Raw genomic sequence first — 57,671 nt, 5'->3', positions numbered from 1 at the left:
ATTGCCTTCGATGGCTGGGACTACCTCGATGAAGTGACATTCTCGATTGATGGCCCGATGGAGTTTGGCGGGCTTGATATAGGTCTCGATGATATCAACGTGGGCGCGCCGGTACCGCCCAATTCGGCACCCACTCTGGCTTCGCCGGGTGATGATGCCGCTTATACCGAAGAGGCTGGCGCGGTGCTGGTTGACGACGCCTTCACGGTCACCGATGACGATGGGGATACGATCACCGGCGGCACGGTGGAGATCACCGGCAATCGCGTGGACGGTGACGTGCTGGCGGTGCAGGATCAGTCGGGGATCACCTCCTCCTACGCGAACGGGGTGCTGACGCTTTCGGGCACGGCGACGACAGCCGAATATGAAGCCGTGCTGCGCACTTTGACCTTCGATTCGACCAGCGACGTGCCGACCGGGGACACGCGTACCCTGACCTACAGCCTCACGGACTCGGGCAGCGGTTCGGCCGGTACGGCAACGCAGGACGTCACGGTCACGCCAGTGAACGATGCGCCCACCCTTTCCCCGGATACGCGCCATCTGGACACCATTGACGAGGACGCCACCGGGAATGGCGGCACGACCGTTGCAACCATTCTCGGTTCGGCCGGGACCACCGGCGATGCGGAGGGCAACACCCTGGGCGTGGCCGTGACGGGAGTGACCGATACAGACGGTACGTGGGAATACTCGACCGACGGTGGCGGAACCTGGAACTCAGTCGCGAGTGCGTCGCCGGCGGACAACAGTGCCTTACTGCTGGCGGAGACCGACCACCTGCGTTTTGTGCCAGACAGCGATTTCAACGGCACCCCGGGCGGCGGCATGACCTTGCGCGCCTGGGACCAGACCGCCGGATCGGCTGGGGACACCGGCGTGGACACCACAACGAACGGCGGTACGAGCGCCTTTTCCACCGATGCGGCGGATGTCACCGTTACCGTTGATGCCGTCAACGACGCGCCGGGCCTGACCCTGGACGGCAGCCAGACCGTGGGCTCGGCGGCCGGTGCGCAAACCGTGGCGGATTTCGTCTCGGCGCGCGATCCGGGCGCGGCCAACGAAAGCGACCAGACCGTCACTATCGACAGCGTGAACAATGACGACACCGGCCTCTTCGATGTGCAGCCCGTCATCGACGATGCCAGCGGGGACCTGACCTTCACCCCGGCCGCGAATGCCAATGGCACGGCGACCGTCACCGTGAGTTTTTCGGACGACGGCGGTACGGCGAACGGCGGCAGCGACAGCAATAGCCAGACCTTCGACATCACCGTCAACGACACCGATGCTCCCACGGTCGATGTGGATGCGTCGAACCCGACCAACGGCGATACGAACGTGCCTGCGGCCAACGACCTCACCGTCGAATTTTCCGAGAATATCGCGTTTGGAACTTCGGGCACGATTACGCTGTTCAGTGAGACAGACGGCAGTGCCAGGGAAATATTCGACGTCGGCACCGACGTAGGGACCGGCGACGGCCAGGTCTCGATCACCGGCTCGACCCTGACGATCAATCCGTCGAGCGACCTGCCCGGTCCCGAGGACTTCTCCATCGACATCGACGCGGGTGCTATCGAGGACACCTCGGGCAACAGCCTTGCTGCGTTCGACGGGACGGGGACGTTGCAGTTCACGTCCATCGACCCGAATGCACTCATTACGCTGAATAGCGGGTTCGACACCACGGATGGCACCGGCATTCAGGGCGGCAATACGACCGATGGCGGCGATCAGACCTTGATCATCGACGACAGTAGCCACCTCGATAGCACCGCCGTTATTAGCGGCGGCGGCGGTAGCGACACGATCATCGTCAACGGCGGCGGGACCTTCGATTTCGCCGCCCTCACGAGCGACGTCCAGGGTGGTTTCGACTCCCTAGAAACCGCCGGTTCGGGGCCGTTCACCGTGATCGTGGATGCGACCAGCGGGCTGGACGATTTCATCACCTACACCGGTCAGAGCGGCAAAACAGAGACACTTGAGGTCAGCGGCGGATCGGTGGACCTGACCCAGGAGAGTTTCAGCGACTGGGACATGATCACGGCGACAGACCTGAATGCCACACTCACGATTAACGCTGGTGTTCTGAACAACGCCACCGACTTCACCGCCTCGGGCGGTGGGACAGAAACCCTGACCGGCAATCTGGGCGCAACCGCCGACCTGACGGGCCGCGACCTGAGCGGCTTCGAGGTCATTGAGAACACCGCGACCGGCGACACCACGTTCAAGTTGGACGGCAGCACCTCCTTCGGCGACGTCACTGAGTTCAGGACCGCCGATTTGGCCGGGACCGATACGCTCACAACCGCCGATACGACGCTCGACATCTCAGGCATCACGCTGACGAATATTGACACGCTGGCGACCAGCAACGGCGCGGGCACGACCTTCACCCTCAGCGGCGGTCAATTAACCGGGCTGAGTGCCATCAGTGGTGGCGCCGGCGACGACACGCTTGCCAGTGCCGCCGGTACGGCTGATCTGACCGGCCTGAGCCTGAGCGACATCGAGACATACCAGTCCACGTCCGGCGGCGACAACACGATCAAGGTCGACCCCGCTGTTCTGACCACTGTCTCCGATTTCGACGTTACCGGCGGCACGGGCGACGTGCTGCAAATCACCGGCGGGGCCGTGAGCCTGGACACCGGGACGCGCACGGTCGCGGGTATCGACGAGATCGAGCTGGCCTCGGATGCGGCGCACGACATCACCCTGGATGACAATATGGCCGCTGCTTCGGGCAACGATCTTGCGGTCACGGCCTCGACGGCGCTCGACAACGGCGTGACCGTCGACGCCTCGGGGTTGACCGGCTCGAACCGTGTCACGATTGACGACGACAACCTTCAGGGCGCGGACATTCTCCAGGGCGGTGCCGGGGGCGATACCCTCGACGGTGCGGCCGGGGACGACACCCTCGATGGCGGCGGCGGTGCCGATACCCTGAGTGGTGGAAACGGCACGGACCGCTTCATTATCGAGAATGGTGACTTCCAGCCGGGCGAAACCATTGACGGTGGCGCGGGGAACGGCGACCGCATCGCGATCGGCGGAAGCAGCGCCGTGACCGCCGATTTCTCGGCCGGTACGGTGTCCGATGTCGAGGCATTACGGTTCACCAGCGATCAGGCCCACGACATTAGGCTGGCCGAAATCAGCGACTCGGATGGCAACGCTGTTAACGCTCTGGCCGTGAACGCCGATACGGCGCTGTCCAATGGCATCATGCTTGATGCCAGCGCGCTGACCAACGACGACGGTAATGCCGACGCCATCGACGTCGATGCCACGAACCTGAACGGCGACGATAGCATCACCGGCGGAAACGGGGGCGACACCATCAACGGCGGTGTGGGCAACGATACCCTGACCGGCGGCGGTGGCGAGGACACGCTCAGCGGCGGTGAGGGCGACGACACCTTCCTGGACAGTGCCGCCGGCCTGGACGGCGACACGATCCTGGACTTCACCAGCGCCGACGAGATCGTCATCACGGGCGAGGGCGGCGCCGTCGACGGGGCCTTTACACAGTTCGATAACGCTACCAACACGCTGACGCTGGATACGAACGACGACGGTACCTTCGACAGCAACGATACCGTGATCAACCTGAGTGGAGTGAGCGATAGCGGATTCCGCGTAAGCAGTACCGGTGGCAACGCCGTGGTCACGCTGAATGCAGTGCCGACGCTCTCGAATCTCGACGGGGACAGCGCGAGCGTTGAAGCAGGGGAAGCCGCAACCCTGGACGCGGGCACAGACGCCAGCGTCACAGACGTCGACAATAGCCATTTCGACGGCGGGCGTCTGACCCTGGCGCGGGTGGGCAGTACCCCGGAAGGCAGTCTGCAGCTGGACGGCGTGGCGTTGGCCGCGAGCGACACCGTGACCGTCAACGGTACCGATATCGGCACGGTCGCCACCGGCAACGACGGACAAGGCAGTAACGATCTCGCCATTGACCTCAACAGCAATGCCACCGCCGCCTTGGTCGGCGATCTCCTCCAGAACTTGCGCTATACCTCACAAAATGCGGACACGCACACCTTTGACATCACCCTCGCTGACGGCGAAGGCGGCACGAGTGCGGCGAGCCAGGTGACAATCAATGTCGATGCTATTGTGGATCCCCCTCCCACACCGACACCCGAGCCCGAGCCCGAGCCCGAGGGTGAACAGATAGACGGTGTCACCGTCACTCCGGGGCAGGAACAGACCGAGGATGGTGATACGATCGACACCATTACCATCCAGCCGGTACCCGAAAACCGTGACGATACGAACCCCACCTCGGACGAAGCCGACATCCCCCTGCACTTCCAGGATGACACCGGCAACCAGCCGGTCACCATCTTGAGTCTGCCCACCGGCGTCGGCGCCAGTGCCCGGACCAACGATACCGCCCGCAGCCGAACCACTGAACCAGAGCTGCTGTCACTGATTCGCAGCACTGCCGAAACGGAATCGGACGATCTGGAGGATCAGCTCGACGGCGGTGGCCGCTTCCTCGAACAACCCGGCAACAGCAACCTCTGGGTCAACCGGATCACCCTGCAGCAGGAATCCGGCAGTAGTCCGGACACACCTATTCGCATCACGGGTCAGCCCACGGCTGAGAACAGTGACTACCGCGAAGCCATGGTTATCGACGGTCGTAGTCTCGACGATGGGCAGCTGGAACTCAACAACATCGAATTTGCCGTGGTGGTTGGTAACGGGCTTAACGTGTCCGGGGGCGCCGGTAACAACACGGTGTTTGCCGGTGCCGGCAGCCAGACCCTGGTCCTCGGGGAGGGCGACGATGAGCTGCACGGGGGCGCGGGTGACGATGTGGTGGGGTCAAAGGGCGGTGATGACCGTCTGTTTGGCAACAACGGCAACGACACCCTTTTCGGCGGTGCCGGCAACGACCTACTCCATGGCGGCCGTGACCAGGATGTGATTACGGTTGAGGGCAACCGGGACGACTATATCGTCACCCAGGATCACAGCGTGATTACCCTGCAACGGAAAGATGGCGACGATGTTGAAACCATCATCAATGCCGAGACCCTGGCTTTTGAGGATGAGACGGTAGAGCTGACCTACAGCGAAGGGCTCGACTGGATCACCACTCTCTACGACCGCCTGCTGGACCGTCAGGGCGACCTGGACGGCGTCCAGTACTGGGCCGACCAGCTGGAACGCACTGACAACTTCGTGGATATCGTTGATGGCTTCCTGAACTCAGACGAGTTCAGCCGCGATATGGAGCAGCCCATTCATCAACTGGACAGTGGCGCCCAGGTAGACCTTCTCTACCAGACTCTGCTCCAGCGTGAGGCGGAGACCGAGGGCCGTAACTACTGGATCAATGATCTTGAGAACGGCATGTCACTGGAAGGTGTGGCGGCCTCTATCGCGCTTTCAGCCGAAGCCAGTGTCAATCATCTCAGTGAAGGCGACTGGGCGTTTTTGATCTAATCCTTTGATCTGGCATCAGGGAGCCGACAGACATATGGGTCTCAAAACCCGAGCACGGCACGACGGCCGCTGCGGTACGAGAATCGATGGGGATCAATGATTGCACACGGGCTCGCTCTTACAGCGTGCTCGGAAAATGGGCTATCCTGAACGACATCAATGTCTCTACTCGATTGAGGCCTATGGACTGGTCATTATGGGCCAACCGTGAGGAAGCACTACTGCTTGCAGTGCACAGGCCGGTAACGGGGGAATACGCCTCGGGGCGGTAGCGTGTTCAGAAGCCGCGCGACTAATGCGTTCCATGCTCACAGACACTGACCGCTATCAATTCCTCCACACCCTGGAGTGCAACCCCAACCTTTCCCAGCGCCAGCTTGAAGGTAACCTCACACTCATCAACACGGGGTTACTCCCATGAGCAAGCGTCGCACTGCGGCTGAGCCAGTACGGATGATAACGCTTACTTTACGCCTGAAAGCACCCCACACCCGCAAGAGCCCTACGCGCAGTCCAAACTGGAGGCGGAGCACGGCCTTTCCGCATTCAGCATGCTACGGGCTCTCTCTGGACGAAGGCCTGCGCAGAACCGTCCAGCCCCCCCGGAAGGAGCCCCAATGCTGACTGCCGGCCTGCTCACGGCATCGGCACTTATCGCCACGGTCCTACTCACGGGCGCATTCCGCCGTTATGCGCGGTCACGCCGCCTGATCGATATACCCAACGCGCGCAGTTCCCACCAGATCCCCACGCCCAGGGGCGGCGGGCTGGCACTGGTGATTGTGGTGCTGAGTGTGCTTGGCGTGATGGTCTGGCAAGGCAGCCTACGGCCCGGCGTGGGCCTGGCACTGGGAGGGGCGGGGCTGATTGTCGCCATTGTGGGGTTTCTGGATGACCACGCCCACGTGGCAGCGCGCTGGCGGCTTCTGGGGCACTTCCTGGCCGCCGGATGGGGTCTTTACTGGCTGGGCGGGCTGCCGCCCTTCGTGCTGTGGCAGACGCCCATGGATCTGGGGCTGGCCGGCCACCTGCTTGCGGCCGTATTCCTTGTGTGGCTTCTGAACCTCTACAACTTCATGGACGGCATCAATGGCATTGCCGGCATTGAGCTGGTTACTGTCTCACTCGGTGGAATAATAGTGGGCGCGGTTGCCGGTGTTCAGCATGCCTACCTGTTACTGGCAGTGCTGATCGCCAGCGGGCTCGGGTTTCTGATGTGGAACTTCCCCCAGGCCCGCATCTTCATGGGCGATGCCTGCAGCGGCTTCCTGGGGCTGATTCTGGGGCTGGTCGCTGTGTGGCAGGGGCTGCTCCAGCCCGAGCTGTTCATTGCCTGGGTGATCCTGCTGGGCGCCTTCCTGATGGACGCCACCCTCACGCTGCTGCGCCGCATCCTCCGTGGTGCCCCCTTCTACGAGGCCCACCGCAGCCACGCCTACCAGTTCGCCTCACGCCACTATGGCAGCCACACGCTGGTCTCGCTGGCCATCGGGGTCATCAACCTGATCTGGCTCACGCCGGTAGCGGCTCTGACTGCTGCCTCTGCCCTGCCCGCGCTGGCGGCCCTGGCCATTGCCTGGGCACCGCTGGTGCTTCTGGCGCTCCATTTCAACGCCGGCGAGCCGGAATCCGCGACCAGCCCCATTCAGCGTAGGCGCGAGCCTTGCTCGCGATTGGATCGCCGTTGAAGCAAATTATTCCAGTACCTCGGCACGGGACCCGGATGGTTACTCGAAAATATGGCGGATCGTTTCATTGATATTGGCGCCTGCGGCCACCTGCAGCGCACCGTCGCCGCCACTGCGCCAGGCCAGGTCGCAGACGCCGCCACTGGGCTTGTAGCCGGTAGAGGCTTGATGCAGAAGCTCGACGACACGTTCGCAGTCGAAGCTGCGGCTGGCCAGCATCAATTGCTCCAGCAGATTCTCCAGTAGCTCCCACTCCATATCATTTTCCCGGGCCTTCAAGATCCGTGGGTGAAAGGTCCCTTGGGGGTCATCCCCAATCAACAGCTCCTCGTAGAGTTTTTCGCCAGGGCGCAGACCACTGAAGACCACTTCAATGTCGCCATAGCGGTTTTCCTCCCTTTTCTCCGTAAGGCCCATCAGGTGAATCATGCGCCGGGCGAGTTCCGCGATACGCACCGGTTCGCCCATGTCCAGCACAAACACCTCTCCGCCTTGACCCATGGTGCCAGCCTGAAGGACTAGCTGGCTGGCTTCCGGAATGGTCATGAAATAGCGAATGATGTCTGGATGGGTGACGGTGACGGGGCCACCATTGCGGATCTGTTCCCGGAAAAGCGGCACTACGGAGCCTGAGGACCCCAGAACGTTACCAAAGCGCACCATGGAAAAGACCGTATCCTTCTGACGCCGGGCCAGCCCCTGCAGGACCAGCTCGGCCAGGCGTTTGCTGGCGCCCATCACGTTGGTGGGACGCACAGCCTTGTCCGTGGAGATCAGCACGAACTTTTCCACGCCCGCGGCAATAGCTGATTCGGCGGTGTACCAGGTGCCGAAGACGTTGTTCTGAACCCCCTCGATCACGTTCTGCTCCACCAGTGGCACATGCTTGTAGGCGGCGGCGTGGTAGACAATGTTCACCCCGAAACAGCGCATCACGCTCTCACACCGGCGCCGGTGGGTAACGCTGCCAAGCAGGGGGTAGACGGGAATTTCAAGTTCCTCGTTCGTACAGATGGTGTGCAGCTCGCGCTCAATACTGTAGAGCGCGAATTCCGACTGCTCAAACAGCACCAGGGCTCCGGGCTCCTGCCGGATGATCTGGCGGCACAGCTCAGAACCAATGGAGCCACCGGCACCGGTAACCATCACAGTGCGGCTGCTCAGCGATTCCGCTACTTCTTCATTCCGGTAGCGCACCGGGTCGCGGCCAAGCAGATCATCAATATCCAGATCCCGCACATCACTGATCCGCGCCTTGCCGGTCACCAGTTCCGTGACTGAGGGAACGGTCTGCACCGGTCCAGGCAAGCCCTCCAGATCCCGGAGCAGCTGGCGCCGATCCACCTCCGCTCGCTCGTCGATCGCCAACAGGATCCGCTCCACATGGTGCTTGTGCACCGCCTTACGGGCATGGTCCAGATCATAGACGGGCATGCCGTTGATGGTGGTTTTATGGTTATCCGACTCCAGGCTGATGAAGGCAACAGGCCGGTATTCAATGCCCTGGCCCAGGGCGGAGGCGAGCTGGAGGCCGGTCTCCCCGGCCCCCACGATCAGTACCGGCATCTTGCCCAGGTGGCGCGGACGGTTGAGCAACGCGCGCACACTGAACCGGGTCCCGGTGACGAACAGGAACGTCAGGGCCCCGTAGAGGAAAGGCACTGAGCGGGGCATGTCGACCTGCAGAAGGAAAGCAGCGGCGATAAGCAGCAGTGCCGAGCCAGTAACACCTGCAAGCACCGTCAGCAGGGCCCGTTCACTGAGGTAGCGGATGACGGCACGATAAAGGCCAAGGCGTGCGAAGAGAAAGATCGTTGCCAGGGCGGTGACGACAAAAAGAGCCCAGTACCCGCCCCCTTCAAAGTGGAACAGGGTTTCGTACCGCAGCGAGAAGGCAGCCCAGAGTGAGAACAGGACGAAAACCGCGTCCGAGACCACGGAAACCAGACGCTTATGCGGCCGCTCCAGCGCTGCAAACCGGGCGAACACCTCACGGAATATCGCTTTGAGTCTATGGATCATGGCGCCTAGTTGGCCCTCATTTCATCATGCCGGTGCACGCATCGATTGGTAAGCAGTATAGCAACCCTAGAATAGGGCCGCTCTGATTGTATTTCATTCCCCTTGGACGCAGGAAGCAGCGGGCAGGACCCATCGTTTACAACAGCGCCTGCGGAAGTTGACTCACTGCGCATCGATTGCTGTCCCGATGACGATCCAAATGGCAGCCAGACTCCGGAGGCTGCCATTCGTCCGGTTCAGCGGCGATTGCCGATCTCGATATGCGTCTCGTCCCCCAGGACGGAAATGGAAACGTGCTCTCCTGTGTCATCAGGGATGAGGTCAAGCACACAGGGTTCGCCAAATTAAGGGCGAGCGCAATTGATCACGCCAGCAGGACTGATTCCGGGATCAAGGCGTCTTTCGAATCCCGACACATACTCTGGAAAGAGTTTTTTAAAGACCTTAGACTGATCTGTTGTGACAAGGTCCGCTCAATGCCCTGAGGCTGTGTGGGTGGAGGCGCATCCGCCCATGCTTGGATGGCACAAAAGCAATTACGCCGACGATGAAGGAAAATTCTATGGGAACTGTCAGGCGAACAATGCGGGCTTTAGCCGACCGGATGCCTAGACTGCGCGCCCGGGGCCTTATCATGACGCCATTGGTGGTTGGGCTGGCCCTTGCCGTGGGGCTGTTTGTGGTCTCGCTCTGGCCCAACAGTAACCCCGAGGCGCCGAAGCAGGATGCCATTGAGCAGGCGTACACAGCGAAGTCCGATCAGGACGACCCCCCGGTGGGCTATTACACCACCGAATCACTGATCCGCTCAGTAGACATCATCGTCAATAAGCGCGGCGGCCTGCTTTCCAACGACGTGCTGCCGCCCTTTGTGCTGATGGACAACATCGCGGCCTGGGAGACGGGTGCGATCCGCCAGGCGCGGGATCTGTCACTGGCGCTGCGCAATGATGTCTCACGCTCCCAGTCACAGTCGAACGAGAACCCGAACCTGGTGCAGGCCCAGATCCTGCTGAACAACGACAGCGAGCGCTGGATCTTCCCGTCAGCAGAGGGCAAGTACAACGACGCCATTGAGGAGCTCAGGGCATACCGGGACGATCTGGCGAATCCAGAAACCACCCGTGGGGATTTCTACGCCCGGGCGGACAACCTGGCCACGATTCTCGACCTGATGAACAAGCGGCTGGGCAGCATGTCCCAGAACCTGGCGGCCAGCGTGGCGGAGAAGCGCCGGGCCACAATGCTGGCCAATGACCCCAGCGCGGCGGCCGCCAAGGCCCAGCCTGTGGAGCAGGTAAGCCAGACGCCCTGGATGCAGGTGGACAATGTGTTCTACCAGGCCCGCGGCACCACCTGGGCGATGCTGGTCTATCTCAAGGCCATCAAGCGCGACTTCCGCAGTGTTCTTGAGGATAAGAACGCCATGGTCAGTCTTGAGCAGATCATCCGGGAGCTGGAATACACCCAGCGCTCGATGACGAGCCCGATGGTGCTCAACGGCTCCCAGTTCGGGATGGTGCCGAACTATTCGCTGACGATGTCATCCTATCTGACCCGTGCCAATGCCGGGTTGATCAATATCATCAGCCTGCTGCGGGACGGCTGACCCGCATTACCATGAGGAGCCACTACCATGAGCATCCGCACCCTCCCCGAAATCGTTGCCGAAACCAAGGCCAATCTGCACTGCCTGACTCCGGAAGCCGCCCGCGGCATGCTGGAGGATGAACCGAACGCGCTGGTGATTGATGTGCGCGAGCCGGGCGAGGTCAGCGAGAAGCAGGCGGCCGGCACCATCAACCTGCCCCGGGGCATTCTGGAGATGAAGATTCCGGAGTACACCACTGACCCCGATACCCCGATCTTTCTGCATTGCGCCACGGGCGGACGCGCAGCCATGGCGGCCGAGGCGCTTGAGCGCATGGGGTTCCGCAAGGTGAGCATCATCGACTGCAGCTGCGATGAGGTAATGCAAGCCCTCGGGGCCGCCTGAGGCTACAGGCAGCGTTCCTCCAGCGCCCGGCGGTCCGGGATGAACAGGCGGCCGCGGCGCAACTCGAACACGCCCTCCTCGGCCATGTCCCGCATCAGCCGGGAGAGGGTCTCCGGCTGCATCGCCAGGCGCGTGGCGATCTGGTTCTGGGGCAGGGGCAGTTCGACTTCGATGTTGTAGCGGTGATTGTCCGGCACGAATTCCAGCAGGTAACGCATCACCCGCTGCACGCCCCGGCGCACCGTCATCACTTCCAGTTCGCGAAAGCGCTGCACCATGCGTGAGGCGTACTGGCGCAGCAGCAGCTGGCTATAAGCCGGGTTACGTTCCAGTATTTCCCTGAAACGATCCGTGGGGATGGCCAGCAGCTCCGTCCGGCGCAGGGGCTCGGCATAGGCTACGTAGCGGGCCGGGTCGGCGTAGATCATCACGTCCGCGAAGACCTCGCCGGGGCCATGGCTGTCCAGGGTGCGCTCCTGGCCGGTGGTGTCCAGCCGGTACAGGCGCACCCGCCCACTGACGACATAGAAGAATTCGTAGGCCGGCGAGTCCTGCTTGTAGAGCACCTGGCCACGGCGCAGCTGCACCAGCCGGATACTGTCCGCCAGCTCCTCGAAATCCGCCCTGGAAAGCTCATTGAACAGCGGATGCCGGCCGAGCAGTGCCATACCCGAGCCCGGGTTATGACACCGCTCTTCCAGTTCAGGCGCTACGGATTCAACGTAATCATTCATTGGGCAGCATCAACTCGAGCTATACAGCTACAATTCGATATACAGATTATCAATCTGCGCCAGCCCTGGCTCTTGCTCTGATGGCTGATCAGAGTATCCCCAAATGGGTAAAAGGGGTTCCTATCAATGTAGGAGCGCGCCCCATCAGGGGCAACTTCCTAAAGCGTGGTGTCTTTGTGGTAAGGTACGCCCTATGCCGGATACCCCAAACCCCCAGGGCAAGGGCCTGCGGCCGGTTCTGGCTTTCCTTGAGGAGAGCCGGGCGCCGGCGCTCATGGCCCAGCCCAAGCAGATCAAGCAGATTTCACTGGAGCTGTTCACCTCACTGTTCGTTCTGGAGAGTGACTTCAAGTTCAAGCCTGTGCGCGGGAACCGCTACTGGCTCTACCAGAAGAACGGCCGCTTCTGGCTCTCGCCCATCCGCCCGGATGAGTGGAGTGCGGACGTCTACGGCCGCTACATTGGCGAGTGTGAACTGCACGAGGACATGACCTGGTCGCTGGAGATGTGCGACGAGGCGGCTGCGGACGAGGCGCTGATGGCCAGCCTGGAGCAGCGCTGGGAATCGTTCGAGGAGGCCATGGAGGAATCCGAGACGGTGGAGGACGCCCTGCCCCGTTACCAGGGCCAGATGCCGTTCTACCAGCGCGCCTATGCCTTCGCCCTGGCCCATTCCCTGCGCGCCTCCATGCAGGGCTCGGGGATCCAGGCGCTTTCCTACCGCGAGGCGCAGGCGCAGCTGCCTGACGACTCCGGGGCGGATGCACACTAAGCAATCGCGAGCGAGGCTCGCTCCTACAGCGGTGGGGTCAGCGGTACCATTCCGGAGGCTCCGTCTCCTGGGCTGAGTCTTCCTCTTCATACGCCCGCGGATCCAGATCCACGAGCGTCGGGGCACTGCGCATCATCATCCGGAAGGGGCTGCGGATCCGCTCCAGGTGGTGGCGTTGCACCAGGGCGGCAATCGCGACCAGGGCGCTGATCACCCCCATGTAGATGAACAGCCCACCCGGCGGCGTGCGTGCCAGTATGGAACCGCCGAGGATTGGGCTGATGGCCGCGCCAATACCCCAGAGGAAGATCAGCGCCGCGGATACCCCAACGAAATTGCCCTCGTCCTGGCTGTCGTTCGCCAGCGCCACGGACAGCGGATAGAGCGTGAACACAAACCCGCCCAGCAGCGCGGAAAGCCCGACCAGCGGCCAGAGCGGAACACGGCCCGCCGCTGCCACCATGGCAACCGTGATCAGGGTTGTGGCGGCGGCCACCAGGAGAATCAGCGGGCGCCGCCCGAAACGGTCGGAGAAGTGCCCGATTGGCCACTGAAGCGCGACACCGCCCAGAACCAGCCCCGCCATCAGCGGCGCCACATCGGAGACCGCCAGGTTCATGCGTAGCGCCGCCAGCGGAATGAGCGTGTAGGCCGCACCGCTGAGCAGGCCGGCGCCCAGGCAGGTGATCACCGCCAGGTGCGAGTCCCGCCAGGTCTGGCCCAGCGCCATGCGCGCCTGCTCCAGGGGCTCGGGCGGGTTGCTGGCGCGGCTCAGGGCCACCGGCACCAGGCACAGGGCGAAGAGCACGCCCACGATCATGAACAGTTCCGCTCCCTGCGGATCCCCCAGGTGCATCAGGAACTGCCCCATGCCAATGCCGCCGTAGGTGATGATCTGGTAGGCGGAGAAAACGGTGCCCCGGTTGGAGGGCTCGGCACGCTCGTTCAGCCAGCTTTCCACCACCATGTAGATGCCGGAGGTGGAGAAGCCGATCAGGATCCGAAGCAGGAACCAGCTCACTCCGGTCACGTAGAGCCCCTGCAGCAGTATGGCCACGGTGGAGAGGGCCGCTAAGATGGCGAAGGCACGGATATGGCCAGCCTGGCGGATCACCCAGCCGCCTTTCTGGGAGCCGATGACCAGGCCGATGTAGTAGGCGGAGAGCACCAGCCCCTTCGCCTGCCCGCTCATATCCTCGAAGCTCAGGCGCACGCTGAGCAGGGTCCCCATGAGCCCCACACCCAGCAGCAGAACGCCGATCGAGAACATCAGCGCGGTGATCGATACCCAGAACTGGCGTTCCATTTCCGGTTACTCCCGTCTCAACAGTGGGTTACCTGATTTTCCTGTTGCAGCCACCCGTTTCCGATTTGAAACAGAGGCGATACAAAGGTAGCCTGCAAGGCGACCGTGGGGCCGGGACGCCCCGAATCATAACTTCATAACCAGTGTCGCACGGCGGTAAGCCCACTGCTTGCCCGTGCTCCGCTGACGGAACACAGGAGACTACCGATGACAGCACTGATCTGTGGATCGTTCGCTTACGACACCATCATGACCTTTGATGGCAAGTTCAAGGATCATATCATGCCGGACCGCGTTCACATGCTGAACGTGGCCTTTCTGGTACCGGAGCTGCAGCGCAACTTCGGCGGTACCGCCGGCAACATCATCTACAACATGAACCTGCTCGGCGGCGATGGCCTGGCCATGGGTACTGTTGGCGCGGACTTCGGCGGCTACCGCGAGTGGCTCAACAAGCACGGCATCAACGACAAGTACGTTAAGACCATCGATTCCGAGTACTGCGCCCAGGCGTACATCACCACGGACATGGAAGACAACCAGATCACGGCCTTCCACCCGGGCGCGATGAACCACGCTCACACCCAGACCGTGCCCACCGATGAGGGCATCAAGATGGGCATTGTCGCGCCGGACGGCCGTGACGGCATGATCGAGCACGCGCGCCAGTTCGCGGACGCGGGTATTCCCTTCATGTTCGACCCGGGCCAGGGCCTGCCGATGTTCGACGGCAATGATCTGGAGTGGTTCATCGACAAGGCGACCTGGGTTGCCGTGAACGACTACGAGGCGGGCATGCTGGAAGAGAAGACCGGCCTGAGCCGCCAGCAGATCGGCGAGAAGGTTGAGGCGCTGATCGTGACCCTGGGTGGCGAAGGGTCCGTGATCTACGCCGACGAGGAGGTTCACGTGGAACCGGTGAAGCCGGCGGCCATCAAGGACCCGACCGGTTGCGGCGATGCCTACCGCGCTGCCCTGATCACAGGCCTGAGCGAAGGCAAGGACTGGAAGACGGCAGGTCGCATGGCATCCCTGATGGGCTCCATCAAGGTGGCCAGCACCGGGCCGCAGAACCATTCGCTGACGCGTGATGAGTTTGCGAAGCAGTTCAAGGATGCTTTTGGGGTGGCGCTGGACTGAATCGCCAGTTCTGCCTTTTAAGCTTCTGGAAATGCCCGGCCTTGTGCTGGGCATTTTTGTTTTGGTTGCCTGCGGCTGGGAGGGGGAACCCTTTCCGGGACCGCTGTGAACCCATCCATGGGCGCTGGCGCGATGGCATCCCTGCCATCGAGCCTCCCGGAAAGGGTTCCCCCTCCCATCCTTGATTCAACGCTTGGGTTAACGCCAACCTTTTCAGGAACCTAGCTTCTAGCCAGAGCAGCTGGCGCCACCGAGGACGCAGAACTTGGCGCAGTGGGGGTGGTTGAGGGGCACTTCCTGGAAGCTCTCGCTCAGGGTCTGGCCCAGCTCGAACTCGGGCTGGTACGGCAGCAGGGTGCAGGGAACGACCACGGGGTGGTCGGCGCCCTTGCGCTTGATGACCATCCGGGAGCTGGCGCACATCTGGTCGTCCGGGGAGACGTTGAGCTTGCTCCAGCAGGCGGTGGTGATCTCCGGCACGTCCACCCGCTCATCCATCTCCGGGAACAGCACCACCTGGTGCGAATCCCGGGCGTCCATCCCAATGCCCTCACGTTCAAACAGCCGCGCAAAGCCGGCGCGCATCTGGTCCTCAGTCTCCCCCGAGAACAGCCGCCCGGCGATATCCAGATTGAAGCCATGCTCACTGAGCCACTGCATGCCCTGGATCGCCGGTTCCCAGGAGCGTTTACCGCGCTCCTGCTCGTGCACGTCCTTGCTGTAATGGTCGATGGAGATGCGCATGGTCAGGCGGTCGCCGTACTGCTGATGCACCTCCAGAAGCGCCTCGCTGACCTTCATCATCGGCTTCATGGCGTTGGTCAGCACCAGAGCCTCATAACCCCGCCGCAGCACCTCGTCCAGGATCGGCACCATGTCCGGATTCATGAACGGCTCGCCGCCGGTGAAGGCGATGGTCCGGGTGCCGAACCCTTCCCGCTCAATCTCGTCCAGATACGCCGCCACCTCATCCACACTGATGTAGACCAGGCTGTCATTGCTGGGCGAGGACTCGATATAGCAGTGCTCGCAGGTGAGGTTGCACAGCGTCCCGGTGCAGAACCAGAGGGTCTCCAGCTTGTTCAGACGCACACTCGCCCGCGGCTCCCCGTCCGCGGTCGTCCACGGATCCCGGAACTTGCGCGGATCCAGCAGCTTCAGCGGTTGGGCGACGGTTTCTTCCATTATCGTTTCCTGCTCTGTTACCGACTTCTATTGTTTCTCATACGCACCAGACAGCGTGTGGACCATGATGTTACAGAATCGATGCGGGCCGTTATACTCTGAGCACATCTCAGTTTGATAACGGCAACTATCTCAAACACATGGAAGAAAGGATGCGGGGGTGGGCTTTCAGGGAGGCTCGATGGCAGGGATGCCATCGCGCCAGCGCCCATGGATGGGTTCACAGCGGTCCCTGAAAGCCCACCCCCGTAGCCTTTCGTAAGCGCCCGATTTCCAGGACAAACGACTCATGCCAAAACCGGACCCCAGGAAAAACCAATGACCGACAACATCATCCAGGAAAAAAGCCACCAAATCCTGATCCTGCGCATCCACCGCCCGGACCAGAAAAACGCCCTCACCCACGCCATGTACACCGCCCTCGCGGACGGCCTGGCCGAGGCACACAACGACCCGGACGTCCGCGCCATCCTGATCACCGGCAACACCGAATGCTTCACCGCCGGCAACGACCTCTCCGAGTTCGCCAGCGGCATGCCGGATGAATTCCAGCACACCCCGGTCGGGCGCTTCCTGTTCGGCCTCGCCGAAGCCACCAAGCCCGTGGTCGCCGCCGCCAACGGCCCCGCCGTGGGCATCGGCACCACCCTGCTGCTGCACTGCGACCTGGCCTTCGCCGGCAGCAACACCACCTTCCGAATGCCCTTCACCAACCTCGGCCTGTGCGCCGAAGGCGCCTCCAGCCTGCTGCTGCCGCGCTGGCTCGGCCGCGTACGCGCCGGCGAACTGCTGCTGCTCGGCCGCCCCTTCGATGCGGAGAAAGCGGAACGTTACGGCCTGATCAACGGCGTCTGCGATCCCTCCGAGACCGAAACCACCGCCTGGAACACCTGCCTCGAGCTGGCCGCCCTGCCACCGGCCGCCCTGCGGGCCACCAAGGAACTGATGAACGCCGCCACTGCGGAAGAGGTGTCCGGGACCATGCAGCGGGAAGGCGAACGGTTCGCCCAGCGGCTGCAGTCACCGGAGGCCACAGAGGCGTTTACCGCGTTCAGCGAGAAGCGGGCCCCGGATTTTTCCCGTTTCAGTTAATCCACCTCAGAGATTGCCGGTGCCGAAGAACCCGGCAATCTCGTCGCTCTTAGCCTGAGCATCCTTGTAGCCCAGCTCAATGAGGTCGCGGCAGAAACGGTGATCGAACAGCAGGTAGCTGCCCAGGCTGGCCCCGGCAACGTTGCCATCCTCGGGCACCCCCGCCAGGGTTCTCAGGACGGTGGGCAGCCCATCCATATACTGCTCCGCAATGTCCTCCAGCGGCTGGCTGGGTGAAATATCCAGCAGCTCAATGGGCTTGAGATCCAGCCCGGCCTGGGCCAGCGATTCCTGTGGAATCAGTGAGACCAGCTGGTTGATCAGGTCCAGCCGCTCGATGTCGTACTCCAGGGTGTCCAGGAAGAGCCCGTTGAACACATGGCTCATGATCTGCCCGAAAGTGGGGATCGCCGGATGCTTCGGGCGTTTGGGCTCGGTCTGGCTGTTGCCGCTGACGCCGATGATGACCACTTTCTCCGCGCCCAGACGGATGGCAGGGCTGATGTGGGCGATCTGCCGGGTCACGCCATCGCCGAAGTATTCCCGGTTGATATGGACAGGCTCGAACAGCGTTGGAATCGCGGATGAGGCCATCACGTGGTCCAGGGTCAGCTGGGTGCGTGAGCCGGCGCGCTGCCCGTTGCTCCAGCTGGTGATGTCCGTGCCCCCTTCGAAAAAACACAGGTTACGACCGGTGGTGTAGCCGCAGGCATTGAGCCCGACCGCACGCAGGTGCCCCTGTTCAATGGTCTCGTGGATGGCATTAAAGTCCAGCTCCTTCCCCAGCAGCTGGCGCAGCGGCTCATTGTTCAGCAGGGACAGGCTGTGGCGCTGTTCGCCACCGGAGATCAGCTTGCGAGCCACCCGGCTCATGTTGCGCATGATGGCAAAGGAGCCCGCGTGATAGACCTGATCCACGCTCAGGTTCGCCCAGATGTTCTCCAGCTGGCTCACGTTGTGCCGGAAGATACTGCCACCGCCGGCCAGCGCCGCCGCGTTGATGGCCCCCGCCGAGGTACCGACCACCACATCAAACGGGTAACCGCTGCCCGGGTACATATCCGAGATCGCCCGCAATACCCCCACCTGATAGGCGGCCCGGGCACCACCGCCGGTCAGTACCACGCCGGTATGGGTCATCCTGCACTCCTGACTTGGTTGCTGTATCACCTTGTCTCAGCATAGCGGCTCAGCGGGAAAACGTGTTATCAAGGCAGCATTGACGTAGGAGCGCGCCTTGTGCGCGATCAGGTGTCTATCGCGAGCGGGGCTCGCTCCTACTGGGTCAGGGTTGCAGGGGCTTCAGGAGATTTCGATGGGTATAGCACGACAGGTAACGGTGCTGGTCGCAGCCACTGCGGTATTGGCAGGTTGTGCCGCCGGTATGAGTCAGGACGCGGCACGGATTGTGGAGGCGCACCCTTCCGAGGTGGAGGGCTGTGAGCCTGCCGGGTCGGTCTACGGCAGTTCCTCGGGATTCCACTGGTCCCAGGGCGAGGCCATGGCGGCTGCCCGCAACAACGCACTGGAAAGTGCCGCCAGGCGGGATGCCACCCACGTAGTCTGGCAGCATGATGAGGGCAGCATTACGCCGGAGGTGAGTGGTACGGCCTACCGGTGTTCGCGATAGGCCAGGGATCGCGGGCGGGGCTCGCTGCTACATCTGCAGGGCATCCGCCGGTGGACGGCGGGCGCCCATCAGCACCATGAACAGCGCGGTGCCGATGCCCCAGGCGCCGTTGAGGATGAACCCGCCGATCCAGGTGGCCGCGGATACATCCAGCCCCTTGAGCGGGAAGACCACCAGCATCGCAACAGCAGTGGGCAGAACCGCCCCGAATACCAGCGAGACACTCCAGTAGCCCAGCGCGCCCATGCGCCGCACCACCGCCCACAGAGGCAGCCCCCAGAGCCCACCCCAGAACGCCAGCGAGACCACCGCCGGCACACCAAGAGGCGCCCTCGGCTCCATGTTATAGGGCGCGGCGGGAACCATCTCAGCAAGATACATCAGACCGAACACACCCTGATGGAACACCAGGGTCGCGAGAAATGCAGCAACAAACGACTTCAGCCAGACCATGACCATCCTTCCGGTTTGCGGATACTGCTTTCCAGACTAGCAGCTCGCGCCCGGATTAAAACCGCAACCGCAGACTCCCGATCAGATTATGGGACCGCATCGAGAAATTGCTTTTGACGCCATTGGTCGCCTCCAGGCTGATGTCCTCCCAGGAGCGGTACCGGTAGGAGACTTCCAGATCCAGCATACTGAACGGCTGCCAGGCCAGACCACCGATCAGCTGATAGCCGTAGGTGATGTCACTCTCATCCATCACCACCCCACGACCGCGCGCGCTGTGCTGATCAAAATTCACCTCCGCCAGGCCAAACCCGAAACCGCCAACCAGCGCCGTGCTGCTGGTAAGGCTGAAATCCCCGATGGCATTCGCAAACCCGAACGCCGCCTCGGACTGGCCCGACACATCATTCACCCGCTCACGGCTGCCCTCTTCCTCGACCTCGCCGGTTTCCTCATCCACCACCGGATCATCATCAACCGCCGGCTCCTCGTTCGTGGTGTCATCAAACACCATGCCGGCCACACGATCCCTCTGGAATCCGAGCTCAAGTTCCGTCCGGCCGTTGAAGGTCTCATTGCCCTCGGACGCCTGCCCAATACTCACCGACGCCGTCTCACCCCCTTCATAGGCGCCAATCACCCGGGTATCCCCGCCATCACCATAGGCGAAGCGCGTATCCCGGAACTCGGAATAGCCACCGTTCACACCGATGTAGTAACTTTGCGCCTGCACCGGTGTCGCCAGCACCAGCAGGATCAGCACAGCCACCGCGGAATGGGCCTGCCTCATGCGATCGTTCTCCCTGTCGCTGTATCGCGAGGGGCATTGATACCATAGCGCGCCCGGTGATTCCGTGGCGCTTTTAACAGTGCCAGGAATCAGGTTGCTTCCATGCTGCGTATACAAGCACCAGAATCAATTGCCAGGCGCCGGCGGGGAGTGCTTTCCGGGAATCGCCACAAGTACGTCCATGTAGGCTGCGCGGTGGCCATCCGTGGCCACCGAGCTTGCCTCCAAGCACTCCCCGCCGGCGCCGATCAGAAGTAATAGTTACCGCCCACAGTAAAGAGCAGGGCGGTACTGGGGACGGCTCTCAGGGAAGCTCTGGAGCCATGGATGGCGGAAGAGCAGCGTACAGGGGTTTGCGCGAATAAGCGCAAACGGGTTTACACGGATGTAAACACAGGACTTTTCAGCGGAGCAGGATCGCGCAGCTGAAAAGTATTTACAGCGTTTCCCTGAGAGCCGTCCCCAGTGGCGCCCGTTTCCATGGCGGAAAACCATCGTTCAAGAGGTACCAATGGACCAACCAGACCAGCCAGTACTCCGCGACATCGTCCTCATCGGAGGCGGCCACAGCCACGTCGGCGTACTGCGCAACTTCGCCATGAACCCCATCCCCGGCGTGCGCCTCAACCTCATCTGCCGCGACACGCACACCCCCTACTCCGGCATGCTCCCCGGCTACATCGCCGGTCACTACAGCTACGACGACGTCCACATCGACCTCAGCCGCCTGGCCGAGTTCGCCGGCGCGCGCTTCTACCGCAGCGAAGCCATCGACATCGACCGCACCAACCAGCGCGTCATCTGCCGCGACCGCCCGGCCATTCCCTACGACCTGCTGTCCATCAACATCGGCTCCACACCACGGGTCGACCAGGTCGCCGGGGCCGAGGACCACAGCGTGCCCGTCAAGCCCATCAACCGCTTCAACAACCGCTGGCAGACCCTGCTGGAACGCATGGAAAACCATGAGGGCGAGCTCAATGTGGCCGTGGTCGGCGGTGGTGCCGGGGGCGTGGAGCTGACGCTGGCCATGCAGTACCGCCTGCGCAATGAGCTGGGCGCCATGGGCAAGGACCCGGAAGCCGCCCGCTTCCACCTGTTCAATGCCTCCGAGCAGCTCCTGCCCACGCATAACGACGGTGTTCGCCGCCGCTTCGAGTCCGTTCTGCGGGAAAGGGGCGTAAACGTTCACGAACGAACGCGGATTGAGAAGGTCAACGACAGCCAGCTGGTGGCCTCCAGCGGCGCGACCTTCGAGGCGGACGAAGTGCTCTGGGTCACCCAGGCCGGCGGCGCGGAATGGCTGACCGGCACCGGGCTGGAACTCGACGAGGGCGGTTTCATCCGGGTGCGCGACACCCTGCAGACCGTGACGGACCCCAACATCTTCGCCGCCGGCGACATCGCCACCATGATCAACCACCCACGCGAGAAGGCCGGCGTCTTTGCCGTGCGCCAGGGCAAGCCGCTGGCGGAGAACCTGCGCCGTGCCGTGCACGGCAAGACACTGAAGGACTACCACCCGCAGAAACAGTGGCTGGCCCTGATCAGCACCGGCGACCAGTACGCCGTGGCCTCGCGCGGGCCCATCGGCTTCGCGGGCGAGTGGGTCTGGCGCTGGAAGGACTGGATCGACCGGCGCTTCATGGCGAAGTTCAACAACCTGCCGGCCATGAGCGAGGACAGCAAGGACGACCCCACCTCGGGCATCGCACTGAGCAGTGAAGAGGCCCAGCAGGCCATCTCCGCCGTGGCCATGCGCTGCGGCGGCTGCGGCGCCAAGGTGGGCAGCACCGTGCTCTCGCGGGCCCTGAACAACCTCCAGCCCATTGAGCGCGACGATGTGCTGGTGGGGCTCCATGCGCCGGACGACGCCGCCGTGGTGCGCGTACCGGACGGTATGGCCATGGTCCACACCGTGGACTTCTTCCGCGCCTTTATCGACGACCCCTACATCTTCGGCCAGGTCGCCGCCAACCACAGCCTCGGGGATCTCTTCGCCATGGGCGCCGAGGCCCAGAGCGCCACCGCCGTGGCAACCGTGCCCTACGGCCTGGAATCCAAGGTGGAGGATGTGGTCTACCAGATGATGGCCGGCGCCGTGGAGACCCTGAATGAGGCTGGCTGCGCCCTTGTCGGTGGCCACACCGGCGAGGGCAAGGAGCTGGCCCTGGGCTTCGCCGCCAACGGTTACATTGACCCGGACACCGTCATGAGCAAGGGCGGCATGAGGCCCGGGGACGTGCTGATCCTGACCAAGCCCGTCGGCACCGGTACCCTGTTCGCCGCCCATCCACGCCTGGAGGCCAAGGGGCGCTGGATCGATTCGGCCCTGGCCTCCATGCTGGTCTCCAACCAGAAGGCGGCCCGCTGCATCCATGAACACGGTGCAAAGGCCTGCACGGACGTGACCGGCTTCGGCCTGCTCGGCCACCTGGTGGAGATGACCCGCCCCTCGGGCGTAGACGCGGAACTGGACCTGAGCGCCATACCGGTGCTGCCCGGCGCCGAGGAAACCGCCGCCTCCGGCATCCTCAGCTCACTGCAGCCGGCCAACGTGCGCCTGCGCCGCGCCATCCGCAACCAGGAGGAAGTGGTCAATCATCCGCGCTACCCGCTGGCCTTCGACCCCCAGACCGCCGGCGGCCTGCTGGCGAGCGTGCCGGCGGACCAGGCGGACGCCTGTGTAGCCGAACTGAAGGCCCTGGGGTACCCGGAAACGGCGATCATTGGCAGGGTGAAGGAGCAAGGCGAGGCACTGGAGCCGATCCTGCTCAATCCCTGAGGGCTTTTAATGGGCCGCTCATGCTCCGGCGATCCAAAACGTGTAGGATTCCCGCATAGTCACTGGGGTGGAGCACGGTTGCCGGCATGAGCCAATCAATGGGGATTACGGATGTCCTCCTGAGGGTCCGTGAGCAGACGGACATGGAACAGGTGCCGGTGGATACGCTCATCACCGCCCTGGAATCCCGGGGCTTCGGGCCGCTTCTGCTCGCCCCGGCGCTGCTCGCGCTCCTGCCCACCGGCGCCATACCCGGCGTACCCAGCGTTTGCGGCATCCTGATCTTCCTGATCGCCATCCAGGGCAGCCTCGGCCGGCGTTCCCCCTGGGTGCCCCGGCGCCTGCGCGAACTCAGCATCCACAGACAAAACCTGATCCGGGCCATTGACCGGGCCCAGCCCGTGACACGCCGTATCGACCGGCTGTTTTCGCACCGCCTGTCACTGCTCACCCACCCCTGGGCCAACAGCCTCATCTTACTGGCCTGCGCGGTGTCCGGGCTGACGATGATACCGCTGGAACTGATCCCCTTCGCGGCCGCTGCCCCCGCACTGGCGATCTCCCTGGCCGCCATCGGCATCAGCACCCGGGACGGGATCGTCATCATCGCCGCCGGCCTGGCGGCTTCGGGGGCCATCTACCTGCTGGTCACCAACTGGCCCTTCTGAGCCGGCTCAGTCCTTCCGCTCCCAGACGGTCAGCTGCGCCCGCGTATGCTGGTGCTTGCGCCGCGTCTCACGGATCACGAAGGGCACATCCTCCGGCTCGGCGGCAAGCTGCATCCCCGGTTCCAGGTGCGCCCGCATACCATCCAGCACCGTCACCGGCTTACCATCCGCATCGTAATAACCGCCGATCCAGCTTTCGCGCGGCGTGAACTCGGGCAACAGCGTGTAGGGCGAGGTCACCACCAGCACCCCACCCGGATTCAGGCGCTCCCGAAGTCCACTCAGGAAGGGGCCGGGGTTCGGCATGCGGTCGATCAGGTTGCCGGCGAAGATCAGGTCATAGCCGCTGTACTCCGGCCCCAGATTGCCCGCATCACACTCCTCGAACGACACCCGGGCTGCCTCCCCGGCGAGCCCGAGCTCGGCCAGGGACGCGGTCTCCTGGTGACCGATCTCGCCTTCATCAACCAGGCTGTAGGTCAGCTCGCCATCCCGGCGCAGCCGTTCCGCCGCATCGATGAACCGATGCGAGAGGTCCATGCCCAGCACATGCCCAAACCCTCTCGCCAGCTCCAGGGTGCTGCGCCCGGTGGCACACCCCAGATCCAGGGCCCGGTTACCCCGGGGCCTGGCTTGCAGGCAGCGCTCGGCACAGGTTTTCGGGAAGTTCGGTACGCCGAAGTGCTCGGGGCCGTAATGGAAGTCCATGTACTGGCCGAGTTGCTCATCGCTTTCGTAGAAGTCGGTCATCAGGCATTCCAAGTCATTGCATAAGAGGCTACGCGCCCTCAGTCCTGAGACGACAAAGCACACGTCCGGAACCCGGTATAAACATCACACCGATCCGGATGATACGCCTGCCGGTAAGTCCCGCGGATCAGCATGGACGAGGCCGCACAGCCGCCCCCCTTTGTGGTCTTGTGCGTCGCGAACTGCAGCGTCGACATGAACGGATACATATCCACCGAGAAACCGTCATAGGGCATGAACTGGTTGCCCGTCCACTCCCAGACCGTGCCCAGCATTTGCCGGCACCCGAAGGGGCTCTCACCCGCCGGGAACGCCGTTACCGGCACACGGCCCATGTAGCGCTGATCCATATCCAGCTTCGCCGGATCCATCTCATTGCCCCAGGGGTAACGCCGGCGTTCCTCGCCCGGCTTGTTGGCCAGGGCCGCCACTTCCCACTCGTACTCGCTCGGCAGTCGCCGCCCGGCCCAGGCGCAGAACGCCTCCGCCTCCCAGTAACTGATCTGCTTCACCGGATGCCCCGGCTCCAGCGGCAGCCACTGGTCAAAGACCCGCTCGTACCAGCGGCCATCGCGCTTGCGCCAGTGGAAGGGATGCGTCTGCCGGCCCATCAGCGGCGGCTCGCCGGAACCGAAGTTCAGGTTGATCTCGCGCTCCAGCCACTTGCGCCCACCCTGGCTCCAGAACTCCGGGCGCTCGTAGCCGCCCTCCTCCACGAACTTCTGGAACTCGCCGTTGGTCACCAGGGTCCGGGAGATGCTGAACTCGGGCATGTCCACCTCGAAGGCGGGCTTCTCGTTGTCGAAGCCGAAATCCTCGGTGGCGTAGGCGTCCGAATCCCGGTTCGCCGGCAGGCCGATGAGGTAGCGCCCGGCGGGGATGGTTGCGTCACCGCGCGCGTCCTGGTCAACGCCCTCCCCGGTCAGCCCTTTGGGCTCCGCGAACGGCGGGGCCGGGTAACCTACGGTCTGGCGGCACCACGTCATGGACTCCACGTGCATGTTCTGGTGGTAGATGGCGTAGCGGTACAGGTACAGCGCCTCATCCGTCAGCGGCTGGTTGCGGATGCGGTCCTCCATGCGCTGGATGATGGTGTCCATGTAGGCGAGGGTATCCTCCCGCGACGGAAACAGCGTCTTCGACCAGCGGTCCTCGTGGTCCATGTGGAAGGAGTCCCAGAGGTCATCCATGGAGGGATCGTAGCTCGGGGTACCGTCCAGCCAGTTGAGGACGAACACCTCGTAGAAGAAGGTCGAGTGGCCCATCTCCCAGACCGGCGGGTTCACGCCCGGGTGGTACGGAACGCTGAGCTGGTCCTCGCGCAGGCTGCAGACCAGGTCCTTAACGCGGTCCCGTGTATGGTGTAGGGCCTGGATCAGGCTTTCGCGGTCGTTCATCCCGTGCGTTCTCCATAGCAGACAGTTCGACAGGGTTTACGTTTTCCGGGGGCTACCGTATTGGTCCATGACGGCATTGACCACCCGTTCCAGTGCCGCCTGCTCGGTTTCCGGCCGGAACAGGGGCGCCCGGGCTTCAACGCGGCTCCGCAGGGCCGCCAGGAATTCCGGCTCGTTTTCGGCGCGCAGAAGCTGCTCGCGCAGCGCGGTGGTGTCCTCTACTGGATAGTAACCGGGATAGTCCCCGCCGAGCAGCCCCACGTTGCCGGGAATGGCCGAGGCGATCACCGGCAGGCCGGCCACGCAGGCCTCGGACACCACGTTGGCACCCCCCTCCATCACCGAGCTGATGACCATCAGTCGCGCCTTTGCCATGTGCCGGCGCACCTGCCACCGGGGCAGCTCGCCCTTCCAGTCGAAGCGCAGATTCTCCCGCGCCTCCTGCTCCGCTAGGGCCTGCCACTGGTCATTGTGCGCCTTCCCCAGCTGGATCACGTTGAGTCGGGACTCCGGCGGCACCTGGCGGGCAGCCCGGGCGGTGCGCAGGGAGTCCTTCTCGTAACGCAGGTGACCGACGACCACCACATCGAACCGGGACTGTACCGGAGGCCGGCGCCCGGGCAGTGGTTCCGCCGATTGAAAGATCGTATGCAGGCGATTGTGGAATTCTTTCGGAATGTCATCCGCCACCCGCTCATGCAGCCCGATCAGGGCATCCGCCTCGGCCATGCTGTAACGGGTAGCCTCCGGGTGCGTCTGCTGGAAACGGTAGATATCCGTGCCCGTGAGCGCCACAATCAAGGGCCCCAAGGGGGCATGCGCCCGGTACTGGCGTACTGACTCACTGCTGCGCCAGGCGTGCAGCGCCACCAGCAGGTCCGTGGGCTCGGCGTCGTATTCCGTTATAATGCGCGTCCGGTGGCCAGCACGCCGCAGCAGCGCCGCCCAGCGCTCCGCGGTCGCACGGTTACCAGCGCGGGAGCCGCGGGGGGCGGGGGTAATGAGCGTTATGTGCAAAAGATCGGACCTCCCGGTGTAGACGCTTGCTGTAGGAGCTTGCCTTGCAAGTGATCCAGAGACAATCGCGAGCGGGGCTCGCTCCTACACAGTAAACAGCTGCTGATCGCTCGCGGCTACGGGGGCGTACGTTTACATTACCTTCTAACGAACAAGGACTGAGGAGACACTACCATGCGATGGATCACCGGCCTGATTGCGGCCCTTATGATGACAACGCCGGCCATGGCGGAGCCGACACTGTACTTCACCGCCATCCCGGACCAGGACGAAACCAGTCTGGAAGAACGTTTCTCGAAAGTGGCCGATTACCTCGAAGCCGAGCTGGACGTGCCGGTGCAGTTTGTCCCGGTCAAATCCTATGCGGCCTCAGTAACCACCTTCCGCAACAACCAGGTGCAGCTGGCGTGGTTCGGCGGCCTTTCCGGGGTTCGCGCCCGCGAGGCAGTACCGGACTCAAGGGCCATCGCCCAGGGTGCGGAAGACCAGGAGTTCCGCAGCTATTTCATCGCCCATGAAAGCACCGGCATTGAACCCTCCGAGGATAAGCTGCCGGAAGCGGTGAAGGGCAAGACCCTGACCTTCGGGTCACGCGGCTCCACCTCCGGGCGCCTGATGCCGGAGCATTATATCCGCGAGCGCTTCAACCAGGCGCCGGGTGAGGTCTTCAGCCGCGTCGGCTTCAGTGGCAACCACACCCGCACCGCCCGGCTGGTCGAATCCGGCTCCTACCAGGTCGGCGCCCTGAACTACAGCGTCTGGGAGGAGATGGTCGAGAACGATGAGGTGGATACGGACGATGTCCAGGTGATCTGGAAATCGCCCACCTACCCGGATTACCAGTGGACCATCCGGGGTGATGTGAATGAGCGCTTCGGTGACGGCTTCGTGGAACGGGTCCAGCAGGCACTGCTGGACATGGAGGACCCGGAGCTGCTGGAAAGCTTCCCGCGTTCCTCGTTCATCCCCGCCAGCAACGACGATTACGAGACCATCAAGCGGGTTGGCAGGGAAACGGGCCTGCTCGACTGATGGCGATACTGGCGGTCAACGACCTTTCTGCCAGCTACGGGGGAGAGCGGGTTCTGGGCCCGCTCTCACTCAGCCTGGCATCCGGGGAACGTGTTGCGCTGGTCGGCCGCAGCGGTGCCGGCAAGTCCACACTGCTCAGCCTGCTGTACGATGAGGCGGATGCCAGCACAGCCTTCATGCCCCAGGATCTGGGGCTGGTGGATACCCTCTCGGTGTTCCACAACGTCTACATGGGCCAGCTGGACCGCCACTCCGTCCTCTACAGCCTCTGCAACCTGCTGTTCCCCCTTAAAAAGCCCAGGCGCGAGATCCAGGGCATCCTGGACGAGCTCGGGCTGGGGGATAAGCTGCGCGAACCCGCTGGCGAACTCTCCGGTGGCCAGCGCCAGCGCACGGCGGTGGCACGGGCGCTTTACCAGCAGGGCAGCCTGTTGCTGGCGGACGAGCCGGTCTCCGCGCTGGACGGCCCCCTGGCCCGGCGCGTCATGGCCGCGCTGTCACAGGCCTATCCCACCTCGGTGATTGCACTGCACGATGTGGATCTAGCACTGGCCTATTCCGACCGGATCATTGGTATACAGGACGGTCACATTGCCCTGGATGAACCCAGCGGCCGACTGACAACCGCCGACCTGCAGCCGCTCTACTGACATGCTTCGATCCCGTACCGGCCTTACAACCCTGGCATTCATCGGTGTGGCGCTGGCCTGCCTGCCTTTCTCGGATCTGGCCATCACCACGCTGAACCCCTGGCAGGAACTTGAAAGGCTGCTGTACGGGCTTCTCACACCGGATCTCACGGCCACCAACGAGCTGTTCACCGCGTTCACACGCACCCTGGCCTACGCCTTTACTGGCGTCGCGCTGGGCGCGGTGGCCGGTTTCCTGCTGACCACGGTTTTCAGCTCCCGCCTGGTGCGGGCGTTCTGTGCCTTCATCCGCTCCATCCATGAGATCTTCTGGGCGCTGATCTTCCTGCAGTGTCTGGGCATCCACCCGCTCTCCGGGGTTCTGGCCATCGCCATCCCCTTTGCGGGCATCTTCGCCAAGGTCTACTCGGAGATCATCGACGAGGCGGATCCCCTGCCCGCTCGGGCGGCCCCGAAGAACACGCGCCGGCTGCTGCGCTACTTCTTCACCCAGGTGCCCGAGGCGTGGCCGCACCTGCGCACCTACACCGCCTACCGCCTGGAGTGTGGCCTGCGTTCATCCGCCATTCTCGGGTTCATCGGGCTTCCCACCCTGGGCTTCCACCTGGAGGCGGCGTTCTCCCAGGGGTACTACTCCCAGGTGGGCGCGCTTCTGCTGGTGTTCTACCTTCTGATCGCCACCATGCGGCTCTGGCTGCGGCCACGGCTGGTGCCCGTCTACCTCGCTGCCGCCCCCTTCTTCCTGGGGGAAGGCATGCCCATCATCTGGGGCAACGTGACCCGCTTCGTCACCCAGGACATCGTGCCCCAGCCCTTGCGCGAAGGCGAGGGCTGGGAAGGGTTGCAGCCCTGGCTCACGGACATCCTCGCCAACCAGGCACTGCCAGGCATCTGGAACACACTGCTGCTGACCCAGATGGCACTGGTCGCCACCGGCGTCCTGGCGCTTCTGGCCTTCCCGCTCATCTCCACGCATTTCGCGGGTCCGGTACGGCGTACCAGTGGTCATGTGCTGCTGGTCATCGCCCGCTCCACGCCGGAATACATACTGGCCTACATCCTGCTCCAGCTCTGGGGCCCGTCCATGCTGCCGGCAGTGGTGGCACTGGCACTGCACAACGGCGGCATCATCGGCCATCTGGTCGGGCGCATGAGCGACGAGGTGCCCCTGCGCCAAGGCGCGCCCACCGGCTTCAACCGTTACGCCTGGGAGCTGGTACCCAGGGTCTACCCCCCGTTCCTGGCGTTCCTGTTCTACCGCTGGGAGATCATCATGCGCGAGACCGCCATCCTGGGCATTCTCGGCATCACCACCCTGGGCTTCTACGTGGAAGGCGCCATCCAGGAGATCCGTTTTGACCGCGCCATGGTGCTGATCCTGATCACGGCCCTGCTCAACATCGGGGTGGATGCCCTGTCACGCCGGATCCGGGCATGGCTGCGACTGAAAACCCGGCCCACCTGTGAGGCGTGATTCCGGCGCCACTCTGTGCTTTATTGCGTCTGTGGTTTATTGTCTCCTCTGACGCACCAAGACGAGGTTCCGATGTCCGATCTGGTACGGCTCGCCCCCGGGCTGCTGACTGTGGGCAAACCATTGCCGTGGCCGGTCTATGATGAAACCGGCAACCTGCTGGTGGCCCAGGGGTATGTGATCCAGAACGAGTGGCAGCTTGAGCGGCTCTATGAGCGGGGTATGTACGAGCCGCCGCAGCGCCAGGCGGAGAAGCGCCGGCAGGACGATGCAACGCCGCGCTTCAGTCCCTTTGCCGAGTATTCGATCCTGCTGTACGAACTCGAGCAGACCCTGGAGCGCATCGTGAACACGGATGCCCGTGCCAGCGAGCGCCTGGAACACCTCGCCCGGCGCATCCAGAACCTGTGCCAGCAGGATGCGGATGCCTGCATCGGGCTGGTGCATGTGTACGCGGTGGAGCCCACAGCCTATGAGCAGACCCTGTTCTACGCCATCATCTGCTGGCTGGCGACCTACCATTTCGAGCTGGACGAGACCCGCACCCTGATCCTGCTGCAGGCGGCTCTGACGGCGAACATCACTCTGCTGCCGTATCTGGACAAGCTCAACAACGCCAACCGCAAACTGACCGACGAGCAGCGCCGGATCATCGAGAAGCACCCGGAACTGAGCGCCAGTGCCCTGCGCAAGGCGGGCGTCAACCAGCAGGTGCTACTGGCAATTGTGGAGCAGCACCATGAACGCTTTGACGGGACAGGCTACCCCCAGGGCCTGAGCGGTGACGACATTCTGGTTGAAGCGAAGGTGCTGTCCCTGGCGGAGCGCTATACCGCCATGATCACCAAGCGCGCCTACCGCAACCGCTACCGCGCGGACCACGCCATGGACGAGATACTGGCGTCCATGGCGGAAGACCCACACCAGATCGTCTATGAGGCGGTGTTCCGCCAGCTCACGCCCTACCCTCCGGGTGTGCTGGTGCAGCTGGCGAATGGCGAGACGGGGCTGGTCACGCACAGGCGCCGCAGTCCCAGATCCCCCATTGCCCAGGCCGTTTTCAATGCCCAGGGCAAGCGTTACCTGGGCCCCCTGCGGCGCGACACGAGCGGGCAGGATTACCGCGTTCAGCACACCCTGGTCCCGGACGTGCTGCCCTCACTCAACCTGGCCCTTATGTGGGGTTACGGCTGAGACTAGGTGTGCCCCCGGAGAGATCCATACAGTCCGGTTCCGACGTAACTACTGACGCTGGCCTCCTTCAACAGCCCTTGCGATACTCTCCCTGCGCCTGACGGCAGCGGGCGGCCGTGAGAACCGGGTGGCCAAACGGCCCTTAATGTAAACGTCTGAACAACTAAGAGGTGGAATCCCATGGCCGCGCCGAATCCGGATGAAAACCGTCGGCTGGCCGCCATTGACCGGCTTGGCCTGATGGGCACGGCGCCGGAAACGGCCTATGACCGTCTGACGGAACTGGCCCGACACCTCTTCGGTACGCGCCTCGCCCTGATCACCCTGGTCGGAGCCGAGCGCCAGTGGGTCAAATCCTGCTCGGGGCCGGATCCCATCACGGACAGTCCCCGTGAGGAGAGCTTCTGCACTGAGCTGATCGCCGACAACGCCCCCCTGATCTGTGAGGACGCCTCTCTGGAGCCCCGCTTCCGGGACAAGCCTTTGGTCCGCGGCGAGCCGGGCATCCGGTTCTACGCCGGCATTCCTCTGCGCCCTGAAGGCGATACGGTCGTGGGCAGCCTGTGCATCCTGGACGATACCCCGGGCAGCCTTTCCACATCGGACCAGTGGACACTGACGCGCCTGGCCCAGCAGGCGGAGGAACTGCTGCGCTTCCAGCTGGCGCGCCGGGAACAGGAACAGGAGCACTACCAGGCGCTGGTCTCCAATGCCCGCTACGGGGCCCTGATCGCCGGCGCTTCCGTGGGCATCATCCGCGTCAACAGCGAGGGCCTGATCCAGGACGCCAACCCCTTTGCGCTGTCACTGCTCGACCATTCAAGGACCAGCCTCAAGAACCTTCCCCTGCAGCGGATCCTCCCGGAGTTTCACCTTGACCAGGCGGACCGGCCAAAGATCACCCGGGAGACCGGCGCCCTGACCCGGGAGGGAACCGGCGTACCGGTCCAGGCCACGCTCAGCCGGGTCTCACTGGCGGACGACAGCAGCAGCGAGTTCATGGTGGTGCTCACGGATCTCACCGAGATCCGTGAAGCCGAAGCCGAGTCCCGCCGGGAGCGGGCTTTCCTGCGCTCCATCATCGATGCGAGCCAGGATCCGATCTATGTAAAAAACCGGGAAGGCGTCTACCTGCTGGCCAACGAGACCAGCCGGACTCTGGCAAGGGAACTGGGCCAGGAGCAGGTTGAAGGCATGACCGCCCGCGACCTCTACCCCCAGGAATTCCTTGAGGAAGCCGAGGCGGCCAATGAGCGGCTGCTCGTCACGGGATGCCCGGAGACGCTGACATTCAACAACACCGACGGCCGCCGCTTCCGCATCAGCAAGGCGCCGCTGTTCGACGCCAACAACGCCATCCACGGTATTGTGAGTGTGGCGCACGATGTTACCGAATATCTACAGATGAACGAGGCGCTGCGTGAGCGTGAGCGCGAACGGGATCGGCAGAGCCAGCTTCTTCAGGTACTCCACCGGGGCCTGACCGACTACGAGGCCCTGATGTCCGGCGACCGGCTCTGGACCTTTCTGCTGGAGGCCCTGCGGGAACTGACCGGCAGCGATTATGGCCTGATCGGTGAGGTGATCACCGACAGTCAGAACACCTCCGCGCTCAAGATCCACGCCATTACGGACCTGTCCTGGAGCCCTGAATCCCGCGAACTCATGGAACGGCTGCGCGCCGGCGACATGACCCTCAGCACCCCGGACAGCCTCCTGGGCCGGGTCTTCGCCCACGGCGAAACCATCATTTCCAAGGCACCCATGAAGGATGATCGTGGCGCGGGACTGCCCGAGGGCCACCCGCCGCTGTACAGCTACATGGGCGTCCCCATCCGCCATAACGGCGAACTCATCGGCATGTACGCCATCGCCAACGGGGAAGACGACTACGACGAGTCCGTACTGGAACGGCTCGAGCCATTCACCGCCACCTGTGCCCTGCTGATCAACCTGAGCCGCCACTTCGAGGAGCGCGACCGCTTTACCCGGGAGCTGGCCCAGGCCCGGGATGAAGCCGAGAAAGCCAGCAAAGCCAAGAGCCAATTCCTGTCAGCCATGAGCCATGAGCTGCGCACACCGCTGAACTCCATCCTCGGCTTCGCCCAGTTGCTGGAAAACAGCCAGCGTTCACAGCTGGATGAACGCCAGAAGCGCCAAGTGGGTCAGATCCAGCGTAGTGGTCAGCACCTGCTGGAACTGATCAACGAGATCCTGGACCTGGCACGCGTGGAATCCGGGCGTATCCAGCTGTCCATGGAGGCGCTGTGCAGCGGCGAAACGGCCCGGGAGGCGCTGGACACCATCTCCGGTATGACCGAAACCCACGGCATCGAGGCCCACCTGCAAGGCGAGCCCAGCCAGTGGCCACTGGTGCACGCGGACTTCACCCGTCTCAAGCAGGTACTGCTCAACCTCGTCTCCAACGCCATCAAGTACAACCGCCCTGAGGGGCAGCTGCGGCTGTTCTGGACCCGTGAGGGAGACTATGCCGTACTGCACTGCGAAGACACCGGCATGGGCATCGACTCCGGCCAGCTGGAGCAGCTTTTTGAACCCTTTGAGCGGCTCGGCGCGGATCAGAGCATTGAGGGTACCGGCATCGGGCTGGCGCTCACACGACGCCTGGTTGAGGCCATGGGTGGCTGGATCGACTGCGTCAGCGAACCCGGCGTGGGCTCCGACTTCCGGGTCCACCTGGCGCTGGCGGAAACACCAGCCACCGACACCACGGACCCTGAGGAGGCCGCAACGGTGGCCCGGCCCGCTAACCAGAGCGGGCGCCGCCGCATCCTCTATGTTGAGGACAACCCGGCCAACCAGCGCCTGATGCAGGAGGCGTTCGAGGAGTTCACCGAGCTGGAGCTGGTCTGTGTACACAGCGCCGAGCTGGGCCTGGACATGATCCGTTCCCAGCTGCCGGACCTGGTCCTGATGGATCTCAACCTCCCGGGCATGGACGGAGAAAGCGCCCTGCGCGAGCTGCGGGACGATCCCGTCACCCGCCCCATTCCCGTGGTGGCCGTTTCCGCCAACGCCATGCGGGAAGACATCCGGCGCGGCATGGAGTCCGGGTTCGTGGATTACCTGACCAAACCGGTGGATATGAACTACCTGTTTGAACACCTGGATGAGTGGATCAGCAATGAGCCGGAATGACGCCAGCGGACAGCCCCCTAACCCACACGCCGACGCCACCATTATGGTCGTGGACGACAACCCGGCGAACGTGGAACTGCTCTGCGAGATGCTGGAAGATGCCGGTTACAGCAACCTCATCGGGCTCTCGGACCCGAAGCAGGTGGAGCCCCGGTGTGAGCGGGCACTGCCACAGCTGATCCTGCTCGACATCCGTATGCCCGAACCCGATGGCCATACGCTGCTGCGCCGCTTGGTGGAGCGCTGGGCGGACCACTGCCCGCCGATCATCGTGCTGACCGCCCAGACCGACGAGGACACCCGTGACCGGGCCCTGGGTGCAGGCGCCCGGGATTTCCTGACCAAGCCCTTTGATCACCGCGAGGCGCTGCAGCGCATCCACAACAGCCTGAGCAGTCACTCCCAGTATCTGGAGCGGGTCTCCGAGGCACGCACCCTCGAACAGTTGGTTGCGGAACGGACCCGCGAACTGGAACGCCAGGCGCTTCAGGAACCGGTCACCGGCATGCCTAACCGGCGCGCGATCCTCGCCAGTATGGCGGAACAGCTGGAACAGGGTGAGACACTGACGGTAGCGTTCATCGCTCTGAGTGACCTGGAGGAGATCGCCCACCTGCACGGCTACCCTGCCATGGAACAACTGCTACGACTGGTCGGGCGCCTGCTCAACCGTAAGCTGAAAAAGGCGGACGTGGGATGCTGGGGCAACGCCGAGTTTGTCTGCTTCCGCCGGGAGCAACGAACAGACCACCAGCTTGAACAGAACCTTACGTCGGTAGTCGAGGAACTGACCCGCACCTTCCAGATCGGTGACCTGCGTCTCAATACCGGCCTGCGCATCGGCATGAGCCGCAGTGACCGCGACAGCAGTGATGCCGAGCAGCTGGTGCGCTATGCCGCCCTGGCCCTGCCGCAGCGCAATGCCGCCGCCATACGCCAGTTCGATGCCAGCCTGGAGCAGAGCCTGCGCCGGCGCGGCGAGATCGAGCACGAGCTGCGCAACGCCGTCAGCAACAACGAACTGTCACTGCTGTTCCAGCCCAAGATCAACCTGGCCACGGCCTCTCTGGCCGGTGCCGAGACTCTGCTGCGCTGGTATAATCCGCGCCTGGGCCAGGTCTCGCCCGGGGACTTCATTCCCCTGGCTGAAGGCAGCGGGGAGATCCTGACCCTGGGACGCTGGGTGCTGGAGGAGACCATCCGCCAGACCGCCCAGTGGTACCGGGCCGGCCTCACCGGCGGAGACTGCCGGATGGCGGTGAACGTGGCGGCCCGCCAGCTGACGCGCCCCGATCTGGCGGAAGAAATCCTGGCGCTGCTGGCGGCGCACGGCCTGCCCAGTCACTGCCTGGAAGTGGAGGTCACCGAATCCGGCCTGATGGAGGATGTGGAGCAGGCTCGCCGGCAACTGAGGCAACTGGCCGATGCCGGCGTGAGCGTGGCCATTGATGATTTCGGCACCGGCTACTCCTCGCTGGCCTATCTCAAGGATCTGCCGGTGAGTACGCTCAAGATCGACCGCACCTTCATCAATGCCATGGGCGATCACCAGCAGGACCAGAACCTGGTGCGCACGGTCATCGCCATGGCCCATAATTTCGGATGTTCCGTGGTCGCGGAGGGCATTGAGGCGCCGGATCAGGCACAGACCCTGCTGGGGCTGGGATGCGAGCTGGCCCAGGGGTTCTGGTTCGCCCGCCCCATGGAGGCAGCACAGTTTGAACAGACCTGCCGGCAGCCGCCGGACTGGAACTTTGGAGAATAGCCCATGAGACAATGGCTGCACATTGCTTTTCTGGTTCTGGCGACAGGCGCCAGCACCGCCTCGGCGGAGATCCGCATCGAGAACGCCTGGTCCCGTGCCACGCCGCCCGGCGTCGACCGGGGCGCCGGCTACATGACACTGCATAACCAAGGCGAACAGACCCGCACCCTGACCGGCGCCGTCGCGGACTGGGCGGAAAGCGTCGAGATCCACGAATCCCGCGAGGTAGACGGCCAGATGCGGATGCGGGCGCTGCCAGAAGGACTGACACTGGAAGCCGGCGAGACGGTTGAATTGGCGCCCATGGGCCTCCACCTCATGATCATGGGCCTAAACGGGCCACTGAGCGAAGGCAACACAAGGGCGCTGACACTCGAATTCGGGAACGGCGAAACCCGCGACACCCAGCTGGACATCCGGGCCCCGGACGGCACAGCCGGCCAGCACAGCCACTGATTACCAGGAGCCATCATGCCCCAGAATCTGCAATGGATGCTCATCGTTGCCGGCGTCATCGCCATAGCCGGCCTGAGTCTGTACATAGTCCGCAAGGGGCGACGGCTGCGCCAGCACCAGCGCGCGGTTGAGCGCACCCGAGCGCTGCAGGCGGAGCGCCGCGACAGCATGATCGAGAGCATCCGCATCCTCGCCATGACGCTCGAACAGGAACAGGTGGAGCCCTCCGAGGGCTGCATCCGCATCAAGGGGCTTCTGGATCATGTCGAGCCGGAACTGCTGAACCACAGCCCCTACAGCGTCTTCCAGACCATCTATGAGAAGACGGAGCACATGCCCACCCATGAGGCCCGCAAGCAGGCCGACCCGAAACTCATACAGCGCCTGGACCAGGAACGGTTCGCGCTTGAAGCGGAACACGCGGATGCCATCCATGAAGCGGCACTGGCCATCCGTTATTACCGCTTCGACGGCAGCGTGGCTGCTTCCTCCGGAGAGCCCCGCACCGTGGATCCGGGCCGTTCAACACTGCATCCATGACACCCCGCCCTCACTGACCTATGCTTGCAGAAAGCACATTTCTAGGGATGAGACACTGATGGAAACCACCCTCTCCCAGCTGGCGCACTCCGTCTCTTCAGCGGTTTCGCTCGAAGGGCTCGTGAGACCCATGCTGGACCTGATCCAGCAGGCAACAGGCCTGGACTCGGTCTACCTGACCATGCTCCGGCCTGAGGACGCTTGCCAGGAAATCATTTATGCCCGCAATACGGGCTCGCTTACGCTCAAGGAGGGGCTGCGCGTACCCTGGCAGGATACCCTCTGCCAGCGCGCCCTGAGCGAGAACCGTCTGCTCACCCAGGATGTTCCGGATGTCTGGGGCAATTCCCCGGTGGCCCGGCGGCTGGGCATCCAGACCTACGTCACAGTGCCAGTGCGCCGGCTGGATGACGGGCTTCTGGGCACCCTCTGTGGCGCCAGTGCCCAGCGCATGGACGTAACGGAGACCAGTCTCGCCACGCTAAGGCTCTGCGCGGACCTGATCGCCCACCAAATCACCCGCGAGGAACACGCGCGCAGCGTCCGCCGCCAGGCGCTTGAAGCGGAACAGCAGATGCAGCGCATGGGGCTGATCTCGGAGGTGAGCCGTCTGTGCCTGTCCGCCACCCGGCTCCATGATGCAATGGCCGCAGTAGCCGAAAAACTCGAACACTCGCGCCTGTGGGAAAGAGTGATTCCCCTCTACCTGAGGGATGACGGCCACGCCCGGACCCTGGGCGAGAAGGACCCGGAGGCCACCCGGATGGCGGATGCCCTGATGGAGGCCAACCCCGAGCACCTCGAGGGGATGCTGCACAGTGACCACGAGCACCTGATCTTTCCACCGGACGACATGCAGTGGGTCCGCGAGCAGCGCCGCCGCGAAGCGCTTCCCGAGGACGGCGATGCCACCCTTCTGGTGATCACATCCGAGGATAGGGCCGAGGCGGCCATCCTGATCCTCTCCGCCCATGACCTGAACCGCTCCCCCGACGAGCGCCAGCTGCTGAACAGTGTTGCCAATGCGCTGTCACTGCTGGCGAACCGGCTCCTGGACCACGCCCGCCTGGAGGCGGCCAACCTCGAACTCAAGCATAACGCCCTGCATGACACCCTTACCGGCCTGCCCAACCGGCGCTACCTGATCGAGGAGCTGGAACGGCTGCTGGCCCAGGCCCAGCGCGTGGATGGTGCCGTCCATGTGGCCTTCATCGATCTGGACGGCTTCAAGCGGATCAATGACACCCATGGTCACGATGCCGGTGATGACTTCCTGCGTCAGTTCGCTGCCAGGCTGCGCAATCTGTCGCGGATGGGTGACATGGTAGCCCGTTACGGGGGCGACGAGTTCGTGTTCGTGGGCAAGCCGGGCGCCGGCGGAAACCCCACGTACGAGCGCAGCGTCATCAGTGAGCGGCTGCGTGAGGGCACCCGAGGCCGCTACGAGCTGGAGAACACCACCCTGGAATACGGCGGGCCCAGCGTCGGTGTCGTGACCTGGCAGGCCGGAGATGTCGCGGATGCGGACGTGGCGCTGACGCGTGCGGACGAAGCCATGTATGTGGACAAACAGGCGCGGCATTCAGCTCAGCATACCGGCCATACTGGCCACTGAATCACTGTTCTCCACCAGGATGTCCATCTCCTCGGCCACACGCCCGGGGGCCAGGTTGAGACGCTCATACAGGGCGTCCGGCACCGCAAGCTCCGGCCCCAGGCGCACGCCCCGCTCCACCAGAAGCGCCCGCGCCAGATAGAGCGCGTTGGCGTAGGCTGAATGCTCGCCCGCGTACTTCGGGTTCTTCTGATGTCGGATCGCGGCAACCACCTCTTCCGGCATGTTCCACAGATCCATGAGCACACCGCCGATCTGCTCGCGCGTAATGCCGATCAGGTGGTGCTCCACCAACTCATGGGGCACATGGGTGTTCACTTCGGTATAACGGCAGATCAGCGAGAAATGCGGCGGGAAGACATGGGCCAGGACCAGGTAGCCGAAGTTGTGCAGCAGCCCCGCCAGGTAGGTCAGGCCGAAAGTGGGCCGTTCGCGCCTGGGCATGCAGCTGATGATCACGCTCACCGCCTGGGCCATCCAGATGGCCTGGGTCCAGTAGCCGATGAAGCCCTCGGGCTGGTCCGTGGGCTGTTTGAGCGTACGCCCCAGTGACAGGCCCATGGCCAGATTCATCACCAGATCAAAGCCGAGCACCCGCTGGATGGCATCGTAGATGGAGTTCACCGGCGTATGCGAGGCGTAGAACGAGGAGGAGGCCCAGCTCACCACCTGGGCGGCCAGACTCGGATCGTTCTCCACAATGTCCGCCAGATCACCGATCTCGGCGTTGGGCTTCATGCGCAGGTGCAGGATCTTCTGGGCGGTTTCCGGCAGCGGCGGGATCTCAAGGGTGTCGTCCAGCCGCTGCTTGATGCGCAAGCCGGTGAAACTGTGCAGCGCCTGGCGAAGCTGGGTCTCGTCCTGTTCCGGTGACAGGTAGTTGACCGCGATATCCGTGAGCGGGCGCGAGATGGCCAGCCAGCGCACGCTCTCAAGCAGGCGCCTGTAGTCGTCCATCCCCAGCGACAGATCCTCTTCCCCCTGACCGCTGTAGAAACGTGCCTGCTGGAGTTCGGCGACCCGGTTGTCCACGGCCGTCTCGAAATGGGTCATTGCCGGCAGGGGCGGGATCTGGCGCACCTGGTATTTCTGGCGCAGGCGGCCCATATCGCGCAGGGGCAGCCCTCGCAGTTCCCGCGCAAGCGCCTGGTTCAGGCGGTCGATGTCGAGCAGACTGTCCTCGCGGAAGAAGGCCTGAACACGGCCCAGGGCATCGGCCAGCACCGCCGTGCGGATGCGCGGTTCCCCCGCGGAATCCCTGCTGCTGAGACTTTCCGGCGCAAGCCCGCCCTCTTCAGTGCGGAAAAAGGTCTCCAAGTGTCGCGGTGTGGTCATAGAGGTATCCAGTCCGGATCAGGCATTGTCAGGGGTAGCTAGGCTTACTGCTCTGAAGAACCTTCCCGGGAGGATACCTCAGACATCCCCGTACCGGATACGTTCCCCCAGCCATCGGTTGATCAGTGCGTCGACACGTTCCGGTTCCGGGAGCAGACGTGGCCCGATCCGGCGCACCTCTTCCAGCCAGCCGGTATCCTTCTCCCAGTCCGCCAGACGGAAGGCCATGAGCCCGGTCTGGCGGGTGCCCAGCACCTCGCCGGGGCCCCGGATCTCCAGGTCACGCTGGGCAATGGCGAAGCCGTCCTGGGTCTCGCGCAGCGCCTGCAGGCGGGATTTGGCGGTATCCGACAGCGGCGGGTGATAGAGCAGCACGCAGTAGCTGGCCCGCTCGCCACGCCCCACGCGGCCGCGCAGCTGGTGGAGCTGGGCCAGCCCCAGGCGTTCCGGGTTCTCGATGATGATGAGCGTGGCCTCGGGGACATCCACCCCCACCTCGATCACGGTGGTGGCCACCAGCAGGTCAATCCGCCCTTCCTTGAAGGCCTCCATCACCTTGGCCTTCTCCGCCGCCTTCATGCGCCCGTGCACCAGCCCCACGGTCAGTTCGGAGAGCTCTGCCTGCAGCTGTTCAGCGGTGTCCTCCGCGGCCTGGCACTGCAGGGCCTCGGATTCCTCGATCAGGGTGCAGACCCAGTACGCCTGGCGGCCCTCGGCGCAGGCGGTGCGTACCCGCTCCACCACATCGCCCCGGCGCGAGTCCGGCAGGGCAATGGTCTCGATGGGCTGGCGGCCCGGCGGCAGTTCGTCGATTACGGAGGTGTCCAGGTCCGCGTAGGCGCTCATGGCCAGGGTGCGCGGAATGGGCGTCGCGGTCATGATCAGCTGGTGGGGCACGGTCTCCGCGTTGGCACCCTTCTCTCTCAGCGCCAGCCGCTGGTGCACCCCGAAGCGGTGCTGTTCGTCGATGATCGCCAGCGCCAGCCGGCTGAAGACCACCTCCTCCTGGAAGAGCGCATGGGTGCCGATCACCAGCGGGCATTCGCCACTGGCCAGCTGCGCCAGGACTGCCTGCTTCTGTTTCGAGCGGCTCTTGCCCGAGAGCCAGCCCGGCTCAATGCCCAGCGGTGCCAGCCACTCACGGAAGCTCAGGTAATGCTGCTCGGCGAGGATCTCGGTGGGGGCCATCAGCGCCACCTGGGCTCCGGCCTCGATGGCCTGCAGCGCCGCCACGGCGGCCACCACCGTCTTGCCCGAGCCCACGTCGCCCTGGACCAGGCGCAGCATGGGCACGGGCTGGGCCAGGTCCTGGCTGACCTCCTCGCTGACCCGTCGCTGGGCACCGGTAAGGGCAAAGGGCAGGCCCTCCAGAAACCCCGTCACCAACCGCCCGTCACCCGTATTGAGTGGCAGTGCCTTCCAGGACTGCACCTGGGCGCGGAGTTTGAGCAAGCTCAGGTGATGCGCCAGCAGTTCCTCCATCGCCAGCCGGTCCCGCGCCGGGTGGCGCTGCTCCATCAGGGCACTGAGATCCGCGCTCGCCGGTGGCTGGTGCAGCATCCGCAGGGCCTGGTTGATCTCCGGCAGCTGGTATTCGCCGAGCACCGACTCCGGCAGCCACTCGCGCACCGGGTGGCGCTCGAGCATGGCGACCGCCTGCTCGCACAGGCGCCTCAGCCGGGGCTGCTGGATGCCCTCGGTGAGCGGGTAGACCGGGGTCAGTGTGGCCTCGTCACCGGTGGGCAACGGGCCCGGGTTGGTCTGGTATTCCGGGTGGTAGATCTCAAGACCGGCACGCCCAGGCCGGACCTCGCCGTAGCAGCGCACCCGGGTGCCCGGCGCGAACTGGCGCTGCTGGGCGACACTGAAATGAAAGAAACGCAGGGCCACAAAGCCGCTGCGGTCGCGGATGGTGACCTGGAGACTGCGACGCCGGCCCTGGACCACGTCCGCACTCACCACCTCGCCTTCCACCACCCCGGAATCCCCCACCCGCAGGTGGCCCATAGGCAGGATGCGGGTGCGATCCTCGTAGCGCAGCGGCAGGTGGAAGAGCAGGTCCTGTAGGCTTGTGATCCCGAGACGTTCAAGGGTGGCGGCCAGTTTATCGCCAACCCCCTTGAGCACGGTCACATCCACTGTGGCCGGATCCGCCATGAATCAACCCCGGGTGGGTGCGCGCAGGCTCAACCCGCAGGCGGCCTGGGTGGCACTGCTGTCACGGCACTGGGCCACGGCATGGGCCAGTGCATCGATTGCCTTGGGCCGCGGGAAGGTCACCCGCCAGGCAAGCGCCACGGTACGGGAGGGCACCGGGTGCACAAAGGGCCGCACGGTCAGCAGCTCCGGCTGATAGTTCATGGCAGTAGCGGCCGACAGCGGCAGCACGGTCATGCCCAGACCGGAGGCCACCATGTGTCGGATGGTCTCCAGGGAGCTGCCCTCGGTCACCACCCCGCCGGCGGTCTCGCGGCGCTTGTTGATGGTGTCGATCAGCTCCGGAACGGACTCCAGCACCTGATCCCGGAAGCAGTGCCCGGGCCCGAGCAGAAGCAGAGGCTGGTCGGCAAGCTGGCTGCTGTCGATGTGCTCGCATTCCGCCAGCGAGTGATCCGCGGGCATCAGCACAACGAATGGTTCATCGTAGAGCGGCAGGGTGACCACTTCCGGTTCCTCGAACGGCAGCGCCACGATGATGGCATCCAGTTCCGAGTGGCGGAGCTTGCGGCGCAGGTCCCCGGTATAGCCTTCTTCAATAAACAGGGACATGTCCGGCGCTGTCTCGCGCAGACTGGGCATCAACTGGGGAAAGAGGTAAGGGCCGATGGTGTAGATGGCGCCGACCTTGAGCGGCGAGCTGAGCTGGTTCTTACCGTCCTCGGCCAGGTCGTGGATGACGCCGGCCTGGTCCAGGACGCGCTGTGCCTGCTCCACAATGCGCTGGCCGATCTCGGTGACCTGGATGCTGTTCTTGCTGCGCTCGAACAGCGCAATACCCAGCTCATCCTCGAGTTTTCTCACGGCCACACTGAGTGTAGGCTGGCTGACGTGGCAGCGCTCCGCCGCGTGGCCGAAGTGCTTCTCCCGCGCGAGGGTGACAATGTATCGGAGTTCGGTAAGGGTCATGGCCACTCCCGGGCCGGTCATGATTAAATTTTTCTATTGCAGCATATGAAATGAGCGGAGACAGCGCAATGCGCGATGCACGAATCCTCATGGCCGGCTGCGGCCGGCTCGGCCAGCGCATCGGCGCAGCCCTTGCCGAGCACCACCAGGTGTTCGGCCTGAGGCGCCAGGCCAGCCGCGTCCCCCTGCCCCTGACGCCCATCCAAGGGGATCTTCTGGACCCGGGCAGTCTGGGTGAACGGGTCCCCCAGGTGGACATCGCCATCATCTGCCTGACGCCGGACCAGTACGATGAGACCGGCTACCACCGGACCTTCGTGCAGGGCACCCACAACCTGATGAGGGTTTTGGAAGCCGCGGAGAAACCACCGCGACGCGTGTTCTTCATCTCCTCCACTGCGGTCTACGGCCAGCATCAGGGGGAATGGGTGGATGAAGCCAGCCCCACGGAGCCACCACGCTACAATGGCACTGCCCTGCTTGGCGCGGAGCGGCGCCTCGCGGAAAGCCCGGTTCCCGGCACAGTAGTGCGTTTCTCCGGCATCTACGGCAACGACCGTGATGGCATGCTCTCGCGCATGCGCGATGGCAGCATCGCCCCCAACCCGGACAGCGGTTACACCAATCGCATCCATGAGGACGACGCGGTAGGGGCGCTGTGCCACCTGGTGAATCAGGCGCTGGATGGCGGTGATCTCGCTGACTGCTACTTGGCCAGTGACAGCGAACCGGCCCGGCTGGGTGACGTGGTTGCCTGGGTGCGGGAGACCATGAGCTGTGACCCTGTCCGCCCCGATGCGCGGCAGGACAGCCGTGTGGGCTCCAAGCGGGTGGACAGCAGCCGGTTGCGGGAAGCCGGATACAGCTTCCTGTTCCCCACCTTCCGTGAGGGCTATGCCAGCATGGTTGACCATCCTGTGCCATAGTGTCGGTCTGTCCGTTCTGACCCAGGGAGACCATGGCGAGTAACGAGCTGATCCTTTTCGGGGGCCTTTACGCACTGATCCTCGTGGGCCTGGCGTGGCTGGCCGAGCGCACCGGTGGCTGGCCGAAGCGCATGCGGGGCCTGCTCTACGGGATGTCGCTGGGCGTCTACTGCAGTTCCTGGACCTTTCTGGGGGCCGTGGGCAATGCGGCGGACAGCGGCTGGACCTTCCTGCCGATCTATCTCGGCCCCATCCTCATGTTCGTCTTCGCCTGGCCCTTCATCCGGCGCCTGCTGCTGGCCGGCAGCCGTAACCGGGTCACTTCCATCGCCGATTTCATCGGCTCGCGCTTCGGCAAGGACCAGAAGCTGGCCGCGCTGGTGACCATCGTTGCCCTGATCGGCACCCTGCCCTACATCGCGTTGCAGCTGCGCGGCATTGCCCTGGCCTGGAGCTCGGCAAACATCTCCGACTGGCAGATGCCCTTTACCCTGGGCAACAATGTCAGCTTCTTTGCCGCCCTCTTCCTGGCCTGGTTCGCGATCACCTTTGGCACCCGCATCATTGATGGTGCCAACCGCCACCGGGGCCTTCTGGCCGTGGTGGCTGCGGAGTCGGCGGTCAAGCTGCTGGCCTTCCTCCTGCTGGGCGGCTTCGCGATCTGGCTGCTGGCCGGCGAGACCGATATGCAGCCTCTCGGCGAGACCTCGCCGTTCTCCTTTTCCACCTTCGGTGACGCCGGTTTCTACGCCCAGCTTCTGGTCAGTGCTCTCGCCATTGTCTGCCTGCCGCGCCAGTTCCATGTGCTGGTGGTGGAATACCATGACGAGGCCTCGGCCCGCTGTGCGCGCTGGATGTTCCCGCTTTATCTGGCGCTGTTCGCGCTCATGGTACTGCCGCTGGTGGAGGCCGCGCGCCATCACCTGGCCGGCATGGCCATCCCCGGCGACAGCTATGTCCTCGCCCTGCCGGCGATCACCGGTCACCCCTGGCTGACCGCCGTTGCCTTTGTGGGTGCCATGTCCGCCGCCACCGCCATGGTGCTGGTGGCCACCATCGCCCTGTCACTGATGATCTCCAATGAGCTCTTCATGCCGGTGTACCTGCGCATCCGGGAACGCCTTAACCGGCCACGCAGTGACCTGGGCGCGGTGCTGCGCCAGGTACGCCAGGCCTCAATCCTGGGCATCCTGCTGCTGGGGTGGATACTGGAGCAGGCGGCGCGCTTTACCGAGGGGCTGTCCTACATGGGCCTGCTGGCCTTCACCTCCTGTGCCCAGCTGATGCCGGCACTGGTGGCCGGGCTCTACTGGCGCGGGGCTCACCGCAATGGTGTCCTGCTCGGTCTGCTCACGGGCACGCTGACCTGGCTCTACACCCTGCTGCTGCCGGTCCTCATGCAGTCGGACAACGGCTGGCTCACCCAGGGGCCGTTCGGGCTGGGCTGGCTACAGCCCGAGAACCTGCTCGGCCTTGGCGACTTCCTCGATCCGCTGACTCACGGCGTGGTCTGGAGCCTGGGGCTCAATATGCTGGTCATGACCCTCGTCTCCCGGGGTTCCAGGGCCACGGCCCTGGACGAGCGCCAGGCCCTGGCCTTCATCGACCCCATGCCCAGTCACGGTCTCAGTGATGAGGATCTGGCCGCCACCGAGATCACCCTGCACCAGCTGCACGGCCTGATCCGCCCTGTCCTTGGCCAGGAGGAATCCGACCGCCTCTGGGCGGAGCTGGAGCAGAGCCAGGAGCAGCGGCTGCTGCCCTTCGACAAGGCCACGCGTTACACCGTGCGGGTCACGGAATCCAAGCTGGGCTCGGTCATCGGGGCCGCCTCCGCCCACCGCGCCATCCGGCTGCTGGAGCGCCAGACGCCCCTGCAGATGGAGGATATTGTGGACCTGATGGGGGGCACGTCCGAGCAGCTCCAATTCTCGCGGCACCTGTTGCAGACGACGCTGGAGAACGTCCCCCAGGGGATCAGCGTGGTCGACCGCAACCTGGAACTGGTGGCCTGGAACAGCCAGTACGAGAACCTGTTTAACTACCCGCCCCGGCTGCTCTATGTGGGCTGCCCCATCGCGCGGATCTATGAGTACAACGCGGCCCGGGGCCTGCTCTCGGACGTACGCGACAACAACATCAATGCTGCCGTGGAACGGCGCCTGGAAATGCTGCGTTCGGGCCACCCCTACCGGCTGGAACGTCATATGCCGGATGGCAGCGTGATCGAGATCCGCGGCAAGCCCATTCCCTCTGGAGGCTATGTAACGGCCTACAACGATGTGTCCGAGTACCACCGTGTGATGACGGAACTGGAGGAGGCCCGGGATACGCTGGAGGAACGGGTGGCCGAAAGGACCCGGGAACTGTCCGCCGCCAACGAATCCCTCCAGAACGAGAATGAGCTCAGGGCGCGCATCGAGCGGGAACTGCACCAGGTGCACGCCAGCAAGAGCCGTTTCCTGGCCGGGGCCAGCCACGACCTGCTGCAGCCGATCAACGCGGCACGCCTGCTGTCCTCCACCCTGCTGCGCCAGCATGGCAATGAGGCGGCCCCGGAGCTGCGCCACATTGATTCGGCGCTGGCCTCCGCCGAGACCCTGATCAGCCACCTGCGCGAGATCTCCAGGCTGGATTCCGGGCGGCTGGAACCGGAAGTGCGCAATGTGGAGCTGGGCGCCATCCTGGAGGAACTGGTCAACGAATTCCGCATGACCGCCGAGCGCAAGGGGATAGAGCTCGACTATGTGCCCTGTTCGCTCTGGATCCGTACCGACCCCCATCTGCTCCGGCGGGTAATCCAGAACTTCCTGAGCAATGCCATCAACTACACCCGCGACGGGCGCGTGCTCCTCGGGTGCCGCCAGAGCACCCAGTCGGTGAGCATCCAGGTCTGGGATACCGGGCCGGGCATTGCCGAGTCGGATCAGCAGCGCATATTTGATGAGTTTGAGCGGCTCCATACCGACGCCACCCGTGAAGTCCAGGGGCTGGGTCTGGGCCTGCCGATCGCCATGCGCATCGCCCGCCTGCTGGAGCACCCCATCGACTGCCGCTCCATCCAGGGCCAGGGCTCCATGTTCGCGCTGACCACACCACGGGGCACCCCGGAGCAGACCCGCAAAGATCAGTCCCAGACCGAGGACCCACAGCTGAGCGGCCTTCAGGTGATCTGCATTGACAACGAGCCCCATCTGCTCGCGGGCCTGCAGGCCCTTCTGACCCAGTTCGGCTGCCGGGTTACCACGGCCAAATCCCTTGGTGAGGCCATGCAGAAACGGCCGGCCGAGGCGCCGGATCTGGTGATCGCCGACTATCACCTGGACCAGGAGACCGGCGTGGCGGTGGCACAGGCGCTGACGCTGAACTGGGAGGCGAAGGTGCCGGTTCTGATCATCAGTGCTGACGACAGCGACCCCATCCGCAACGCCGTGCGGGAGGCGGGCTACCGCTTCCTGGCCAAGCCAGTGGATGCGGCCTCGTTGCGCCTGACCCTGCGGCGCCTGTTGCGCCGCCGCCCGGGGCGATGACCCTGTAAGAGCCGGCCTTGCAGGCGATTGCGGGGCTAGCGCGAGCGGGGCTCGCTCCTACGGTTGATGCGACCCCGGGTCAGTCGGAGCGTTTCTGAAGCCACTGCACAACCTTCGGCCAGATGTCTGTGGGCGCGGCGCTGCCCGCGAGGATCCCCATGTGGCCGCCGGGCACCAGTGCCTGCTCCACTTCCCGGCTTGAGACCTGGTCCACCAGCGCCCGGCTGCATTCGGGCGTCACCAGCGGGTCATTATCCCCGTAGACGAGCATAATGTCCGAGGTCACGTCCTTCAGCGTATGGTCGGCGTCATGCATGGGGAGATCCCCGTGCGCGGTGCAGTTGTCCACCCACAGGTACTGAACGGTGTCCTGGATAACGCCACCGGGGTAGGCCACCATGTCGTTGAGGAAGGCGCCCTGGGTGGCGTTGCGGGTGATGTATTCCTCGGAATGCAGGTTGCGCACCAGGTCCAGGTAGTTGCGCAGGCTGCTGATCGGCGAGGTCAGCTTGAAGGCGGTGGCGTTGGCCCAACCCGGGGAGCGCCAGAAGCGGCGCTTGGTCTGGTGGACCCGGAAGCCAAGGGTGTTCTCGAGGAGGCTCAGGGATTTCGAGATCAGCTGGTACTGCTTACCGATGCTGCCATTGGCGTGGTAGTCGCAGGGACTGCCGATCAGGACGAGGTTGCGGATGCGTTTGTCTTCGTCCAGCGCGGCGGCGCAGTAGCTGAACAGGGCGCCGAAGCTCCAGCCGTAGAGGGAGACCTCGCTGGCGCCGCTGTGTTTCAGGATTTCGTCGAGCAGTTCCGGCAGGTAGTCGGCGAAGTAGGTGGCGATGTCGAAGTGGTTGTGGTCCCAGCCTGGGGTACCCCAGTCGATCAGGTAAAGCTCGAAGCCGCTGGCGCGCAGGTATCTGACGAGGCTGCGGTTGGGGAACAGGTCGTAGATGGACATGTTCACGGCCAGCGGGGCGACCAGCACCAGCGGTACTTTGTGGGTGGCGCGCTGGACGGCCATGGGGGTATCGTCGTCGCCCACGGGGATGTGGTTTTCGCGCAGCGGTGGGTAGTAGCGCACGCTGACCAGGTCGTCATTGAAGATGACATCGTAGGGGGTCTGCTCGGCCTGGACCAGGGTTTCCGGGTTTAGAAAGCGCTGGCGGGCGTTGCGGGTGATTCTGGTAAAGCTGGTCAGGGGTTGATTCATGGATGCTGACATTCCCGGCTCCGGGTAGCGATAAGACTGAGAGTTCGCTGCCCAGGGGGCGGGTGATGCTCTCCGGGAACCGCCACAAGTACATCCGTGTAGGCTACCGGTCACCATCCATGGCGACCGAGTTTCCCTACGAGCATCACCCGCCCCCTGAAAACAGGCTCATTGCTGGACTCAGAAAAGCATACCAAAGATTAAAAAAGACACATTGACCTGCCCGTCAGTCAGATCGGTCAGGAGTCTTCCTGGGAGACGTCAGCGAGGTCCAGCTGGCCCAGCTTGAGGGCGGCCTGGGTTCGGGAGTGGACGCCGAGTTTGCGGAAGATCTCGGTCACGTGGGCCTTGACCGTGGCTTCGGTGACGTTGAGTTCGTAGGCGATCTGCTTGTTGAGCAGGCCCTGGCTGATCATGGTGGCAACGCGGAACTGCTGGGGAGTGAGTTCCGAGAGGGCGTCGGCAACGCCGGATTCCTCTTCGCTTACGCCGGGCACGGCGAGATCGACGCCGTCCGGGAAACAGAAGTCACCACGGGCGACGCCACGGATGGCCTGGCCGATGGCTTCCATGCTGGCGCTCTTGGAGATAAAGCCGGCGGCGCCATGGTCGGCGGCGCGGCGGATGATGTCGTCGCGCTCATTGGCGGAGATCATCAGCACCGGGATGTCCGGGTAGTGGGCGGTGAGGAACAGCAGGGCGCTGAAGCCATGCGCGCCGGGCATGTGGAGGTCGAGGAGCACTACGGCGGGCTCCCCGATCCGGGTCATGACGGTCTGCAGGTCGCCGAAATCCGAGGCTTCCTCGAGGGTGGCTTCGGGCTCTTCCTGGCGGATCACATCCTTCAGGGCCGAACGGAACAACGGGTGGTCATCAGCGACGATCAGGGTTGTCATGATTCAGGTATCACGCTCCGCCATCGCGCGCAGGTTGTCGTTGATCTTGAAGAGCACGATCAACAGCTCGGACCAGACCCGTGCGCCGAGGGCACCAAAGGCCATTGTCGCCAGTCCCTGAAGGAAGCTGCCAAAGGTGAATCCACCAAAGCCTCCGGCCATGACGGACAGACCGCCAACAAGGGCCGCAAGCAGAAGCAGCCAGTAGATGAAGGTGATGATCCGGGGTGTGATCATCTCATTGAACAAGAAGAATTCTTTCATAAGCCTAGCTCCCTGGTTTAAGAACAGCAGTGGGGCACCGACCCGCGCCGATGCCCCACTGAACATAGTCCTTGTACGGAAGCTGTGCAATTCCTATTGAATGCCCAAGCTCCCGCGGAACCTTTTGATTCCCGACCGTAGGAGCGAGCTTGCTCGCGCTCCGCATCAATCGCGAGCAGGCCCGCTTTTACAGCGTGGTTTACTGGTTGGAGCCCGCTGCGACGCGGTGACCTTCGATGAGGTCATCAACCACGTTCGGGTCCGCCAACGTGGAGGTGTCGCCCAGGGAGTCGAACTCGTCCGCGGCGATCTTGCGCAGGATGCGGCGCATGATCTTGCCAGAGCGGGTCTTGGGCAGCCCGTCGGCCCACTGGATGACGTCCGGCGTGGCGATCGGGCCGATTTCCTTGCGCACGTGCTGCTTGAGTTCCTTCGCCAGCTCGTCACTGGGCGAGGCGCCGTGCGTCAGGGTCACGTAGACGTAGATGCCCTGGCCTTTGATCTCGTGCGGGCAGCCCACAACGGCGGCTTCGGCCACGCTGTCGTGTGAGACCAGCGCGCTTTCCACCTCGGCGGTGCCCATGCGGTGGCCGGAGACGTTGAGCACGTCGTCCACACGGCCGGTGATCCAATAGTAGCCGTCTTCGTCGCGCTTGGCGCCGTCACCGGTGAAGTAGCAGCCCTCATAGGTGGAGAAGTAGGTCTCCACGAAACGCTGGTGGTTGCCCAGGATGGTGCGCATCTGGCCAGGCCAGCTGTCCTTGAGGACGAGGCCGCCGGAGTTGGCGCCTTCCATCTCGTTGCCCTCGGGGTCCATCAGCGCCGGCTGGACGCCGAAGAACGGCTTGGTGGCCGAACCGGGCTTGAGGTCAATCGCGCCGGGCAGCGGCGAGATCAGGATGCCGCCGGTCTCAGTCTGCCACCAGGTGTCCACGATCGGGCACTGCCCTTTGCCGAACTTCTGGTGGAACCAGCGCCAGGCCTCGGGGTTGATGGGTTCGCCCACGGTACCGAGCAGCTTCAGTGAGCTGAGGTCGGCATTGGCCACGGGAGCATCGCCCTCCGCCATCAGTGACCGGATGGCCGTCGGCGCGGTGTAGAAGGTGGCAATCTTGTACTTGTCGATGATCCGGCCAAGGCGGCCCACGTCCGGATAGGTGGGCACGCCCTCGAACATCATGGTAGTGCCGCCGTTGGCGAGCGGGCCATAGACCACGTAGGAGTGACCGGTGATCCAGCCCACGTCCGCGCTGCACCAGTAGACCTCACCCGGGCGATAGTCGAACACGTACTCATGGGTGATGGAGGTGTGCAGCAGATAGCCGCCAGTGGTGTGCACCACGCCCTTGGGCTTGCCGGTGGAACCGGAGGTGTAGAGCACAAAGAGGGTGTCCTCGGCGCCCATCTCTTCCGGTTCGCACTGGTCGGACTGCTTTTCCACCAGGTCGCGGTACCAGACGTCGCGGTTGCCGTTGAAGTCGATATTGCCGCCAGTCGCCTTGAGTACCACAACATTGTCGACATTGGATTCCTTGCACAGCGACACCGCCTCGTCGACGTTCGCCTTCAGCGGAATCCGCTTGCCACCACGACGTGCTTCGTCCGCGGTGATCACGACACGGGAGCCGCCGTCATCAATACGCCCGGCGAGCGCTTCCGGAGAGAAGCCGCCGAAGACCACGCTGTGGATGGCGCCAATGCGGGCGCAGGCGAGCATGGCATAGGCCGCTTCCGGCACCATGGGCATGTAGAGCGTCACGATGTCGCCCTTCTTCACGCCCAGCGACTTCAGGCCGTTGGCGAGCCGTGACACTTCCTCGTGCAGCTCCGCGTACGTGATGACGCGGTTGTCCTCGCTCTCCTCGTCCGGCTCCCAGATGATCGCCGGCTGGCCGCTGCGCTCTTCCAGGTGGCGGTCGATGCAGTTGGCCGCCGCGTTGAGGGTGCCGTCGTCGAACCAGCGGATGTGCACATCATTGCTGGCGAAGGAGACATCCTTGACGCGCGAGAAGGGCTTCATCCAGTCGAGGCGCTTGGCCTGTTCCGCCCAGAAGGACTCCGGATCCTGAATGGAACGCTGGTACATGGACTCGTAGGTCTCTTTGTCGATCAGCGCCTTGTTCCGGAAGTGGTCCGTGACCGGGTAGACCGCTTCGTCACTCATCACTGCCTCCTCAATCCTGTTCTGTTTGTCAGTTCGGGGCCTTCATGGAGAAGGCTTCGTACCTCCCAGTGTCGACAAGGGCGGCATGGCTGGGTATTAGACCATGGTCTAACCGCCGTGAACCCTTGCGTGACAAGGAGTTAACAAACCGTTCAGAAAGCTTAGACCAAAGTCGTATGGAGACTGGCGGCCAGCGGGTCAAAGCTGTGCCGTAGCGGTGATCCCACCGTGAACGCGTTGACAACAATAATGGGGGGAAATGCTGATGGCATTCCAGAATGAAACACTCAAAAAACAGTACTGGCGCGACAACCTGCGCATCATCGGTGGGTTGCTCGCGGTCTGGGCCTTTGTGTCCTTTGGCTGCGGCATCATCTTTGCGGAAGCACTGAACGCCATCCACATCGGCGGTTACCCGCTCGGTTTCTGGTTCGCACAGCAGGGCTCGATCGTCACCTTCGTGGCGCTGATCTTCGTGTACGCGAAGCTCATGGACCGGCTGGACCGGAAATACGGCGTCCAGGAAACCGAAGACGCGAAGTAAAAGGGGCTTACCATGGACCAGCAGACACTGATCTACATTGTCGTGGGCGCCACCTTCGCGCTCTATCTCGGCATTGCCATTTACTGTAAGGCGGGCTCCACCCGCGAATTCTACGTCGCCTCCAAGGGCGTTCATCCGGTTGCCAACGGCATGGCCACGGCAGCCGACTGGATGTCTGCGGCGAGCTTCATCTCCATGGCCGGCCTCATTGCCTTTCTGGGCTATGGCGGCTCGGTCTTCCTCATGGGCTGGACCGGCGGCTTCGTGCTGCTTGCCATGCTCCTTGCACCTTACCTGCGCAAGTTCGGCAAGTTCACGGTGCCCGAGTTCCTGGGGGATCGCTACTACTCCAACACCGCGCGCGTTATCGGCGTGATCTGCCTGATCCTGGCCTCGCTGACCTACGTCATCGGCCAGATGACCGGCACTGGTGTTGCCTTCTCCCGCTTCCTGGAAGTGAGCTATGAGATGGGACTGTCGATCGGCATGCTGATCGTGTTCTTCTACGCGGTCATGGGCGGCATGAAGGGGATCACCTACACCCAGATCGCCCAGTACTGCGTGATGATCACGGCCTACACCATTCCGGCCATCTTCATCTCGCTGGAAATGACAGGCTGGGCACTGCCGCAGATCGGCCTGGGTGCACAACTGACCGAGCACGGTACCTACGTGCTGGACCGTCTCGACCAGGTCCTGAACGAGCTTGGCTTTGCCGAGTACGTGGCGGTGAATGAGCACAACCGCATCAACATGTTCTTCTACACCCTCTCCCTGATGATCGGTACCGCGGGCCTGCCGCACGTGATCATCCGCTTCTTCACGGTTCCGACCGTCAAGGCGGCGCGCTCCTCCGCAGGCTGGGCTCTGGTGTTCATCGCCATTCTCTACACCACTGCTCCGACCGTTGGCGCCATGGCCCGTCTGAACCTGATGGAGACCTTCGGCACCACCGAGGCCACCGAGATGGTTTACGAAGAGCGGCCCCAGTGGGTCAAGAACTGGGAGCAGACCGGTCTCATCGAGTTCACCGACAAGGACAACGACGGCACCATCACCTACAGCTCCAACGAGGAGGAGAACGAGGTCACCGAGCTCAACCGTGACATCATCGTTCTGGCCAACCCCGAGATCGCCATGCTGCCCGACTGGGTCATCGCGATCGTGGCCGCTGGTGGTCTCGCCGCCGCCCTGTCCACAGCAGCCGGTCTGTTGCTGGCCATCTCCTCGGCGGTCTCCCACGACCTGCTGAAAGGCGTGTTCAAGCCGGACATCTCGGAGAAGAACGAGCTGCTTGCGGGCAGGCTTTCGATGGCTGGCTCGATTGCCGTAGCGGGGTATCTGGGCTTCAATCCACCCGGCTTCGCGGCGGGGACAGTGGCACTGGCCTTCGGGCTCGCAGCCGCCAGTCTGTTCCCGGCTCTGATGTTCGGTATCTTCTACAAGAAGATGAACAAGGAAGGCGCCATTGCCGGCATGCTGGCGGGCCTGACCGTGAACCTGCTCTACGTGTTCCAGCACAAGGGCATCATGTTCGTGGCCAGCACGTCCTTCCTGGGCGACCTGGATCCGAACTGGTTCTTCGGCATCTCGCCGAACGCCTTCGGCGCGGTTGGTGCCATCGTCAACTTCATCGTCGCCATGGCCGTGTGCAAGATGACCCCGGAACCTCCGGAGAACATCCAGCACATCGTGGACGACGTGCGGGTACCGGTGGGCTCCTCACTCGCCTCTGGCGGTCACTGAGCCCTGACGGTTCCACCCTCGGACAGTGCTGCTTCGGCAGCACTGTCTGTTTTCAGCTACCCTAGACGGAGTAGCCGCGAGAGTGCCCTGCTGTTACAGAGTATTCTCCCGGCAATTCCCTTTCCCGAATCAGAGGCCCTGCATGTTCCGCAATTTCCATTTCATTGTCGCGCTTCTGGTTGCCCCGGCACTGGCCGTCCTGGCCTGGTATGCTGCGGACACCGCCCTGGGCGACCGCAAGGAACAGGCCAAGGAGGGGCTCGGTTACGAGCTGATCGGCGACTCCAACTGCCGGTACGAAAGCGGCACCTGCACCATGAGCAACGGCAACTTCGAGCTGGACATCAAGGTGGACCGCGCCGGCGAGGGGGACCTGGCAGTCCGGCTGGAATCCGCCCACCCGCTGGACGCGATGACCATGGGCTGGGTCAATCCCGGTGCGGATGACACGGAGCAGACGCCCTTGGAGCCCGCAAACGATAAGGCTACCCTCTGGGAAGGTGTCATCCCCGGTGAGGCGAGCACCAAGGCCCGCATGCGGGTACTGGCACGGGCGGACGGCACCAGCTATTACGGCGAAGCCAAGACCGTGTTCATCGATTACGAAACCAGTTTCGGGGAGGACTTCCGGAAATGACAGAAACCCAGTCCCTGCCGCCCGAGCTGGCCTCCATCGCGGAGTTCATCCGCCAGACACTGCCCTTCAACGCCCTGCCCAAGGGCGAGGTTGAACGCATTGTCCACGAGATGGAGATCGGCTATTTCCGCAACGGGCATGTGTTCGACGAGAACACCAGGGACCAGGGGCTGCGCATTCTGCGAAGTGGCGCCGTGGAGATCCGAAGCCAGGACGGCGAACTGCTTGACCGCCTGGCCGAGGGCGAGAGCTTTGCACTGAGCGGGCTTCTGCAGCAGGAGCCCGGCGTGCGGGCGGTGCTGATCGAGGACAGCCTGATCTATTTCCTGCCGCAGAAGGCTTACCAGGACCTGCGCGGACGCTTCCGCGACTTCGACCGTTTCTTCCATGGTCAGCGCAGCCGGCGCCTGTTCCGGGCCACCCGCAGCATGGTCTCGCCGGACGGCATGCTTACACCGGTGACCAGCCTCATGGCCAAGGATCTGGTCACCACCACCGAGGAAACACCGGTCTGCGAGCTGGCGGAGCTGATGTCCAGCCGTCGGGTGTCCTCGGCGCTGGTGCTCAACGACGGCAAGCTGAGCGGCATCGTCACCGACAGGGACCTGCGCAGCCGCGTGCTGGCGGCACGCCGTTCGCCGGACACGCCGGTTTCGGAGATCATGACGGCGAACCCGGTGAGTCTGGAGCGCAAGGCAACCCTTTTTGACGCCACCCTGCTGATGACCCGCCACCGCATGCATCATCTGCCGGTTCTCGAGGACGGCAGGCCTGTGGGCATCCTCACCACCTCGGACCTGATCACGGCCCGTCAGGACGACCCGGTCTACATCGTCCAGCGCCTGTCGCGCCAGGAGTCGGTCGCCACCATGCAGACGGTACTGCGCGACATTCCGCAGTTCCTGCTGCGCTGGACGGATGCCGGAGTGCCGGCGGACCAGGTCAGCCACATCCTCACGGCCATCAGCGATACCGTAACCAACCGCCTGATCGAGATGGCCCTGGACGAGCTGGGCCCGGCACCGGTCCCCTTCGCCTGGCTGTGTTTCGGTTCCCAGGCGCGGGCCGAGCAGCTGCTCAATGCTGACCAGGACAACGGCCTGGTGATCGCGGACGAGGCCACGGAGGAGGATATGGCCTGGTTCGAGAAGCTGGCCACCAGGGTCAGTGACTGGCTCAATGAGTGCGGCTATGTCTACTGCAATGGCAACGTCATGGCCACCAATCCGTTCTGGCGACGGCGGCTGTCCGGCTGGTTCGAGGCAGTGGACAACTGGGTTACCAGTTTCAGCCCCCATCATGTCATGGAGATCAGCATCGCCTTCGATCTCCGCACTGTTCACGGGGACACCCTGCTTACCAGCCAGGTACAGTCCCACATGCTGGAACGGGTCCGGGCCAACTCCATATTCCAGGCCGCGCTTGCGGAGAACGTGCTGGAGGGCAGTCCGCCCATCGGCATCTTCCGGCGCTTCGTTGTGGAGCGCAACGGCGATCACAAAGACACCCTGAACCTGAAGAAACGCGGTTTGCTGCCGATCATCGAGATTGTGCGACTGCATGCCCTGGCGGCCGGGATTGACCGCATCAACACCCTGGAGCGACTGGACGAACTGGCCCGCAGCAAACACATGACCCGTTACGACGCACGCAACCTTCAAGACGCACTGCGCTTCCTAATGCAGGTGCGCCTTCAGGTGCAGGCGGACCAGATCCGCGAGGGCGAGGAACTGAGCAACTACTGCAACCCGCGTAACCTGCCCAAGCTGGCCCGGGAGCAACTGCGTGACGCCTTCCAGCTGGTGGACGGCGCCCAGAAATCGGTCCGCCTGGCCTACCGCCAGGGGATGCGCTGATGTGGCTGACCCGCGCCCGCAAGGAGCGGGCACGGCGCCGCTATGCCCGTCACCCCTTCCCGGACCCCGCGTTGCAACGCCTTCTGGAGAGCCCCTGGCCGGACACCAATGCCCTCTGGGATGAAGCGGACTGGCTGGCCATCGACCTGGAAACCACGGGCCTTGACCCGAAGACCGGCTACATCATCAGCTTCGGCTGGGTGGCCGTGGACCACGGTCGGATCCGGCTGGACACCGCCCGCCACCTGCTGATCGACAGCCGCAACCTGGTGGGCGACAGCGCCACCATCCACCACATCCGGGATACCGACCGCAGCGAGGGCGTGGATCTGCCCTCAGCCCTTCGCATGCTGGCAAGGGCGATGACCAACCGCCTGCCGGTCATGCACCATGCACCCTTGGATACCGGATTTCTCCGCGCCGCTTACCGGGAACAGTTCGGCATGGACTGGTTCCAGCCCACTGCGGACACACTGGTGCTGGAGAAAAAGCGCCTTTTCCAGCGCGAGCAGACAATGCCGGGCAATGTGCTGCGCCTGAACCGGTGCCGTGAACGCTACGGGCTGCCGGAAACGACCGCACACAATGCGCTGGAGGACGCCCTGGCGTGTGGGGAACTCTTCATGGCCTGGGCCCGCCACTACGGCGG

General features: G+C 63.7%; 43 protein-coding genes (1 of these 43 only partly in view). 26 read left to right on the top strand and 17 right to left on the bottom strand.

Translation table 11 applies throughout. The features are described 5' to 3' along the window. Both H4I92_RS09650 and H4I92_RS09645 read left to right on the top strand, forming a co-directional pair. Positions 1 to 5,484, top strand: the 3' portion of a protein-coding gene (locus tag H4I92_RS09650) for a DUF4347 domain-containing protein (protein WP_077530384.1). 909 nt of this gene lie to the left of the window's left edge; 5,484 of the gene's 6,393 nt are visible here — the last part of the coding sequence; the start codon falls outside the window, past its left edge; the stop codon is at positions 5,482 to 5,484. 617 nt (positions 5,485 to 6,101) lie between these two features. Further along, on the top strand, positions 6,102 to 7,172 hold the full coding sequence (locus H4I92_RS09645; protein ID WP_077530383.1) for an MraY family glycosyltransferase: 1,071 nt from the start codon (positions 6,102 to 6,104) through the stop codon (positions 7,170 to 7,172). 39 nt (positions 7,173 to 7,211) lie between these two features. Here the strand turns inward: H4I92_RS09645 and H4I92_RS09640 are convergent, their stop codons facing one another. Further along, entirely contained in the window at positions 7,212 to 9,194 is a 1,983-nt protein-coding gene (locus tag H4I92_RS09640; protein WP_077530382.1) for a polysaccharide biosynthesis protein, read from the bottom strand. A 634-nt stretch (positions 9,195 to 9,828) separates the two neighbouring features. Here H4I92_RS09640 and H4I92_RS09635 point away from each other — a divergent pair. Together H4I92_RS09635 and H4I92_RS09630 are read left to right on the top strand one after the other, a co-directional pair. Further along, a complete protein-coding gene (locus H4I92_RS09635) occupies positions 9,829 to 10,803 on the top strand; it encodes a DUF2333 family protein (RefSeq protein WP_077530380.1) in 975 nt (324 codons plus the stop codon). A 27-nt stretch (positions 10,804 to 10,830) separates the two neighbouring features. Continuing rightward, positions 10,831 to 11,190 carry a rhodanese-like domain-containing protein gene (locus H4I92_RS09630; RefSeq protein WP_077530379.1) on the top strand — a complete coding sequence of 120 codons (360 nt, stop codon included), beginning with the start codon at positions 10,831 to 10,833 and terminating at the stop codon, positions 11,188 to 11,190. Positions 11,191 to 11,192: 2 nt separating this feature from the next. Here H4I92_RS09630 and H4I92_RS09625 read toward each other — a convergent pair whose 3' ends face one another. Continuing rightward, positions 11,193 to 11,924, bottom strand: coding sequence for a Crp/Fnr family transcriptional regulator (locus tag H4I92_RS09625; RefSeq protein ID WP_077530378.1), 732 nt, complete (start codon positions 11,922 to 11,924; stop codon positions 11,193 to 11,195). 193 nt (positions 11,925 to 12,117) lie between these two features. Here H4I92_RS09625 and H4I92_RS09620 point away from each other — a divergent pair, with 193 nt between their 5' ends. Continuing rightward, positions 12,118 to 12,696, top strand: coding sequence for a DUF2452 domain-containing protein (locus H4I92_RS09620; protein WP_077530377.1), 579 nt, complete (start codon positions 12,118 to 12,120; stop codon positions 12,694 to 12,696). Between the two features lie 37 nt (positions 12,697 to 12,733). Here H4I92_RS09620 and H4I92_RS09615 read toward each other — a convergent pair whose 3' ends face one another. Continuing rightward, positions 12,734 to 14,002, bottom strand: a complete 1,269-nt coding sequence (locus tag H4I92_RS09615) for an MFS transporter (protein ID WP_077530376.1) — start codon at positions 14,000 to 14,002, stop codon at positions 12,734 to 12,736. Between the two features lie 207 nt (positions 14,003 to 14,209). Here H4I92_RS09615 and H4I92_RS09610 point away from each other — a divergent pair, with 207 nt between their 5' ends. Further along, positions 14,210 to 15,142, top strand: coding sequence for a carbohydrate kinase family protein (locus tag H4I92_RS09610; protein WP_077530375.1), 933 nt, complete (start codon positions 14,210 to 14,212; stop codon positions 15,140 to 15,142). A gap of 228 nt (positions 15,143 to 15,370) precedes the next feature. On the opposite strand, the gene H4I92_RS09605 is transcribed toward H4I92_RS09610, so the two are convergent. Beyond that, positions 15,371 to 16,327 carry a radical SAM protein gene (locus H4I92_RS09605; protein ID WP_077530374.1) on the bottom strand — a complete coding sequence of 319 codons (957 nt, stop codon included), beginning with the start codon at positions 16,325 to 16,327 and terminating at the stop codon, positions 15,371 to 15,373. Positions 16,328 to 16,645: 318 nt separating this feature from the next. Here H4I92_RS09605 and H4I92_RS09600 point away from each other — a divergent pair, with 318 nt between their 5' ends. Beyond that, a complete protein-coding gene (locus H4I92_RS09600) occupies positions 16,646 to 17,419 on the top strand; it encodes an enoyl-CoA hydratase (RefSeq protein ID WP_077530373.1) in 774 nt (257 codons plus the stop codon). 6 nt (positions 17,420 to 17,425) lie between these two features. On the opposite strand, the gene H4I92_RS09595 is transcribed toward H4I92_RS09600, so the two are convergent. After that, a complete protein-coding gene (locus H4I92_RS09595; RefSeq protein WP_077530372.1) occupies positions 17,426 to 18,559 on the bottom strand; it encodes a patatin-like phospholipase family protein in 1,134 nt (377 codons plus the stop codon). Positions 18,560 to 18,734: 175 nt separating this feature from the next. Between H4I92_RS09595 and H4I92_RS09590 the strand changes: the two genes are divergently transcribed. Beyond that, the gene (locus H4I92_RS09590) at positions 18,735 to 19,049 is read left to right on the top strand and encodes a hypothetical protein (RefSeq protein WP_143512651.1); all 315 of its coding nucleotides are present in this window, start codon (positions 18,735 to 18,737) and stop codon (positions 19,047 to 19,049) included. A 27-nt stretch (positions 19,050 to 19,076) separates the two neighbouring features. Here H4I92_RS09590 and H4I92_RS09585 read toward each other — a convergent pair whose 3' ends face one another. After that, positions 19,077 to 19,502 (bottom strand): hypothetical protein, encoded by a 426-nt coding sequence (locus H4I92_RS09585; protein WP_077530370.1) that lies wholly within the window; start codon positions 19,500 to 19,502, stop codon positions 19,077 to 19,079. Positions 19,503 to 19,557: 55 nt separating this feature from the next. Next, positions 19,558 to 20,292: an outer membrane protein gene (locus H4I92_RS09580; protein WP_077530369.1), complete on the bottom strand. Its 735-nt coding sequence runs from the start codon at positions 20,290 to 20,292 to the stop codon at positions 19,558 to 19,560. A gap of 511 nt (positions 20,293 to 20,803) precedes the next feature. Here H4I92_RS09580 and selD point away from each other — a divergent pair. After that, positions 20,804 to 23,077: a selenide, water dikinase SelD gene (gene selD / locus H4I92_RS09575; protein ID WP_077530368.1), complete on the top strand. Its 2,274-nt coding sequence runs from the start codon at positions 20,804 to 20,806 to the stop codon at positions 23,075 to 23,077. 86 nt (positions 23,078 to 23,163) lie between these two features. Continuing rightward, positions 23,164 to 23,745: an exopolysaccharide biosynthesis protein gene (locus tag H4I92_RS09570; RefSeq protein WP_077530367.1), complete on the top strand. Its 582-nt coding sequence runs from the start codon at positions 23,164 to 23,166 to the stop codon at positions 23,743 to 23,745. 6 nt (positions 23,746 to 23,751) lie between these two features. Here H4I92_RS09570 and H4I92_RS09565 read toward each other — a convergent pair whose 3' ends face one another. The 3 genes from H4I92_RS09565 to senB are packed head-to-tail and all read right to left on the bottom strand — an operon-like array spanning position 23,752 to position 26,909. After that, the gene (locus tag H4I92_RS09565) at positions 23,752 to 24,495 is read right to left on the bottom strand and encodes a putative 4-mercaptohistidine N1-methyltransferase (protein ID WP_077530366.1); all 744 of its coding nucleotides are present in this window, start codon (positions 24,493 to 24,495) and stop codon (positions 23,752 to 23,754) included. A 38-nt stretch (positions 24,496 to 24,533) separates the two neighbouring features. Continuing rightward, on the bottom strand, positions 24,534 to 25,892 hold the full coding sequence (gene senA, locus H4I92_RS09560) for a selenoneine synthase SenA (protein ID WP_077530365.1): 1,359 nt from the start codon (positions 25,890 to 25,892) through the stop codon (positions 24,534 to 24,536). Positions 25,893 to 25,928: 36 nt separating this feature from the next. After that, positions 25,929 to 26,909, bottom strand: a complete 981-nt coding sequence (gene senB, locus H4I92_RS09555) for a selenoneine biosynthesis selenosugar synthase SenB (RefSeq protein ID WP_077530364.1) — start codon at positions 26,907 to 26,909, stop codon at positions 25,929 to 25,931. 174 nt (positions 26,910 to 27,083) lie between these two features. On the opposite strand from senB, the gene H4I92_RS09550 reads away from it, so the two are divergent. From H4I92_RS09550 to H4I92_RS09510, 9 genes are all read left to right on the top strand, one after another. Further along, entirely contained in the window at positions 27,084 to 27,941 is an 858-nt protein-coding gene (locus H4I92_RS09550; RefSeq protein ID WP_077530363.1) for a putative selenate ABC transporter substrate-binding protein, read from the top strand. Further along, a complete protein-coding gene (locus H4I92_RS09545) occupies positions 27,941 to 28,591 on the top strand; it encodes a phosphonate ABC transporter ATP-binding protein (protein ID WP_077530362.1) in 651 nt (216 codons plus the stop codon). Before H4I92_RS09550 ends, H4I92_RS09545 begins: the two co-directional genes overlap by 1 nt. A 1-nt stretch (position 28,592) precedes the next feature. Further along, positions 28,593 to 30,065, top strand: coding sequence for a PhnE/PtxC family ABC transporter permease (locus H4I92_RS09540; RefSeq protein ID WP_077530361.1), 1,473 nt, complete (start codon positions 28,593 to 28,595; stop codon positions 30,063 to 30,065). Positions 30,066 to 30,137: 72 nt separating this feature from the next. After that, entirely contained in the window at positions 30,138 to 31,259 is a 1,122-nt protein-coding gene (locus H4I92_RS09535) for an HD-GYP domain-containing protein (RefSeq protein ID WP_077530360.1), read from the top strand. Between the two features lie 180 nt (positions 31,260 to 31,439). Continuing rightward, positions 31,440 to 34,418: a hybrid sensor histidine kinase/response regulator gene (locus H4I92_RS09530; RefSeq protein WP_077530359.1), complete on the top strand. Its 2,979-nt coding sequence runs from the start codon at positions 31,440 to 31,442 to the stop codon at positions 34,416 to 34,418. Then, positions 34,405 to 36,183, top strand: a complete 1,779-nt coding sequence (locus H4I92_RS09525; protein ID WP_179105678.1) for an EAL domain-containing response regulator — start codon at positions 34,405 to 34,407, stop codon at positions 36,181 to 36,183. Before H4I92_RS09530 ends, H4I92_RS09525 begins: the two co-directional genes overlap by 14 nt. A gap of 3 nt (positions 36,184 to 36,186) precedes the next feature. Then, on the top strand, positions 36,187 to 36,639 hold the full coding sequence (locus H4I92_RS09520) for a copper chaperone PCu(A)C (RefSeq protein ID WP_077530357.1): 453 nt from the start codon (positions 36,187 to 36,189) through the stop codon (positions 36,637 to 36,639). Positions 36,640 to 36,654: 15 nt separating this feature from the next. Further along, positions 36,655 to 37,179 carry a DUF2489 domain-containing protein gene (locus H4I92_RS09515; RefSeq protein WP_077530356.1) on the top strand — a complete coding sequence of 175 codons (525 nt, stop codon included), beginning with the start codon at positions 36,655 to 36,657 and terminating at the stop codon, positions 37,177 to 37,179. Between the two features lie 58 nt (positions 37,180 to 37,237). Continuing rightward, positions 37,238 to 38,794: a sensor domain-containing diguanylate cyclase gene (locus tag H4I92_RS09510; RefSeq protein WP_179105677.1), complete on the top strand. Its 1,557-nt coding sequence runs from the start codon at positions 37,238 to 37,240 to the stop codon at positions 38,792 to 38,794. On the opposite strand, the gene H4I92_RS09505 is transcribed toward H4I92_RS09510, so the two are convergent. From H4I92_RS09505 to H4I92_RS09495, 3 genes are all read right to left on the bottom strand, one after another. Beyond that, complete coding sequence (locus tag H4I92_RS09505; RefSeq protein WP_077530354.1) at positions 38,762 to 40,129, bottom strand: HDOD domain-containing protein; 1,368 nt, start codon at positions 40,127 to 40,129, stop codon at positions 38,762 to 38,764. The genes H4I92_RS09510 and H4I92_RS09505 overlap by 33 nt on opposite strands. A gap of 78 nt (positions 40,130 to 40,207) precedes the next feature. Further along, positions 40,208 to 42,286, bottom strand: a complete 2,079-nt coding sequence (recG, locus tag H4I92_RS09500) for an ATP-dependent DNA helicase RecG (RefSeq protein ID WP_077530353.1) — start codon at positions 42,284 to 42,286, stop codon at positions 40,208 to 40,210. Positions 42,287 to 42,289: 3 nt separating this feature from the next. Then, positions 42,290 to 43,255 (bottom strand): hydrogen peroxide-inducible genes activator, encoded by a 966-nt coding sequence (locus tag H4I92_RS09495; RefSeq protein WP_077530352.1) that lies wholly within the window; start codon positions 43,253 to 43,255, stop codon positions 42,290 to 42,292. Positions 43,256 to 43,323: 68 nt separating this feature from the next. On the opposite strand from H4I92_RS09495, the gene H4I92_RS09490 reads away from it, so the two are divergent. Both H4I92_RS09490 and H4I92_RS09485 read left to right on the top strand, forming a co-directional pair. Beyond that, positions 43,324 to 44,181: an NAD(P)H-binding protein gene (locus tag H4I92_RS09490; RefSeq protein ID WP_179105676.1), complete on the top strand. Its 858-nt coding sequence runs from the start codon at positions 43,324 to 43,326 to the stop codon at positions 44,179 to 44,181. Between the two features lie 32 nt (positions 44,182 to 44,213). After that, positions 44,214 to 47,711, top strand: coding sequence for a hybrid sensor histidine kinase/response regulator (locus H4I92_RS09485; protein ID WP_077530350.1), 3,498 nt, complete (start codon positions 44,214 to 44,216; stop codon positions 47,709 to 47,711). A 79-nt stretch (positions 47,712 to 47,790) separates the two neighbouring features. Here the strand turns inward: H4I92_RS09485 and H4I92_RS09480 are convergent, their stop codons facing one another. From H4I92_RS09480 to acs, 4 genes are all read right to left on the bottom strand, one after another. After that, complete coding sequence (locus H4I92_RS09480) at positions 47,791 to 48,915, bottom strand: alpha/beta fold hydrolase (protein ID WP_179105675.1); 1,125 nt, start codon at positions 48,913 to 48,915, stop codon at positions 47,791 to 47,793. 239 nt (positions 48,916 to 49,154) lie between these two features. Continuing rightward, entirely contained in the window at positions 49,155 to 49,811 is a 657-nt protein-coding gene (locus H4I92_RS09475) for a response regulator (RefSeq protein WP_077530348.1), read from the bottom strand. A gap of 3 nt (positions 49,812 to 49,814) precedes the next feature. After that, entirely contained in the window at positions 49,815 to 50,075 is a 261-nt protein-coding gene (locus H4I92_RS09470) for a DUF4282 domain-containing protein (RefSeq protein WP_077530347.1), read from the bottom strand. Between the two features lie 199 nt (positions 50,076 to 50,274). Then, positions 50,275 to 52,239 carry an acetate--CoA ligase gene (gene acs / locus H4I92_RS09465; protein ID WP_077530346.1) on the bottom strand — a complete coding sequence of 655 codons (1,965 nt, stop codon included), beginning with the start codon at positions 52,237 to 52,239 and terminating at the stop codon, positions 50,275 to 50,277. A 265-nt stretch (positions 52,240 to 52,504) separates the two neighbouring features. Here acs and H4I92_RS09460 point away from each other — a divergent pair, with 265 nt between their 5' ends. The 5 genes from H4I92_RS09460 to H4I92_RS09440 form a co-directional block, all read left to right on the top strand. After that, complete coding sequence (locus H4I92_RS09460; protein ID WP_077531726.1) at positions 52,505 to 52,783, top strand: DUF4212 domain-containing protein; 279 nt, start codon at positions 52,505 to 52,507, stop codon at positions 52,781 to 52,783. A gap of 12 nt (positions 52,784 to 52,795) precedes the next feature. Next, entirely contained in the window at positions 52,796 to 54,529 is a 1,734-nt protein-coding gene (locus H4I92_RS09455; protein WP_077530345.1) for a sodium:solute symporter family protein, read from the top strand. A 142-nt stretch (positions 54,530 to 54,671) separates the two neighbouring features. Next, positions 54,672 to 55,166 (top strand): hypothetical protein, encoded by a 495-nt coding sequence (locus H4I92_RS09450; protein WP_077530344.1) that lies wholly within the window; start codon positions 54,672 to 54,674, stop codon positions 55,164 to 55,166. Continuing rightward, entirely contained in the window at positions 55,163 to 57,022 is a 1,860-nt protein-coding gene (locus H4I92_RS09445; RefSeq protein WP_077530343.1) for a putative nucleotidyltransferase substrate binding domain-containing protein, read from the top strand. The genes H4I92_RS09450 and H4I92_RS09445 overlap by 4 nt, the downstream gene beginning before the upstream one ends. Next, on the top strand, positions 57,022 to 57,671 hold a 650-nt coding region (locus H4I92_RS09440; RefSeq protein ID WP_077530342.1), incomplete at its 3' end, for an exonuclease domain-containing protein. The genes H4I92_RS09445 and H4I92_RS09440, both read left to right, overlap by 1 nt.

Source organism: Vreelandella halophila, from assembly GCF_019903425.1.
GTDB classification, from domain to species: Bacteria; Pseudomonadota; Gammaproteobacteria; order Pseudomonadales; family Oleiphilaceae; genus Halospina; species Halospina halophila.
Note: the sequence above shows the minus strand (reverse complement) of the source record. Positions and strands in the feature narration are given on the sequence as shown.

Excerpts from the sequence above, each read along its gene's own strand:
- H4I92_RS09645 (WP_077530383.1), top strand. The coding sequence starts at position 6,102 with ATGCTGACTGCCGGCCTGCTCACGGCATCGGCACTTATCGCCACGGTC.
- H4I92_RS09640 (WP_077530382.1), bottom strand. The coding sequence starts at position 9,194 with ATGATCCATAGACTCAAAGCGATATTCCGTGAGGTGTTCGCCCGGTTT.
- H4I92_RS09635 (WP_077530380.1), top strand. The coding sequence starts at position 9,829 with ATGACGCCATTGGTGGTTGGGCTGGCCCTTGCCGTGGGGCTGTTTGTG.
- H4I92_RS09630 (WP_077530379.1), top strand. The coding sequence starts at position 10,831 with ATGAGCATCCGCACCCTCCCCGAAATCGTTGCCGAAACCAAGGCCAAT.
- H4I92_RS09625 (WP_077530378.1), bottom strand. The coding sequence starts at position 11,924 with ATGAATGATTACGTTGAATCCGTAGCGCCTGAACTGGAAGAGCGGTGT.
- H4I92_RS09620 (WP_077530377.1), top strand. The coding sequence starts at position 12,118 with ATGCCGGATACCCCAAACCCCCAGGGCAAGGGCCTGCGGCCGGTTCTG.
- H4I92_RS09615 (WP_077530376.1), bottom strand. The coding sequence starts at position 14,002 with ATGGAACGCCAGTTCTGGGTATCGATCACCGCGCTGATGTTCTCGATC.
- H4I92_RS09610 (WP_077530375.1), top strand. The coding sequence starts at position 14,210 with ATGACAGCACTGATCTGTGGATCGTTCGCTTACGACACCATCATGACC.
- H4I92_RS09605 (WP_077530374.1), bottom strand. The coding sequence starts at position 16,327 with ATGGAAGAAACCGTCGCCCAACCGCTGAAGCTGCTGGATCCGCGCAAG.
- H4I92_RS09600 (WP_077530373.1), top strand. The coding sequence starts at position 16,646 with ATGACCGACAACATCATCCAGGAAAAAAGCCACCAAATCCTGATCCTG.
- H4I92_RS09595 (WP_077530372.1), bottom strand. The coding sequence starts at position 18,559 with ATGACCCATACCGGCGTGGTACTGACCGGCGGTGGTGCCCGGGCCGCC.
- H4I92_RS09590 (WP_143512651.1), top strand. The coding sequence starts at position 18,735 with ATGGGTATAGCACGACAGGTAACGGTGCTGGTCGCAGCCACTGCGGTA.
- H4I92_RS09585 (WP_077530370.1), bottom strand. The coding sequence starts at position 19,502 with ATGGTCTGGCTGAAGTCGTTTGTTGCTGCATTTCTCGCGACCCTGGTG.
- H4I92_RS09580 (WP_077530369.1), bottom strand. The coding sequence starts at position 20,292 with ATGAGGCAGGCCCATTCCGCGGTGGCTGTGCTGATCCTGCTGGTGCTG.
- selD (WP_077530368.1), top strand. The coding sequence starts at position 20,804 with ATGGACCAACCAGACCAGCCAGTACTCCGCGACATCGTCCTCATCGGA.
- H4I92_RS09570 (WP_077530367.1), top strand. The coding sequence starts at position 23,164 with ATGAGCCAATCAATGGGGATTACGGATGTCCTCCTGAGGGTCCGTGAG.
- H4I92_RS09565 (WP_077530366.1), bottom strand. The coding sequence starts at position 24,495 with ATGACCGACTTCTACGAAAGCGATGAGCAACTCGGCCAGTACATGGAC.
- senA (WP_077530365.1), bottom strand. The coding sequence starts at position 25,892 with ATGAACGACCGCGAAAGCCTGATCCAGGCCCTACACCATACACGGGAC.
- H4I92_RS09550 (WP_077530363.1), top strand. The coding sequence starts at position 27,084 with ATGCGATGGATCACCGGCCTGATTGCGGCCCTTATGATGACAACGCCG.
- H4I92_RS09545 (WP_077530362.1), top strand. The coding sequence starts at position 27,941 with ATGGCGATACTGGCGGTCAACGACCTTTCTGCCAGCTACGGGGGAGAG.
- H4I92_RS09540 (WP_077530361.1), top strand. The coding sequence starts at position 28,593 with ATGCTTCGATCCCGTACCGGCCTTACAACCCTGGCATTCATCGGTGTG.
- H4I92_RS09535 (WP_077530360.1), top strand. The coding sequence starts at position 30,138 with ATGTCCGATCTGGTACGGCTCGCCCCCGGGCTGCTGACTGTGGGCAAA.
- H4I92_RS09530 (WP_077530359.1), top strand. The coding sequence starts at position 31,440 with ATGGCCGCGCCGAATCCGGATGAAAACCGTCGGCTGGCCGCCATTGAC.
- H4I92_RS09525 (WP_179105678.1), top strand. The coding sequence starts at position 34,405 with ATGAGCCGGAATGACGCCAGCGGACAGCCCCCTAACCCACACGCCGAC.
- H4I92_RS09520 (WP_077530357.1), top strand. The coding sequence starts at position 36,187 with ATGAGACAATGGCTGCACATTGCTTTTCTGGTTCTGGCGACAGGCGCC.
- H4I92_RS09515 (WP_077530356.1), top strand. The coding sequence starts at position 36,655 with ATGCCCCAGAATCTGCAATGGATGCTCATCGTTGCCGGCGTCATCGCC.
- H4I92_RS09510 (WP_179105677.1), top strand. The coding sequence starts at position 37,238 with ATGGAAACCACCCTCTCCCAGCTGGCGCACTCCGTCTCTTCAGCGGTT.
- H4I92_RS09505 (WP_077530354.1), bottom strand. The coding sequence starts at position 40,129 with ATGACCACACCGCGACACTTGGAGACCTTTTTCCGCACTGAAGAGGGC.
- recG (WP_077530353.1), bottom strand. The coding sequence starts at position 42,286 with ATGGCGGATCCGGCCACAGTGGATGTGACCGTGCTCAAGGGGGTTGGC.
- H4I92_RS09495 (WP_077530352.1), bottom strand. The coding sequence starts at position 43,255 with ATGACCCTTACCGAACTCCGATACATTGTCACCCTCGCGCGGGAGAAG.
- H4I92_RS09490 (WP_179105676.1), top strand. The coding sequence starts at position 43,324 with ATGCGCGATGCACGAATCCTCATGGCCGGCTGCGGCCGGCTCGGCCAG.
- H4I92_RS09485 (WP_077530350.1), top strand. The coding sequence starts at position 44,214 with ATGGCGAGTAACGAGCTGATCCTTTTCGGGGGCCTTTACGCACTGATC.
- H4I92_RS09480 (WP_179105675.1), bottom strand. The coding sequence starts at position 48,915 with ATGAATCAACCCCTGACCAGCTTTACCAGAATCACCCGCAACGCCCGC.
- H4I92_RS09475 (WP_077530348.1), bottom strand. The coding sequence starts at position 49,811 with ATGACAACCCTGATCGTCGCTGATGACCACCCGTTGTTCCGTTCGGCC.
- H4I92_RS09470 (WP_077530347.1), bottom strand. The coding sequence starts at position 50,075 with ATGAAAGAATTCTTCTTGTTCAATGAGATGATCACACCCCGGATCATC.
- acs (WP_077530346.1), bottom strand. The coding sequence starts at position 52,239 with ATGAGTGACGAAGCGGTCTACCCGGTCACGGACCACTTCCGGAACAAG.
- H4I92_RS09460 (WP_077531726.1), top strand. The coding sequence starts at position 52,505 with ATGGCATTCCAGAATGAAACACTCAAAAAACAGTACTGGCGCGACAAC.
- H4I92_RS09455 (WP_077530345.1), top strand. The coding sequence starts at position 52,796 with ATGGACCAGCAGACACTGATCTACATTGTCGTGGGCGCCACCTTCGCG.
- H4I92_RS09450 (WP_077530344.1), top strand. The coding sequence starts at position 54,672 with ATGTTCCGCAATTTCCATTTCATTGTCGCGCTTCTGGTTGCCCCGGCA.
- H4I92_RS09445 (WP_077530343.1), top strand. The coding sequence starts at position 55,163 with ATGACAGAAACCCAGTCCCTGCCGCCCGAGCTGGCCTCCATCGCGGAG.